The organism is Streptomyces sp. NPDC001634, from assembly GCF_040298185.1.
Taxonomy (GTDB): Bacteria; Actinomycetota; Actinomycetes; order Streptomycetales; family Streptomycetaceae; genus Streptomyces.
The window spans coordinates 57,672-115,114 of record NZ_JBEOZU010000005.1; the positions used below are offsets into that span (position 1 = coordinate 57,672).

Annotated in this window: 49 protein-coding genes, 1 tRNA gene and 1 pseudogene (1 of these 51 only partly in view); 21 read left to right on the forward strand and 30 right to left on the reverse strand. The window is 70.0% G+C overall.

The genetic code is table 11. The annotated features are described in order from the left end of the window. Positions 1-807, forward strand: the 3' portion of a protein-coding gene (locus ABT186_RS04630) for a globin domain-containing protein (protein WP_351923524.1). 795 nt of this gene lie to the left of the window's left edge; only the last 807 of its 1,602 coding nucleotides appear in the window; the start codon falls outside the window, past its left edge; its stop codon occupies positions 805-807. A 50-nt stretch (positions 808-857) separates the two neighbouring features. On the opposite strand, the gene ABT186_RS04635 is transcribed toward ABT186_RS04630, so the two are convergent. From ABT186_RS04635 to ABT186_RS04655, 5 genes are all read right to left on the reverse strand, one after another. After that, positions 858-1,340, reverse strand: a complete 483-nt coding sequence (locus tag ABT186_RS04635) for an NUDIX domain-containing protein (protein WP_351221247.1) — start codon at positions 1,338-1,340, stop codon at positions 858-860. A 180-nt stretch (positions 1,341-1,520) separates the two neighbouring features. Beyond that, positions 1,521-2,426 (reverse strand): LysR family transcriptional regulator, encoded by a 906-nt coding sequence (locus ABT186_RS04640; RefSeq protein WP_351923526.1) that lies wholly within the window; start codon positions 2,424-2,426, stop codon positions 1,521-1,523. Between the two features lie 259 nt (positions 2,427-2,685). After that, positions 2,686-3,840 carry a cystathionine gamma-lyase gene (locus ABT186_RS04645; protein WP_351221245.1) on the reverse strand — a complete coding sequence of 385 codons (1,155 nt, stop codon included), beginning with the start codon at positions 3,838-3,840 and terminating at the stop codon, positions 2,686-2,688. Continuing rightward, a complete protein-coding gene (locus ABT186_RS04650) occupies positions 3,837-4,328 on the reverse strand; it encodes a low molecular weight protein-tyrosine-phosphatase (protein WP_351221244.1) in 492 nt (163 codons plus the stop codon). The genes ABT186_RS04645 and ABT186_RS04650 overlap by 4 nt, the downstream gene beginning before the upstream one ends. A gap of 11 nt (positions 4,329-4,339) precedes the next feature. After that, a complete protein-coding gene (locus ABT186_RS04655) occupies positions 4,340-4,720 on the reverse strand; it encodes a phage holin family protein (protein WP_351221243.1) in 381 nt (126 codons plus the stop codon). A 59-nt stretch (positions 4,721-4,779) separates the two neighbouring features. On the opposite strand from ABT186_RS04655, the gene ABT186_RS04660 reads away from it, so the two are divergent. From ABT186_RS04660 to ABT186_RS04675, 4 genes are all read left to right on the forward strand, one after another. After that, a complete protein-coding gene (locus ABT186_RS04660; RefSeq protein ID WP_351221242.1) occupies positions 4,780-5,097 on the forward strand; it encodes a cupin domain-containing protein in 318 nt (105 codons plus the stop codon). Between the two features lie 169 nt (positions 5,098-5,266). Then, positions 5,267-5,479 (forward strand): DUF5326 family protein, encoded by a 213-nt coding sequence (locus tag ABT186_RS04665; protein ID WP_351221241.1) that lies wholly within the window; start codon positions 5,267-5,269, stop codon positions 5,477-5,479. 252 nt (positions 5,480-5,731) lie between these two features. Further along, a complete protein-coding gene (locus ABT186_RS04670; RefSeq protein ID WP_351221240.1) occupies positions 5,732-6,577 on the forward strand; it encodes an IclR family transcriptional regulator in 846 nt (281 codons plus the stop codon). A 99-nt stretch (positions 6,578-6,676) separates the two neighbouring features. Further along, positions 6,677-7,114 carry an SsgA family sporulation/cell division regulator gene (locus tag ABT186_RS04675; protein WP_351221239.1) on the forward strand — a complete coding sequence of 146 codons (438 nt, stop codon included), beginning with the start codon at positions 6,677-6,679 and terminating at the stop codon, positions 7,112-7,114. A 225-nt stretch (positions 7,115-7,339) separates the two neighbouring features. Here the strand turns inward: ABT186_RS04675 and ABT186_RS04680 are convergent, their stop codons facing one another. Then, complete coding sequence (locus ABT186_RS04680; protein ID WP_351923528.1) at positions 7,340-8,788, reverse strand: YibE/F family protein; 1,449 nt, start codon at positions 8,786-8,788, stop codon at positions 7,340-7,342. Between the two features lie 220 nt (positions 8,789-9,008). Here ABT186_RS04680 and thiC point away from each other — a divergent pair, with 220 nt between their 5' ends. Beyond that, positions 9,009-10,811: a phosphomethylpyrimidine synthase ThiC gene (gene thiC / locus ABT186_RS04685; protein WP_351221237.1), complete on the forward strand. Its 1,803-nt coding sequence runs from the start codon at positions 9,009-9,011 to the stop codon at positions 10,809-10,811. A 174-nt stretch (positions 10,812-10,985) separates the two neighbouring features. On the opposite strand, the gene ABT186_RS04690 is transcribed toward thiC, so the two are convergent. The 3 genes from ABT186_RS04690 to ABT186_RS04700 all read right to left on the reverse strand — a co-directional run bounded on the left by ABT186_RS04690 (position 10,986) and on the right by ABT186_RS04700 (position 14,490). Next, a complete protein-coding gene (locus ABT186_RS04690; protein ID WP_351221236.1) occupies positions 10,986-11,846 on the reverse strand; it encodes a hypothetical protein in 861 nt (286 codons plus the stop codon). Positions 11,847-12,039: 193 nt separating this feature from the next. After that, positions 12,040-13,134 (reverse strand): metallophosphoesterase, encoded by a 1,095-nt coding sequence (locus ABT186_RS04695; protein ID WP_351923530.1) that lies wholly within the window; start codon positions 13,132-13,134, stop codon positions 12,040-12,042. A 243-nt stretch (positions 13,135-13,377) separates the two neighbouring features. Further along, a complete protein-coding gene (locus ABT186_RS04700; protein WP_351221234.1) occupies positions 13,378-14,490 on the reverse strand; it encodes a LacI family DNA-binding transcriptional regulator in 1,113 nt (370 codons plus the stop codon). A 409-nt stretch (positions 14,491-14,899) separates the two neighbouring features. On the opposite strand from ABT186_RS04700, the gene hisC reads away from it, so the two are divergent. The 4 genes from hisC (at position 14,900) to cydD (ending at position 22,356) form a co-directional block, all read left to right on the forward strand. Beyond that, complete coding sequence (gene hisC, locus ABT186_RS04705; protein ID WP_351923532.1) at positions 14,900-15,979, forward strand: histidinol-phosphate transaminase; 1,080 nt, start codon at positions 14,900-14,902, stop codon at positions 15,977-15,979. Positions 15,980-16,250: 271 nt separating this feature from the next. Further along, the gene (locus ABT186_RS04710) at positions 16,251-17,759 is read left to right on the forward strand and encodes a cytochrome ubiquinol oxidase subunit I (RefSeq protein ID WP_351221232.1); all 1,509 of its coding nucleotides are present in this window, start codon (positions 16,251-16,253) and stop codon (positions 17,757-17,759) included. Between the two features lie 20 nt (positions 17,760-17,779). Next, complete coding sequence (cydB, locus tag ABT186_RS04715) at positions 17,780-18,799, forward strand: cytochrome d ubiquinol oxidase subunit II (protein ID WP_351923534.1); 1,020 nt, start codon at positions 17,780-17,782, stop codon at positions 18,797-18,799. A gap of 62 nt (positions 18,800-18,861) precedes the next feature. Next, the gene (gene cydD, locus ABT186_RS04720; protein ID WP_351923536.1) at positions 18,862-22,356 is read left to right on the forward strand and encodes a thiol reductant ABC exporter subunit CydD; all 3,495 of its coding nucleotides are present in this window, start codon (positions 18,862-18,864) and stop codon (positions 22,354-22,356) included. Positions 22,357-22,405: 49 nt separating this feature from the next. Here the strand turns inward: cydD and ABT186_RS04725 are convergent, their stop codons facing one another. The 5 genes from ABT186_RS04725 to ABT186_RS04745 form a co-directional block, all read right to left on the reverse strand. Next, the gene (locus ABT186_RS04725; protein WP_351221229.1) at positions 22,406-23,275 is read right to left on the reverse strand and encodes a Cof-type HAD-IIB family hydrolase; all 870 of its coding nucleotides are present in this window, start codon (positions 23,273-23,275) and stop codon (positions 22,406-22,408) included. Between the two features lie 95 nt (positions 23,276-23,370). Then, entirely contained in the window at positions 23,371-24,273 is a 903-nt protein-coding gene (locus ABT186_RS04730) for an LLM class flavin-dependent oxidoreductase (RefSeq protein ID WP_351221228.1), read from the reverse strand. Positions 24,274-24,350: 77 nt separating this feature from the next. Beyond that, complete coding sequence (locus ABT186_RS04735) at positions 24,351-24,911, reverse strand: RNA 2'-phosphotransferase (RefSeq protein ID WP_351221227.1); 561 nt, start codon at positions 24,909-24,911, stop codon at positions 24,351-24,353. A 289-nt stretch (positions 24,912-25,200) separates the two neighbouring features. After that, a complete protein-coding gene (locus tag ABT186_RS04740) occupies positions 25,201-26,955 on the reverse strand; it encodes an SDR family oxidoreductase (protein ID WP_351923538.1) in 1,755 nt (584 codons plus the stop codon). After that, positions 26,952-27,830 carry a M24 family metallopeptidase gene (locus ABT186_RS04745; RefSeq protein WP_351923540.1) on the reverse strand — a complete coding sequence of 293 codons (879 nt, stop codon included), beginning with the start codon at positions 27,828-27,830 and terminating at the stop codon, positions 26,952-26,954. The genes ABT186_RS04740 and ABT186_RS04745 overlap by 4 nt, the downstream gene beginning before the upstream one ends. A gap of 302 nt (positions 27,831-28,132) precedes the next feature. Between ABT186_RS04745 and ABT186_RS04750 the strand changes: the two genes are divergently transcribed. The 6 genes from ABT186_RS04750 to ABT186_RS04775 all read left to right on the forward strand — a co-directional run bounded on the left by ABT186_RS04750 (position 28,133) and on the right by ABT186_RS04775 (position 32,412). Next, a complete protein-coding gene (locus tag ABT186_RS04750) occupies positions 28,133-29,095 on the forward strand; it encodes an ABC transporter ATP-binding protein (protein WP_351221341.1) in 963 nt (320 codons plus the stop codon). After that, the gene (locus ABT186_RS04755; RefSeq protein WP_351221224.1) at positions 29,085-29,993 is read left to right on the forward strand and encodes an ABC transporter permease; all 909 of its coding nucleotides are present in this window, start codon (positions 29,085-29,087) and stop codon (positions 29,991-29,993) included. Before ABT186_RS04750 ends, ABT186_RS04755 begins: the two co-directional genes overlap by 11 nt. Then, positions 29,990-30,901, forward strand: a complete 912-nt coding sequence (locus ABT186_RS04760; protein ID WP_351221223.1) for an ABC transporter ATP-binding protein — start codon at positions 29,990-29,992, stop codon at positions 30,899-30,901. Before ABT186_RS04755 ends, ABT186_RS04760 begins: the two co-directional genes overlap by 4 nt. A 10-nt stretch (positions 30,902-30,911) precedes the next feature. Beyond that, the gene (locus ABT186_RS04765) at positions 30,912-31,631 is read left to right on the forward strand and encodes an ABC transporter permease (protein WP_351221222.1); all 720 of its coding nucleotides are present in this window, start codon (positions 30,912-30,914) and stop codon (positions 31,629-31,631) included. 178 nt (positions 31,632-31,809) lie between these two features. Then, the gene (locus tag ABT186_RS04770) at positions 31,810-32,049 is read left to right on the forward strand and encodes an SGM_3592 family protein (protein WP_351221221.1); all 240 of its coding nucleotides are present in this window, start codon (positions 31,810-31,812) and stop codon (positions 32,047-32,049) included. Positions 32,050-32,324: 275 nt separating this feature from the next. Beyond that, positions 32,325-32,412: transfer RNA gene (locus tag ABT186_RS04775), tRNA-Ser, on the forward strand. A 38-nt stretch (positions 32,413-32,450) separates the two neighbouring features. Here the strand turns inward: ABT186_RS04775 and ABT186_RS04780 are convergent. From ABT186_RS04780 to ABT186_RS04820, 9 genes are all read right to left on the reverse strand, one after another. Then, on the reverse strand, positions 32,451-33,269 hold the full coding sequence (locus ABT186_RS04780; protein ID WP_351221220.1) for an HAD family hydrolase: 819 nt from the start codon (positions 33,267-33,269) through the stop codon (positions 32,451-32,453). Then, a complete protein-coding gene (serS, locus tag ABT186_RS04785) occupies positions 33,266-34,543 on the reverse strand; it encodes a serine--tRNA ligase (RefSeq protein ID WP_351221219.1) in 1,278 nt (425 codons plus the stop codon). Before serS ends, ABT186_RS04780 begins: the two co-directional genes overlap by 4 nt. A 521-nt stretch (positions 34,544-35,064) precedes the next feature. Next, the gene (gene pheA, locus ABT186_RS04790) at positions 35,065-35,997 is read right to left on the reverse strand and encodes a prephenate dehydratase (RefSeq protein ID WP_351221218.1); all 933 of its coding nucleotides are present in this window, start codon (positions 35,995-35,997) and stop codon (positions 35,065-35,067) included. A 186-nt stretch (positions 35,998-36,183) separates the two neighbouring features. After that, the gene (gene efeB / locus ABT186_RS04795; protein WP_351221217.1) at positions 36,184-37,638 is read right to left on the reverse strand and encodes an iron uptake transporter deferrochelatase/peroxidase subunit; all 1,455 of its coding nucleotides are present in this window, start codon (positions 37,636-37,638) and stop codon (positions 36,184-36,186) included. A gap of 8 nt (positions 37,639-37,646) precedes the next feature. Further along, positions 37,647-39,830: a copper resistance CopC/CopD family protein gene (locus tag ABT186_RS04800; RefSeq protein ID WP_351923689.1), complete on the reverse strand. Its 2,184-nt coding sequence runs from the start codon at positions 39,828-39,830 to the stop codon at positions 37,647-37,649. 85 nt (positions 39,831-39,915) lie between these two features. Beyond that, positions 39,916-40,332, reverse strand: a complete 417-nt coding sequence (locus ABT186_RS04805; protein ID WP_351923691.1) for a copper chaperone PCu(A)C — start codon at positions 40,330-40,332, stop codon at positions 39,916-39,918. A 50-nt stretch (positions 40,333-40,382) separates the two neighbouring features. Then, positions 40,383-41,054 (reverse strand): SCO family protein, encoded by a 672-nt coding sequence (locus ABT186_RS04810; RefSeq protein WP_351923542.1) that lies wholly within the window; start codon positions 41,052-41,054, stop codon positions 40,383-40,385. A gap of 116 nt (positions 41,055-41,170) precedes the next feature. Beyond that, a complete protein-coding gene (locus ABT186_RS04815) occupies positions 41,171-41,917 on the reverse strand; it encodes a YcnI family copper-binding membrane protein (protein ID WP_351923544.1) in 747 nt (248 codons plus the stop codon). Positions 41,918-42,064: 147 nt separating this feature from the next. After that, complete coding sequence (locus ABT186_RS04820; RefSeq protein WP_351221214.1) at positions 42,065-42,886, reverse strand: hypothetical protein; 822 nt, start codon at positions 42,884-42,886, stop codon at positions 42,065-42,067. Between the two features lie 325 nt (positions 42,887-43,211). Here ABT186_RS04820 and ABT186_RS04825 point away from each other — a divergent pair, with 325 nt between their 5' ends. Continuing rightward, the gene (locus ABT186_RS04825) at positions 43,212-43,667 is read left to right on the forward strand and encodes an ATP-binding protein (RefSeq protein ID WP_351923546.1); all 456 of its coding nucleotides are present in this window, start codon (positions 43,212-43,214) and stop codon (positions 43,665-43,667) included. Between the two features lie 44 nt (positions 43,668-43,711). On the opposite strand, the gene ABT186_RS04830 is transcribed toward ABT186_RS04825, so the two are convergent. Beyond that, the gene (locus tag ABT186_RS04830; protein WP_351923548.1) at positions 43,712-45,289 is read right to left on the reverse strand and encodes an exo-alpha-sialidase; all 1,578 of its coding nucleotides are present in this window, start codon (positions 45,287-45,289) and stop codon (positions 43,712-43,714) included. Between the two features lie 248 nt (positions 45,290-45,537). Between ABT186_RS04830 and ABT186_RS04835 the strand changes: the two are divergent. Then, positions 45,538-45,768, forward strand: a pseudogene (locus ABT186_RS04835) (triphosphoribosyl-dephospho-CoA synthase); the annotation flags it as partial. Between the two features lie 150 nt (positions 45,769-45,918). Here ABT186_RS04835 and pdxR read toward each other — a convergent pair. From pdxR to ABT186_RS04850, 3 genes are all read right to left on the reverse strand, one after another. Continuing rightward, the gene (gene pdxR / locus ABT186_RS04840; RefSeq protein ID WP_351923550.1) at positions 45,919-47,316 is read right to left on the reverse strand and encodes a MocR-like pyridoxine biosynthesis transcription factor PdxR; all 1,398 of its coding nucleotides are present in this window, start codon (positions 47,314-47,316) and stop codon (positions 45,919-45,921) included. 69 nt (positions 47,317-47,385) lie between these two features. Continuing rightward, positions 47,386-48,846 carry an aminopeptidase P family protein gene (locus tag ABT186_RS04845; RefSeq protein ID WP_351221210.1) on the reverse strand — a complete coding sequence of 487 codons (1,461 nt, stop codon included), beginning with the start codon at positions 48,844-48,846 and terminating at the stop codon, positions 47,386-47,388. A gap of 100 nt (positions 48,847-48,946) precedes the next feature. Further along, a complete protein-coding gene (locus ABT186_RS04850; RefSeq protein ID WP_351221209.1) occupies positions 48,947-50,452 on the reverse strand; it encodes a SpoIIE family protein phosphatase in 1,506 nt (501 codons plus the stop codon). A gap of 481 nt (positions 50,453-50,933) precedes the next feature. Between ABT186_RS04850 and ABT186_RS04855 the strand changes: the two genes are divergently transcribed. Then, positions 50,934-51,599 carry a bifunctional DNA primase/polymerase gene (locus ABT186_RS04855; RefSeq protein ID WP_351221208.1) on the forward strand — a complete coding sequence of 222 codons (666 nt, stop codon included), beginning with the start codon at positions 50,934-50,936 and terminating at the stop codon, positions 51,597-51,599. Positions 51,600-51,655: 56 nt separating this feature from the next. After that, positions 51,656-52,246 (forward strand): hypothetical protein, encoded by a 591-nt coding sequence (locus ABT186_RS04860; protein ID WP_502973138.1) that lies wholly within the window; start codon positions 51,656-51,658, stop codon positions 52,244-52,246. A gap of 263 nt (positions 52,247-52,509) precedes the next feature. Here ABT186_RS04860 and ABT186_RS04865 read toward each other — a convergent pair whose 3' ends face one another. The 3 genes from ABT186_RS04865 to ABT186_RS04875 form a co-directional block, all read right to left on the reverse strand. Continuing rightward, a complete protein-coding gene (locus ABT186_RS04865) occupies positions 52,510-53,475 on the reverse strand; it encodes a DUF5926 family protein (protein WP_351221207.1) in 966 nt (321 codons plus the stop codon). Positions 53,476-53,771: 296 nt separating this feature from the next. Then, positions 53,772-54,401 (reverse strand): ATP-binding protein, encoded by a 630-nt coding sequence (locus tag ABT186_RS04870; protein ID WP_351221206.1) that lies wholly within the window; start codon positions 54,399-54,401, stop codon positions 53,772-53,774. Between the two features lie 106 nt (positions 54,402-54,507). Then, positions 54,508-55,317: a glycerophosphodiester phosphodiesterase gene (locus ABT186_RS04875; protein ID WP_351221205.1), complete on the reverse strand. Its 810-nt coding sequence runs from the start codon at positions 55,315-55,317 to the stop codon at positions 54,508-54,510. 281 nt (positions 55,318-55,598) lie between these two features. Between ABT186_RS04875 and ABT186_RS04880 the strand changes: the two genes are divergently transcribed. Next, a complete protein-coding gene (locus ABT186_RS04880; RefSeq protein WP_351923552.1) occupies positions 55,599-57,086 on the forward strand; it encodes a S1C family serine protease in 1,488 nt (495 codons plus the stop codon). The last annotated feature ends 357 nt before the right edge of the window (positions 57,087-57,443 follow it).

Consider the following 57,443-nt stretch of genomic DNA (forward strand, 5'->3'; position numbering starts at 1 on the left):
TACGCCGACCAGATCTGGGACGAGGCGACCGAGGCCGCCTGGGTGCGGGCGTACACGACGATCTCCCAAGTGATGATCGACGCGGCGGCAGCGGACGAGCTGGTGGCCCCGGCCTGGTGGTACGCGGAGGTGGTCTCGCACGACCTCCGGACCTCTGACATCGCAGTGATCACGGTCCGTCCCGACCAGCCGTACCCATTCCTGGCCGGGCAGTACACGAGCCTGGAGACCCCGTGGTGGCCGCGGATCTGGCGGCACTACTCCTTCGCCTCGGCGCCGCGCTCCGACGGACTGCTCTCGTTCCATGTGAAGGCGGTCCCGGCGGGCTGGGTCTCCAACGCGATGGTGCACCGGGCCCGCCCTGGTGATGTCATCCGGCTCGGCCCGCCTGCCGGCACGATGACCGTCGACCACACCACCGACACCGGAATGCTCTGCCTCGGAGGCGGCACCGGCATCGCGCCCATCAAGGCCCTGGTCGAGGATGTCGCCGAGCATGGCGAGCGGCGCCCCGTCGAGGTCTTCTACGGCGCCCGTACCGACCACGACCTGTACGACATCGACACCATGCTGCGGTTGCAGCAGAGCCATCCCTGGCTTTCGGTCCGTCCGGTCGTCGACGCACAGGCGCACATCCAGCTGCCGGACGTCATACGCGAGTACGGGCCGTGGCACGAGTACGACGCATACCTCTCGGGCCCGCCCGGCATGATCCGCAGCAGTGTGGACGCGCTCCGGGACATCGGCATCCCGTCGGATCGCATCCGTCACGACTCGGTGGAGGAGCTGGTCGCGGCCAGTGGCTGAGCCTCGGCGGCCGGTCGCGGATGAGTCCCGCAGAGAACCTGTTGAGGACGTCAGCCCAGGTCCGGTGCGTGCATCGCCCGTACGCCCTCGATGTTCCCGTCGAGGTAGTGCCGCAGCGACAGCGGTACGAGATGGACGGACGCGATGCCGACCCGGGTGAACGGCACCCGCACGATCTCGTACTCGCCGGTCGGCTCCTCGACCTCGGGGCCGTGCCGCAGGCGCTCGTCCATGGACTCGAGGCGGCAGACGAAGAAGTGCTGGACCTTCACACCGGTCGCGCCGCCATCCGCGCCGATGTGCTCGACCGTGTCCACGAAGCAGGGCACCACGTCGGTGATCTTGGCGCCGAGTTCCTCATGCACTTCACGGTGGAGCGCGTCGACGACGGTCGTGTCCGAAGGCTCGACCCCGCCACCCGGTGTGAGCCAGTAGGGATCGACGCCGGGCTTGGTCCGCTTGATCAGAATCAGGTCGTCACCATCGAGCAGGATGGCGCGGGCGGTGCGCTTGACCACGGGGCGAACGGTCATGGGTGAAATGTGGCCCAGCTTGTTCCACGTGAAACATCGCACACCCCACACGGCGTCGAACCCCGAGTGAACTCCGGATGGCACGCATGACGGACGCGAGAGCCCTCGTAGCCACCGAGGAGCAGCAGCAGTACAGCACCCGGCCCGGATGCCCCAACCGAAGTGACCCTCAGTGTCCGATCAACCCCAGTCCGTCGCCGTCCGCAGCAGCCACTCGTGGGCCCGTGCGATGTGCGGCATGGCCAGTGTGCCCGTACGGACCACGAGGAAGTAGGTCCGCAGCGGGGGCACCGCCGGTTCGTGGAGGGCCACCACATCGCCTTGTTCCAGGGCGGAGGCGCAGAGGTAGCGCGGCAGCACGGCGAGCCCGGCGCCGGTGGCGGCGCAGGCGAGGACCGCGCGCAGATCGGGGACGATGACGGTGCCGGAGGCGGCAGGGCGGCAGTCGAAGACGGAGGCCCAGTAGCGGGAGACGAACGGCAGTGATTCGTGCACCTCGACCACCGGGAGGTTCTCCAGCGCGTACGCGCCCTTGCGGCGCAGCTTGCCGGGGCTGATGCGCGAGGCCCATCGCGGCCCGGCGACCAGGACGTGCTCCTCGTCGCACAGTGGGGTCGCGGTGAGCAGTGCGCCGCGCGGCCGCGCCGTGGTGATGGCCAGGTCGTGGTGTCCGGCGGCGAGCCCTTCCAGCGTCTCGTCGGCGTTGCCGAAAGAGGCGCGCAGGGCGAGCCCCTGGCCGTCGTCGCCGGTCAGCTCCGAGAGCGCGGGCAGGGCACGCTCGGCGGTGAACTCGGGCGGCCCGGCGAGATGAAGGGTGCGCAGCGACGCCTGCTCGTCGAGACCTGTCTCGGCGATCTCCACGAGGGCGTCGAGATGCGGCGCCGCCTTGTGAGCGAGTTCGTCGCCGATGGTCGTCGGGGTCACTCCGCGGGCCTGGCGCAGGAAGAGCGGACGGCCCAGCTGTCGTTCCAGGGTCCGGATCTGGGAGGTGACGGCCGGCTGTGAGAGTCCGAGCAGCGCAGCGGCGCGGGTGAAGGAGCCGGCCCGGTGCACGGTCACAAAGGTGCGCAGCAGGGCCAAATCCATGGTGCTCCCTCCCCTCCCCGCGCCCCCGACCGCGCCCAACTATAAATAAGTCGATAGGTCTCTGTCGCTACTGTGATTGGACACTGACACAGAGTCAACTAGCCTTGGTCGCGCGGTTCTTCGCGCGCGGAACCGGGACGGTCCGAGCCACGAGGGGGGAGGTTCGGACCGTCCGTTGTACGTAGCAGGTGTCCCGGGGGGAATGCCTCGCCTCCCCGGAAGTGCGTAGGCGAAGCAATGGCCTGCCCTCAGGAGGTGGTCATTCCGCCGACTCGTCGAGCGCACGCAGCACATCCGCCACCAGGTCCTCGGGATCCTCGGCGCCGGCAGAGAAGCGGATGAAGCCCTCCGGCACCGCGTCTCCACCCCAGCGTCCACGCCGCTCGGCCGTGGAGCGTACTCCTCCGAAACTCGTCGCACTGTCGACGATGCGCAGTGCGTCCAGGAAACGATCGGCACGCGCACGCGTGGGCAGCGAGAACGACACCACGCACCCGAAACGGCGCATCTGCTGCGCGGCGATCTTGTGTGAGGGATCGCCGGGCAGGCCCGGATAACGCAGTCCGGTCACCTCGGTCCGCCCGCGCAGCGCCTCGGCGACCGCGCGGGCGTTGGCGGTCTGCCGGTCGGCGCGCAGTTGGAGCGTGGCCAGCGAACGGTGCGCGAGCCAGGCCTCCATGGGGCCCGGGATCGCCCCGACGATCTTGCGCCAGCGCCGCACGGAGGCCATCAGACCGGCGTTGCGGGACACCACGTACCCGAGCAGCAGGTCTCCGTGCCCGGTGAGCATCTTGGTGCCACTGGCCACGGAGAAGTCGGCACCCAGCTCCAGGGGCCGCTGGCCGAGCGGGGTCGCGAGGGTGTTGTCGACGGCGACGAGGGTGCCCTGCTCGTGGGCCGCCGCGACGAGCCTGCGCAGATCGCAGACGTCGAGACCGGGGTTCGAGGGGGTTTCGACCCACAGGAGCTTCGCGCCCTCCAGGACTTCGAGCTGGGCGTCGCCGCCGGTCGGCGCCGTGCGCACCTCGATGCCGTAGGCGGTCAGCTGCTCCCGCGCCAGCGGCAGCGCCTGGTAGCCGTCGTCGGGCATCACCACGGTGTCGCCGGCGCGCAGCTGGGAGAAGAGGACCGCCGAGATCGCGGCCATGCCGGAGGCGAAGGCGAGCGTTTCGACGCCGTCCTCGCCGGGCGCCTCCAGCTCGCCGATCGCCCGCTCCAGATGGGTCCAGGTGGGGTTCTCGTCACGCCCGTAGGTGTACGGGCCGGTCGGCTCGCCGGGCAGGTGGTAGTGCGCGGCGAAGACGGGACCGGGCAGGGTCGGCTCGTACTTGACCGGCTCGGGCAGCCCCGCCCGCACCGCGCGTGTGCCGTCACCGGTCCCCGCGCCGGACGTGCCGAAATCCCCTGACGTCATGCTGCCCGTGCCTCCACGTGTTCTCGTACCGCGGCGAGCAGGCCGGGGCTCGCCGCCTCCACCATCTCAAGACACTCCTCGAAACCGTCCATCCCCCCGTAGTACGGGTCGGGCACGTCGAGGTCGTCGCCGGCGGCCGGGTCGTACGAGCGCAGGAGCCGGACCTTCGCCGCGTCCTCCGGGGTGGGGGCGAGACGGCGCAGGGCCTTGAGGTGGCCGGCGTCGAGGGCGATCACGAGGTCGAGGCGGGAGAACCAGGAGGGCTGGAACTGGCGCGCGGTGTGATCGCCGTCGTAGCCGTTCTCCTCCAGGACGGCGACGGTGCGCGGATCGGCGCCGTCGCCCTCGTGCCAGCCGCCCGTGCCCGCGCTGTCGACCTCGACCAGATCGTCGAGACCGGCCTCCTCCACGCGCGCCCGGAACACGGCCTCGGCCATCGGCGAGCGGCAGATGTTGCCGGTGCAGACGAAGCAGACGCGATAGGACATGCGGTTTTCCCTCAGTCCTTGTCGTCGGGCAGGACGATGTGCAGTGCCCACGACACGATCGAGATGATCAGGCCGCCGACGACGGCTGTCCAGAAGCCGTCTACATGGAAGCTCAGGTCCAGCTTGCCCGCCAGCCATGAGGTGAGCAGCAGCATCAGGGCGTTGACGACCAGGGTTATCAGGCCGAGCGTCAGGATGAACAGCGGGAAGGTGAGCACCTTCACGATCGGCTTGACCAGGAAGTTCACCAGGCCGAAGAGCAGCGCGACGACGATCAGCGTGCCGATCTTCTTGCCGGTGCTGGAACCCGTCAGAGTGATCTTGTCGAGCAGCCAGACGGCGACGGCCAGAGCCCCCGCGTTGGCGATCGTCTTGACTACGAAATTCTTCATGTGTCTGATCGTGGCAGACGGGATCACCGGCGAGTAGCGAGCAAGGGCGGGCAAGTGCGATGAAGGCATTCCGGCTGGACGAACTGGAGGCGGAGCGGGCCGCCAACGAAGGCGCCTATCTGCAGTTCCTGCGGGAGCGGAACATGTCGGTCGGCCTGTACGCGCTCGACGCGGGCGACCTGGACCCGCAGAAGCCGCACCAGCAGGACGAGGTGTACTTCGTCGCCAGCGGTCGCGCCTCGATCACCGTGGGTATGGAGACCACCCAGGTCGCGCGGGGAAGCGTGATCTACGTCCCCGCCGGGGTCGCTCACAAGTTCCACCACATCACCGAGGACCTGAGGGTTCTGGTGGTGTTCTCTCCGCCCGAGAGCTGAGGACCGTCTCGGGGTTCCCTAGGGGGACTTTCAGGGGCGGACAAGGGATCCGAGGCGTCCGTTCCGCCCCCTGGCGGCCCTAGCATCGAAGGCAGGACATCGAAATACCCGGAAGCAGAGCCCCCGAACTGGACGCGGGGCAACGGGTGGAGAGACAAGGACAAGGGCGATGCGTGAGATCTTCGCGGGTTTGCCGTGGTGGGTGAAGTGGATCGCGGTGCCGGTCATCGCTCTGGTCGTCTTCGGCAGCGTGATCGCGACCGTCATCGGCTTCGTCATCGGGCTGCTCTTCAAGGTGCTGCTCTTCGTCGCGCTGGTCGGCGGACTGATCTACGTCGTACGGAAGTTCATGTCGAGCTCGACGTCACGCGGCGACTGGTGATCCGTGACCCGAGGCGGCCGGGCCACCGGGATATGCCGCGGGTCGGCGCGGGCCGGCGGGTGAGCGGTAACGGTCAAGGGGGAACAGGGATCTGAGGTTCCCTCGGGCGGGGGAAGTTTTCCCGGTGGGGCCGTCGTCGGGTGTCGGCGGGCCGTTAGAGTCCGGAGCTCGACGCGCGGCAGGCCCCGCGCGTGGCGCATCCACCTCCGTGTCCTCGCACGGGAGGCCCTCCTCGCGCTCCGGGAGTGACCATTGGCCACGGCTGACACCGCACCCGCCAACTCACCCGCCCCGCCCGCACAGCGGCGTACATCACCGGCGGAGGGGCACCTCCCGCCCGTGCAGCCGCACTCCATCACTCTCATCGGATCCGTGCAGCGGGCGATGCGGCTCCTGGAGGCCGTCGCCGGCCGCGAGCACGGGGCGCCCGCCAAGCAGCTGGCCCGCGAGGTCGGTCTGGCGCTGCCCACGGCGTACCACCTGCTGCGCACCCTGACCCACGAAGGCTATCTCCGCCGGGAGAAGGGCCTGTTCTTCCTGGGCGAGGCGGCCGAGCGGCTGGGTGGCTGCGCAGCCCAGCAGAAACGTCGCAGCATGGTGCACGACGCGCTCGCACAATGGCGTGATTCGATCGGTGCCCCCGTGTACTTCGCGGTTTACCGCGAGGGGGAGATCGACGTCCTCGGCGTCGCCGACACCCCGGGCAACCCGGCGGTCGAGGAGTGGGCGGACTTCCGCGAGACCGGGCACGCCCATGCGATCGGCCAGTGCCTGCTGTCCCAGCTGGACGAGAAGGCTCGCCGGGACCATCTCGACCGCTACCCCGTGCAGTCGATCACCCCGTACACGGTGCGCGACGACCGCACATTTCTTCGCCGACTGGAAAGTCTGGGGCGGATGGAGCCCGTCATCGAGCGCCAGGAGTACGCGCTCGGCACAGTCTGCGCCGCGGTTCCCCTCACCGCAGGGACGACGGCCGGGGCCATGGCCATTTCTCTGCCCTCTCACCAGGCCGACCGGTTGCTGCCGGCGGCACGTCGGTTGCAGACGGAGATCGACAGGCGACTAGGGACACTCGCCCTCTCTATCAGCATCTGAAAACTCACTCCTTGTGATCTGCCGTGTACTTTCAGCAAACTTCCAGCAGGTGTCAGGGGGTCATTCCTGGCCAGTCGACGGCTACTGACGGGGTAGGCGATGCGCGAGTCGGTGCAGGCAGAGGTCATGATGAGCTTTCTCGTGTCGGAGGAGCTCTCGTTCCGCATTCCGGTGGAACTGCGCTACGAGACCTGTGATCCCTATGCCGTACGGCTGACATTCCACCTGCCCGGTGATGCGCCGGTGACCTGGGCGTTCGGGCGTGAGCTGCTGGTCGACGGAGTGGGTCGGCCCTGTGGGGAGGGAGACGTCCGCATTGCGCCCGCTGAAACGGACACCTTCGGCGATGTGCTGATCCGGCTCCAGGTGGGCAGCGACCAGGCGTTGTTCCGGTCGGGGGCGGTGCCGCTCGTGGCGTTCCTCGACCGCACGGACAAGCTGGTGCCGCTCGGGCAGGAAGGCTCCCTCGCCGACTTCGACGCGCATCTGGACGAGGCGCTGGACCGGATCCTGGCGGAGGAGCAGAGCGCGGGCTGAGGCTGCCCGTGGCGCCGTAACGGTTCCTCGCGGATGTACGAGGAGTGGGTGCCGTAACGGTTCCTCGCTGCCTGTGCCGCAGTGGGTGCCGTAACGGTTCCTTGCGCGCCTGTGCCGCGGTGGGCGTCGCAGCGGGTCCTTACGCTCCTACGGCGCAATGGGTGCCGTAACGCTTCTGCGTGGGCGTCTCGGCGGCTTGTGGCGTCTCAGCGCCCGCGGCTTGCCTCAGTGCTTGCGGCGGCGGCCCCTGCCACTGCGGGCGGGTGCAGCGGCCGGGACGGCCGGTGTGGCCGGGCGGTCGGCCGAGACCACGACGGCGGCCAGGAGCGTGGTCACCGGCACCGAGGCGACCAGGCCGATCGAACCGACGAGGGTGCGCACGATCTCCTCGGCGACCAGCTCGCTGTCGGCGACCGTGACGACGCTGCTCTGCGCGATGGAGAAAAGCAGCAACAGGGGCAGGGCGGCGCCCGCGTACGCGAGAACGAGCGTGTTGACGACCGAGGCGATGTGGTCGCGGCCGATGCGGATGCCCGCGCGATACAGGCCGCGCCAGCCCGTCGACGGATTGGCCTCGTGGAGTTCCCAGACCGCCGACGTCTGCGTCACCGTCACATCGTCGAGGACACCCAGCGAACCGATGATGACGCCGGCGAGCAGCAGACCGCTCATGTCGATGGACGGATACAGGCCATGGATCAGACCGGTGTTGTCGTCCGTATTGCCGGTCAGCGCGGCCCAGCCGATGAACAGCGAGCCCAGTACACCGATCAGCGACAGCGAAATAAGTGTGCCGAGCACCGCCACGGAGGTGCGGGCCGAGAGGCCATGGCACATGTAGAGGGCGATCAGCATGATGGCGCTGGCCCCGACCACGGCCACGAGCAGCGGATTCGAGCCCTGCAGGATCGCGGGCAGGATGAAGAGGCTCAGCACCAGGAAGCTGACGGCCAGTGCGATGAGCGCCATGACCCCGCGCATCCGGCCCACGATCACCACGGCGACGGCGAAGATGCCCGCGAGCAGTGCCATGGGGAACTTGCGGTTCACATCGGTCACCGAGTACTGCAGGTCCTTGGGCGCGGAGGGTTCGTATGCGGCCACAACCTTCTCGCCCTGATGCAACTGCCGCGACTGGTCCGGCTGGACGATCTCGGTGAACGTTCGCCCCTTGTCCTTGCCCGTGTCGACGCGAATCGTTGCCTTCTTGCAGCTGCCGGTCGACTGCTGCTGAGCCGAGGAGCCCTCGGCAGTGGAGGTGTCGCCCGTCGGGGTCTCACCCGAGGCGTTCACGGACTTGCAGTCCACCTCCACGACCTGGGTGACCGTGGCCTGCTGGGTCTGCCGGTCGAAGCCGACCCCGGTGCGTTTGTGCGACGGCACGCCACCGGGCCACAACACCGCGAGACCGACCACGACAGCCACGGTGAACGGGATGAGGATGGCGGCAATGACTCTGCGCAGGTGTCGCGACACGGGGGCCGCGGGGCCGTGGCTGTGGGAGTGACCGTGGCCGCCGCCGGACCCATGGCCGTGGCCACCTCCGTGACCGCCCTCAGGCCCCTCTCCGGGGTCGTGGCCGTTTCTAGGTCCATGGCTGTACCTGTCGCCCGGGCCATGCCCGTAGGGCGGCTCTGAGGGCGGGGGTGGGGAGGGGTACCGCGTCGTCGTCACCGCCGCATCATTGCAAGAACGGGCGGAGCCCACTGTTCAGTGCGCCACATCAGACGCTAGCGTGGGAGGACCTTTGCACACGCGGGAGCTCGGAGCACCGGGCTGAGAGGGCGCTGACCTCCGCAAACGCGATGTTTCACGTGAAACATCGACATGCGGACACCGCTGCGTCGACCGCTGAACCTGTTACCGGGTAATGCCGGCGTAGGGAGTAGGTCTCATGACCATCAAGGATGCACACACGCCTGCCTCCACTCAGGGCGAACAGTCCCAGGAGGCCGGTAAGCCCATCGGCTGGCACAAGGCGTATGCCGAGGGTTCGCGCCCCGGCCTTCGGGTGCCGGTCCGTCAAGTGCACCTCACCAACGGGCAGTCCGTCACTCTGTACGACACCTCCGGCCCGTACACCGATCCACTCGTCGAGACAGATGTCCGCAGGGGCCTGGCGCCGCTGCGGGAGAACTGGATCATCGCCCGCGGTGACACCGAGGAGTACGCGGGCCGTCCCGTTCGGCCCGAGGACGACGGAATCAAGCACACCTCACCGCGCGGGGGACTGCGCAACCTCGACGCGGTGTTTCCGGGGCGGCCCCGCCAGCCCCGCAGGGGCCGTGACGGGAAGGCGGTGACGCAGCTCGCGTACGCCCGCCGCGGGGAGATCACGCCCGAGATGGAGTTCGTCGCGATCCGGGAGAACGTTTCCCCTGAGATCGTGTGCGAGGAGATCGCGGCGGGCCGCGCGGTCCTCCCGGCCAACGTCAATCACCCGGAGATCGAGCCGATGATCATCGGCAAGCGGTTCCTGGTGAAGGTCAACGCCAACATCGGCAACTCCGCGGTGACGTCCTCCATCGAGGAGGAGGTCGAGAAGATGACCTGGGCGACCCGCTGGGGCGCCGACACGGTCATGGACCTGTCCACCGGCCGCAACATCCACACCACGCGCGAGTGGGTGCTGCGCAACTCCCCCGTGCCCATCGGCACGGTGCCGCTCTACCAGGCCCTCGAGAAGGTCGACGGGAAGGCCGAGGAGCTGACCTGGGAGATCTACAAGGACACGGTCATCGAACAGGCCGAGCAGGGCGTGGACTACATGACGGTGCACGCGGGCGTGCGCCTGCCGTTCGTGCCGCTGACCGCGAACCGCAAGACCGGCATCGTGTCCCGGGGCGGCTCGATCATGGCGGCGTGGTGCCTCGCGCACCACAAGGAGTCGTTCCTGTACGAGAACTTCGAGGAACTGTGCGAGATCCTCGCCGCGTACGACGTCACATACTCGCTGGGCGACGGCCTGCGGCCGGGCTCGATCGCGGACGCCAACGACGAGGCGCAGTTCGCGGAGCTGCGAACTCTCGGGGAACTCAACCGCATCGCCAGGCGTTTCCACGTACAGACCATGATCGAGGGCCCGGGACACGTCCCGATGCACAAGATCAAGGAGAACATCGACCTTCAGCAGGAGATCTGCGATGAGGCTCCGTTCTATACGCTCGGCCCGCTGACCACGGACGTCGCGCCGGCGTACGACCACATCACCTCCGGCATCGGTGCCGCGATGATCGCCTGGTGGGGCACGGCCATGCTCTGCTATGTCACGCCCAAGGAGCACCTGGGTCTGCCCAACCGTGACGACGTCAAGACCGGCGTCATCACCTACAAGATCGCCGCCCACGCGGCCGACCTCGCCAAGGGGCACCCGGGTGCGCAGGAGTGGGACGACGCGCTGTCCGACGCGCGCTTCGAGTTCCGCTGGGAGGACCAGTTCAACCTGGCCCTCGACCCGGACACGGCCCGCGCCTTCCACGACGAGACGCTGCCGGCGGAGCCGGCCAAGACCGCGCACTTCTGCTCGATGTGCGGGCCGAAGTTCTGCTCCATGAAGATCAGCCGGAGCATCACGGAGAAGTACGGCAACGGTGCGGTCGAACCCGAGTACGACGAGGCTGCCCTGGAAGGCATGAAGGCCAAGTCCGAGGAGTTCGCGGCTCACGGCAACCGGGTGTACCTCCCGCTCGCCGACTGACGCCCTACCCGGTCGGATGCTGTCCCGGCAAGCCCGAGTGGCTGACCCGGGGCAGTGCCTTGCCGTAGTGCCGAAGCGTCGAATCGGTTGTGCCGTGATCCCGGCCCGCGGCTCTTGGGAGCGCGGGCCGGACGTCGGTTGGGGCGGCCGGTGGCCGGCGGAGGACGGTGGCCCTCACTCCGGCTGGTGCTCCGGTCCCCCGAAGTCGGGGCTGGTGAAGTCCGGGCTGGTGAAGCTGGGCCGGGGGCCCGCGGCCGGGCCGCTTTCGGGGCTGCTGAACCCCGGGCGGTCGTAGCCGAGGTGCGGTATGCGGCTCGGGGTCGGTTCCGGTGCCTTCCGGCTCATTGCGGTGCCCGGGTCGGCGAGCGCCTCACGGAGGAACGGCAGGATGCCGCGCTCCAGCAGCGCGTCGTGCCAGGCTTCCCTGGCCCGGGCCACCTCCGCCGTCAACTCCCCCCGCTCGCTTTCCTCCTGGGTGGAGGATCCGTTGCGCAGGGCGGTGAGCAGGAGGCCGATCGCGGCGACCAGGATCGCCGCCGCGGTCACCGCGCCGAAGACCCACCCGGTGGTCAGGAGGGTCCGGGCGAAGGCCTGGTCGGGGTTGACCATCTTGAGGATGTAGCCCACGAGCAGGAAGATCGCCGCGGCGGCACCGGCGAGGAAGGGGGCGAGTACCGCGACGACGGCACCGGCTCCGGCGCCGGCGGCGGCCTCTCCCACGGTGGCGGCGAGCCCCATGTCCATGTCCGGCTCCGAGAAGTCGGCGTCGCTCTCCTGGACGGTCGGGGTGGACGGCGCCGGCCGGCGCAGTTCCTCGCGGGCCTTCACATAGTGCTGATACTCGGTGGCTGCCGCTGCGGTGATGAGGGCGGTGGCGTTCAGCGCCATGGTGCGTAGCTGTTCGGGGTTGAGCCGCTGTCCCACAGCGGCCAGATCCGGGCGGTGTGGTGCGGAGCGCAGCGCCTCATCGAGGATCCGCTCGTAGTCCTGGCGGTCCTCGCTCAGCAGGTGCTGCGGAACGCTGTTCATGTGCATCCCCCGATGCTCCGTAGGGCTTGGGGCTCGGCATGCTGACGAGCCGTCGGGCAGAAACGGAGGGGAGCCTGCTACGGATAAGCCGATGGTAGAGCGGTGACGGCACACGGTGACAGGGGGTTTCCGGAAATTGCCCCCTGGCCGACGCGGTCGTCGAGGTCCCTCGTCGGGGAAACGCCTGCCCGTTGAACGCTCAGCCATCCAGGGGAAGTTGCTGGACCAGCAGCTTTCCGGCCATGGTCACTCCGCCGTCCATCGCGATCGCCAGCCCGTCCGCGTACAGGTGCGGACCCTCGACCACCGGACCCGTGCTGTTCTCACCCTCCTCCGAGCCGACCTCACCCAGGAGGTACGGAATGGGACTGTGGCCATGGACGATGCGCGTGCCGCCGTAGGTGTCCAGAAGGGAGCGCACCGCGTCGGCGCCGCCCTCGTCGCGGAAGGAGAAGCGCTTGGTGAACTTCCGGAAGAGGTCCCACACCTCGTCCGCGTCGTTGCGGGTGAGCGTCTCGCGGATCGTGTCGTTGACCGCTTCGATGGAGTCGCCGTAGTCGAGGTAGGCGGTCGTGTCCGAGTGGACCAGCAGATGCCCGTCGACCTCCTCGATCGCGTCGAGGCGGGCCATCCACTGGAGGTGGTGGTCCTGGAGGCGGTCCATGTCGGTCTTCTGGCCGCCGTTGAGCAGCCAGGCCGCCTGGAAGGTGGCGGTGCCCGCGCCGGAGTGGACCGGGGTGTCACCGAACCGCTTGGCGCCGAGCAGCAGCAGCTCGTGGTTGCCCATGAGTGCCTTGCAGTAGCCGCCGGCCGCGGCCGCCTCCGCGGACAACCGCATCACCAGATCGATGACGCCGATGCCGTCGGGCCCGCGGTCGGTGAAGTCGCCCAGGAACCACAGCCGTGCCGTGCCGCCCGACCAGAGGCCCGCGGCGTCGATGAGGCCCTTCTCCTGGAGTGCCGCGACGAGCTGGTCGAGATAGCCGTGGACGTCTCCGACGACGAACAGAGGACCGGGCCCGTCGGAGGGCTGCGGTGCGGGAACGGACGCGGTGTCGATGGTCACCTGAAGAGTGTCGCCGCGGTTGATGACCGGAAGGTCCCGCTCGGTGGGCGTGTACCCGTCGGAGTACCCGTGGGGATATGCCTCCGGTGCCGCGACGGGGCCGGTGACCTCGCCGGGGGGCGTGCTCTGCGCGTACGGACCGGTCTCATGGACGTATGCGGGCACCCGGAAGTCGCGCAACGTCGCCGTCCGCTCCGCCGCGGGTCCTTGACCGGCCCCCTGAGTCATCGACCCCTCCACCATCGCGCCGCATCTGCACCGCATCGGACTGCCTGGTCGCAGCGGCCCGCGGTGTCGTGGGCCCATCATAGGAATGCGGATCGCGCCATGTGATGACCCAGGGGTGGTGAATCGGAGAAGACCCCAGTTCACCGCGGCTTTCGCCCGGATTGGGCCGGGCTTTCCCCGCGGGGATCCCGGCATTGGGCGGTCCGCGGGCCACCTGGGCGTCACCCGCGGGCCACCGACGAGTTACCCCTCTTCGGGGGACCGGGGCGGGCTGACCGTGGTCCGGGGCGGACGCCGCTCGGACGAGGTACGCACGATCAGCTCCGTCGGTATCACCTGCTCGACCGGCTGCTCCGACTGGACCCCTTCGATGGCGTCGATGAGGAGCTGGACGACCGCGGTGCCGATCCGGCGCGGCTTCAGGGAGAGCGTCGTGACGGGCGGTTCCGTGTTGGCGTACACGGTGGACTCGCTGCAGCAGACGAGCAGCAGGTCGTCGGGGACGCGCAGTCCGTAGCGACGGGCGGCGGCCAGCAGGTCGGTGCCGTTCGGGTCGAAGAGCCCGTAGACCGCGTCCGGGCGGTCGGGCCGGGCCAGCAGCCGGTCGGCGGCCACGGCGCCCGCACATGGGTCGTGGGCCGGGTAGGCCTCGTAGACCGGGTCCTGTCCGACGCGCTCGCACCAGTTCAGGTACGCGGTCGTGGACAGGTGTGTGTACGTGTCGGTTGTGGTGCCGGTCAGGAGTCCGATCCGGCGGGCGCCCGCCTCCGCCAGGTGGTCGAGGATGCCCAGGACCGCGGCCTCGTGGTCGTTGTCGACCCAGGCGGTGACCGGGAGCGAGCCGGCCGGGCGGCCGTCGGAGACGACCGGTAAGCCCTGCCGGACCAGCTCGCTGACCACCGGGTCCTGGTCCGACGGGTCGATGACGACCGTGCCGTCCAGGGCGACGTTCGACCACACGTCGTGACGCGAGGTGGCGGGCAGGATGACCAGGGCGTAGCCGCGGGCGAGCGCGGCAGAGGTGGCGGCCCTGGCCATCTCCGCGAAGTACGCGAACTCGGTGAAGGTGAAAGGTTCATCCCCGTAGGTCGTCACGGTCAGGCCGATCAGGCCCGACTTGCCGGTACGGAGGGTGCGGGCCGCGGCCGACGGGCGATAGCCCAGCCGGTCGGCGACCTCGCGGACATGGCGTCGGGTGGCGTCCGGCAGCCTGCCCTTGCCGTTGAGGGCGTCGGAGACGGTCGTGATGGAGACCCCGGCGGCGGCGGCCACGTCTCTGATGCCCGCCCGGCCCGGCCGACTGCCTCGGCGGGAGGTCTCCGCCCGGCTCACCTGGTGCTTCCCTGCTGCTGTCATGGCGAGCCGATAGTAGGGCTCATGAGGTGGGGTAGTGCGGACGCATATGCACTCGTTGACAGACACGTTTCTGCATGGTCAATATCCGTCAAATGCCTTGGAAATTAAGGTAGTTGAGCGAATCGGCATCGATACGTGACTTGTCGGCACGCATGAGCCTGCCAAGTCGGCCATATTTCGAAGAGGTCTCAACTCACCTTCACGAGGGATGCGCGCCACGGCGTGAGCCACCGGCGCGTGCCCCAGGGAGCGACGCGCCCCCCGATTCGTGCGCCTTCATGCGGCGATGCACCGGGCACGGATGCGGTTGTCCACAGCCCATTCGCAGCGACGCCGAATCCTCATAAGGTGAGAAGCATTGGAAGCCGGCGGCGGTCATGAGCCGGTGGTGTGCGCGAGGAGGACTGCGGTGAGCGAGACGAGCCCGAGGCTGCGTGCCGAGCTGGAAGGTATCCCCACCTACAAGCCCGGCAAACCTGCTGCGGCCGGCGGCCCGGTGGCCTACAAGCTGTCCTCGAACGAGAATCCGTACCCGCCGCTGCCGGGTGTGATGGAGAGCGTGACTGCGGCGGCCGCGTCCTTCAACCGCTACCCGGACATGGCGTGCACGGGGCTGATGTCCGAGTTGGCGGACCGCTTCGGTGTGCCCCAGTCCCATCTTGCGACCGGCACGGGCTCGGTCGGGGTCGCACAGCAGCTGCTGCAGGCCACGAGCGGCCCGGGCGACGAGGTGATCTATGCCTGGCGGTCCTTCGAGGCCTACCCGATCATCACCCGGATCAGTGGTGCGACGGCGGTGCAGGTGCCGCTGACCCCGGGCGATGTGCACGACCTGGATGCGATGGCGGACGCGATCACCGACCGGACCCGGCTGATCTTCGTCTGCAACCCCAACAACCCGACCGGCACTGTCGTGCGCCGGACCGAGCTGGAGCGCTTCCTCGACCGGGTGCCGGGCGATGTGCTGGTGGTGCTCGACGAGGCGTACCGGGAGTTCATCCGAGACGTACAGGTGCCGGACGGCGTCGAGCTGTACCGCGAACGGCCGAACGTCTGCGTGCTGCGCACCTTCTCCAAGGCGTACGGCCTCGCCGGGCTACGCGTCGGCTTCGCGATCGCCCATGAGCCGGTGGCGGCGGCGCTGCGCAAGACCGCGGTGCCGTTCGGCGTGAGCCAGCTGGCGCAGGAGGCCGCGGTGGCGTCCCTGCGCGCGGAGGACGAGCTGCTCGGCCGGGTCGGCTCTCTGGTGTGCGAGCGTGCGCGTGTGGTCGACACACTGCGCGCCCAGGGCTGGACGGTGCCCGAGACGCAGGCCAACTTCGTATGGCTGAGGCTGGGGGAGCGCACGGTCGACTTCGCGGCTGCCTGCGATCAGCATGGCGTCGTCGTACGGCCCTTCCCGGGCGAAGGAGTGCGCGTGACGATCGGCGAGACCGAGGCGAACGACATCTTCCTGAAGGTGGCGGAGGGCTTCCGCAAGGATTTGTAGTCCCCCGAGGGCGGCATGAGCCGCCCCGTGGAGACCCCCATGACGATGCAGGCCTCCTCGCGCCATCTGGGGCGAGGAGGCCGAATTGTGCCAGGAGCCGGACGGTCCCCACTTAGGGACCCCCCACCCCTACGGCCTCGAACCGCCATGCGCCATAATTGCTTGTGAATGTGAACGCGTTCACAAACGTGTCCGGATGCTCCTGTTATGTGCGCGACAAACAGGGCAAACTGCCGCTTGTGACCACGGCGACGTAAGGAGAAGTGACGACGTGGACCTGGCTTTGGCGCCGGAGACTCTGGCGCGATGGCAGTTCGGCATCACCACCGTCTACCACTTTCTGTTCGTCCCGCTGACGATCTCGCTGGCCGCGCTGACGGCCGGCCTGCAGACCGCCTGGGTGCGGACGGAAAAGGAGAAGTACCTCAGGGCGACGAAGTTCTGGGGCAAACTCTTCCTGATCAACATCGCGATGGGCGTGGTCACCGGCATCGTCCAGGAGTTCCAGTTCGGCATGAACTGGTCCGACTACTCGCGCTTCGTCGGCGACATCTTCGGCGCCCCGCTCGCGTTCGAGGCCCTTATCGCCTTCTTCTTCGAGTCCACCTTCATCGGACTGTGGATCTTCGGCTGGGACAAACTGCCGAAGAGGCTTCACCTCGCCTGCATCTGGATGGTCTCCATCGGCACGATCCTGTCGGCGTACTTCATCCTGGCGGCCAACTCCTGGATGCAGCACCCCGTCGGCTACCGGATCAACAAGGCGAAGGGGCGCGCCGAACTCACCGATTTCTGGCACGTCCTGACCCAGAACACCGCCCTCACGCAGGTCTTCCACACCCTGTCGGCGGCCTTCCTCACGGGTGGCGCGTTCATGGTCGGCATTGCCGCCTACCACCTGTTCCGCAAGAAGCACATCGCCGTGATGAAGACCTCGCTGCGGCTCGGCCTGGTCACCGTCGTCATCGCAGGCCTGCTCACGGCGGTCAGTGGTGACTTCCTCGGCAAGGTCATGTTCAAGCAGCAGCCGATGAAGATGGCCGCCGCCGAGGCGCTCTGGGACGGTCAGGCTCCTGCGCCGTTCTCGGTCTTCGCCTACGGCGACGTCAGCAAGGGCCACAACACCGTCGAGCTGTCCATCCCCGGGATACTCTCGTTCCTCGCCAACGACGACTTCCACTCCTATGTCCCCGGCATCAACGACACCAACAGGGCCGAGCAGCAGAAGTACGGTCCCGGCGACTACCGGCCCATCATCCCGGTCACCTTCTGGGGCTTCCGCTGGATGATCGGCTTCGGCATGGCCTCCTTCGCCATCGGCCTGGCCGGCCTGTGGCTGACCCGCAAGAAGTTCATGCTGCCCCAGCATCTGCGGGTCGGTGAGGACGAGGTACCGCATCTGGTCCTCTTCCGGAACAAGGCTCTCGGCCCGACGCTCACCAAGTGGTCTTGGCGCATCGCGATCTGGACCCTGGGCTTCCCGCTCATCGCCAACTCCTGGGGCTGGATCTTCACCGAGATGGGCCGGCAGCCGTGGGTCGTCTACGGCGTGCTGCGCACCCGTGACGCGGTCTCCCCCGGTGTTTCCCAGGGCGAGGTCATCACGTCGATGACCGTGTTCACACTGCTCTACGCGATCCTCGCGGTCATCGAGGTCAAGCTGCTCGCGAAGTACGTGAAGGCCGGACCGCCGGAGCTCACGGAGTCCGATCTCAACCCGCCCACCAAGATCGGCGGCGACTCCCAGGACGCCGACAAGCCGATGGCCTTCTCGTACTAGGCCGAGGGAGCGCTCACATCATGCAACTTCACGACGTCTGGTTCGTCATCATCGCGTTCCTCTGGATCGGCTACTTCTTCCTGGAGGGCTTCGACTTCGGGGTCGGCATCCTCACCAAGCTGCTGGCCCGTGACCGGCCCGAACGACGTGTGCTGATCAACACGATCGGCCCCGTCTGGGACGGCAACGAGGTGTGGCTGCTCAGCGCGGGCGGCGCTACCTTCGCCGCGTTTCCCGAGTGGTATGCCACGCTCTTCTCCGGCTTCTATCTGCCGCTGCTGATCATCCTGGTCTGCCTGATCGTGCGCGGTGTCGCCTTCGAGTACCGGGCGAAGCGGCCGGAGGAGAACTGGCAGCGCAACTGGGAGACCGCACTCTTCTGGACCTCGTTGATCCCGGCGTTCCTTTGGGGCGTGGCCTTCGGCAACATCGTGCGGGGCGTGAAGATCGACCAGCACCTGGAGTACGTGGGCAACGTCTGGGATCTGCTCAACCCGTTCGCGCTCCTCGGCGGACTGGTGACATTGACCCTGTTCACCTTCCATGGAGCGGTGTTCACGGCCCTCAAGACCGTCGGGGAGATCCGGGAGCGGGCGCGGAAGCTGGCCCTGTGGCTCGGACTGGTGACCGCCGTGCTGGCGCTGCTCTTCCTGACCTGGGCACAGATCGACCTGGGCGACGGCAAGAGCCTGGTCGCGATGGTCGTGGCGGTTGTCGCGCTCGTCATGGCGCTCGTGGCGAACCAGCTCGGGCGTGAGGGATGGTCGTTCGCGTTCTCCGGCGTCACCATCGTGGCGGCGGTCGCGATGCTCTTCCTGACGCTCTTCCCGAACGTCATGCCGTCCACGCTCAATGCAGACTGGAGCCTGACGGTGACCAACGCCTCGTCGAGCCCGTACACCCTGAAGATCATGACGTGGTGTGCCGGGATCGCCGCGCCGCTCGTCATGCTGTACCAGGGCTGGACGTACTGGGTGTTCCGCAAGCGCATCGGTACGCAGCACATCGCCGCCGACGCTGCCGCCGGGGCCGTGCACTGAGTCTGGTGGGGAGGGGTGTTTCACGTGAAACACCCCTCCCCGGACCGAAGGGCCTGTTTCACGTGAAACCGATCGATCCACGTCTCCTCCGGTACGCCCGCGCCACCCGCCTCTTCCTCGTGGCGGTCATCGGTCTGGGCGCCGTCGGAGCGGCACTGGTCATCGCCCAGGCGATGCTGATCGCCGAGGTGGTGGTGGGCGCCTTCCAGCACCACTACTCGGTCGCCGAGCTGCGCACGCCTCTGTTGCTTCTCGTGGCCGTGGCGGTCGGCCGGGCGCTGGTCTCATGGCTCACCGAACTCGCCGCTCACCGGGCGAGCGCCGCAGTGAAGTCGGAGCTGCGGGGGCGCTTGCTGGAACGGGCGGGAGCCCTGGGTCCCGGGTGGCTGAGCGGGCAGCGGACCGGGTCACTGGTTGCCCTGGCCACACGGGGCGTGGATGCCCTCGACGACTACTTCTCGCGCTATCTGCCGCAGCTGGGCCTGGCGGTCGTCGTGCCGGTGGCGGTGCTCGCACGGATCGTCACCGAGGACTGGGTCTCGGCGGCGATCATCGTCGGCACACTGCCGCTGATCCCGCTGTTCATGATCCTGATCGGCTGGGCCACACGGTCCCAGATGGACCGCCAGTGGCGGCTGCTGTCCCGGCTGTCCGGTCACTTCCTGGACGTCGTTGCCGGGTTGCCGACGCTCAAGGTGTTCGGCCGGGCCAAGGCGCAGGCCGAGTCCATCAAGAGGATCACCGGTGAGTACCGGCAGGCGACCATGCGGACGCTGCGGATCGCGTTCCTTTCGTCCTTCGCGCTGGAGCTGCTGGCCACGATCTCGGTCGCGCTCGTCGCGGTGACGATCGGCATGCGGCTCGTCCACGGCGACATGGACCTGTACATCGGGCTGGTCATCCTCGTACTCGCACCGGAGGCGTATCTGCCGCTGCGGCAGGTGGGCGCGCAGTACCACGCGGCGGCGGAAGGGCTCTCTGCGGCCGAGGAGATCTTCGCGGTGCTCCAGACGCCGGTGCCGGCCCCCGGTACGCGGCGCGTCCCGGACGGGGTGATCGCCTTCGAGGGCGTGACCGTGCGGTACCCCGGGCGGTCGTCCGACGCGGTGTCGGAAGCGTCGCTCACCGTCGAACCCGGTGAGACGGTCGCTCTCGTCGGTCCCAGCGGCGCAGGGAAGTCGACGCTGCTGAACGTGCTGCTCGGGTTCGTCGCGCCCAGCGAGGGGTCTGTACGCGTCGGGGGAGTCGATCTCGGCTCGGCCGATCTGGAGGAGTGGCGCTCGCGGATCGCCTGGGTACCGCAGCGACCCCATCTGTACGCAGGCACCATCGCCGAGAACGTACGGCTGGCGCGGCCGGACGCGGACGACAAGGCCGTACACCGGGCGCTGGCCGACGCCGGGGCGCTGGAGTTCGTGGACGCGCTGCCCGCCGGGGCCGCCACCGTGCTCGGCGAGGACGGGGCAGGGCTCTCCGCCGGTCAGCGACAACGGCTCGCCCTGGCGCGGGCCTTCCTCGCCGACCGGCCAGTGCTGCTGCTCGACGAGCCGACCGCCTCCCTCGACGGGGCGACCGAGGCGGAGGTAGTGGAGGCGGTGCGCCGGCTGGCCGTCGGACGGACGGTGCTGCTGGTCGTGCACCGGCCTGCGTTGCTCGGGGTGGCGGACCGGGTGGTGCGGCTGGACGGTGAGCAGCACGCCACGGTGAGCAGTGCGGTGCCCGGCGGAGCCGTTCCGCAGCCCCGCAGCGAGACGCGGGAGGTGACACCGGCACACGTCGACGGGCCGTCCTCCCTCGCCCCGGAGAGGCGCGGTGGCGTGCTCACCCGTGTCCGTGCCATGGCCGGCCCCCGCCGTGGGCGGCTCTCCCTCGCGATGCTGCTCGGCAGTTTCGCGCTCGGCAGCGCCGTCGGGCTGATGGCCACCTCCGGGTGGCTGATCTCCCGGGCCTCCCAGCAGCCGCCGGTGCTGTATCTCATGGTCGCCGTGACGGCCACGCGGGCGTTCGGAATCGGGCGGGCCGTGTTCCGGTACGCGGAGCGGCTGGTGTCGCACGACGCCGTGCTGCGGATGCTGGCCGACACCCGGGTCGCCGTCTACCGGCGCCTGGAGCGGCTTGCACCGGCCGGGCTGCGTACGACCCGGCGCGGCGACCTGCTGTCGCGGCTGGTCGCCGATGTGGACACGCTGCAGGACTACTGGTTGCGCTGGCTGCTGCCCGTGGGCGCCGCGCTGGTCGTGTCAGCCGGTTCCGTGGGCTTCACCGCCTGGCTGCTGCCCGAGGCAGGCGCCGCCCTCGCCGTCGGGCTGCTGGCGGCCGGTGTCGGCGTACCGCTGGTGACCGGTGCCGTGGCGCGCCGCGCGGAGCGTAGGCTGGCACCTGCCCGGGGTCTGCTGGCGACCCGGGTGACCGATCTGCTCACCGGGACGGCCGAGCTGACCGTCGCCGGTGCGCTGCCCGCCCGGAGCGCCGAGGCGCGCCGGGCCGACGGCACGCTCACCCGCATCGCGTCCCGCGCCGCCACTGCCACCGCGCTCGGTGACGGGCTCACCGCGCTCGTCACCGGGCTGACCGTCGCGGCCACCGCACTCGTGGGCGCGCAGGCCGTCGTCGACGGGCGGCTCGGCGGCGTGGCCATGGCCGTGGTCGTTCTCACCCCGCTGGCCGCGTTCGAGGCGGTCCTGGGGCTGCCGCTCGCCGTACAGCACCGCCAGCGGGTGCGCAGGAGCGCCGAGCGCGTGTACGAGGTCCTGGACGCCCCCGAGCCCGTACGGGAACCGGAGCGGCCGCAGCCCGTGCCCGCGTCGCCGTTCCCGCTCGTCCTTGAAGGGCTGACCGCCCGTCACGAGGGGCAGCACCGGGACGCGCTCGCCGGGCTCGGCCTCACCCTCGAACAGGGCCGCAGGCTCGCCGTGGTGGGCGCCTCCGGAGCGGGCAAGACGACCCTTGCGCAGGTGCTGCTGCGATTCCTGGACGCGAGCTCCGGCTCGTACACGCTGGGCGGCACGGACGCCTACGCGCTCGACGGCGACGACGTACGGCGCCTGGTCGGGCTGTGTGCGCAGGATGCGCACCTCTTCGACAGCTCGGTCCGGGAGAACCTGCTGCTCGCGCGGAAGAACGCGAGCGAGGGGGAACTGCGCGACGCGCTCGCGCGGGCGCGGCTCCTCGACTGGGTCGACGGGCTGCCCGACGGTCTGGACACACTGATCGGCGAGCACGGCGCGCGGTTGTCCGGTGGCCAGCGGCAGCGGCTCGCGCTGGCCCGCGCCCTGCTCGCCGACTTCCCGGTCCTCGTCCTCGACGAGCCCGCGGAACACCTCGACCTGCCGACGGCGGACGCGCTCACGGCGGATCTGCTGGCCGCCACCGAGGGCCGTACGACGTTGCTGATCACCCACCGGCTGGCCGGTCTCGATGCGGTCGACGAGGTGATCGTGCTCGCAGAGGGGCGGGTGGTCCAGCGCGGTGCGTACGCGGCGCTGGCAGCGGTGGAGGGGCCGTTGCGGGCGATGGCGGAGCGGGAGGCCGAGGGCGAACTGCTGACGGCTCGGTAAGGGGTCCCTCTCCCTGCCTCTCCCCTTGCCGAGCGGCCCTGGCGGAGACCTACAACCGTTCGGCGAGGATCCGCTCGATCACCACGGCCACCCCGTCCTCGTTGTTGGCGACCGTCCGCCCGGATGCCGCGGCCATCACATCGGGGTGCGCGTTGCCCATCGCGTACGACTGGCCCGCCCAGGAGAGCATCTCCACGTCGTTCGGCATGTCGCCGAAGGCGATGACCTCCTCGGGGGAGATGCCGCGCTCGGCGCAGCACAGCGCCAGGGTGCTCGCCTTGGAGACCCCGGGCCCGCTGATCTCCAGCAGTGCGCTGGGGCTGGACCTGGTGATGTCGGCCCGGTCGCCGACGGCGAGGCGGGCCAGGGTGAGGAAGGCGTCCGGGTCCTGCTCCGGGTGGTACGCGAGGATCTTGAGCACCGGCTCGCGGGCACCGGGGGCGTCCGGTGCCAGCAGCTTCTCGGCGGGCGCGAGGAGGTCCGGGATCTCCATGTGCAGCTTCGGGTACGCCGGCTCCTGGTAGAAGCCGTACGTCTGCTCGATGGCGTACAACGTCCCGGGCACGGCTTCCCTCAGCAGCCGTACCGCGTCGAGGGCGTTCTCCCGGGCCAGTTCCCGGACCTTGACGAAGCGGTGGGTGCCGGGGCCGCCGTGCAGGTCGACCACGGCCGCGCCGTTGCCGCAGATCGCCAGCCCGTGACCGTGGACGTGGTCGCTGACGATATCCATCCAGCGGGCCGGGCGGCCCGTGACGAAGAACACCTCGATGCCGGCGTCCTCGGCGGCGGCCAGTGCCGCGATCGTGCGCTCGGAGACCGACTTGTCGTCGCGCAGGAGGGTGCCGTCGAGATCGGTCGCGATCAGCCGGGGAGGGACGGTGGAAGCGGGGGTCTCGGGCTGTCTGGTCGCTGAGGTCACGGGCGTATTCTCGCGCATATGCCCGCACGGCCGTGCGGGCATCCACACAGGTGAGTGGTGACGCTCCTCACCAGCACCGTCACGTCCCGTCATGTTCAGGCCAGCTGTGCCGGGGCCTCCATGGCGATCTGCTCGAAGACCTTCACGTCCGCCGCGAAGTCGGAGTCGGGGATGGGCCAGTGGATCACGATGTCGGTGAAGCCCAGCTCGGCGTGCCGGCCCGCGAAGTCGACGAACGCGTCGAGGGACTCCAGCGGGCGGCCTCGGTCCGGGGTGAAACCGGTGAGCAGGATCTTGTCGAGTTCCGTCACGTCGCGGCCGTCGGCGGCGCACGCGTCGGCAAGCTTCTCGGTCTGCGTGCGCAGTGCCTGCACCGACTGCTCCGGGGTGCCGGTCTCGTACAGCTTCGGGTCCCCGGTCGTCACCCACGCCTGGCCGTACCGGGCGGCGAGCTTCAGGCCGCGCGGCCCGGTCGCGGCCACCGCGAAGGGCAGCCGGGGGCGCTGGACGCAGCCCGGGATGTTGCGCGCCTCGTGCGCGGAGTAGTAGTTGCCCTCGTAGGAGACGGCGTCCTCGGTGAGCAGCCGGTCGAGCAGCGGGACGAACTCGCCGAACCGGTCGGCACGCTCCCGGGGCGTCCAGGGCTCCTGGCCGAGCGCGGTGGCGTCGAAGCCGGTGCCGCCCGCGCCGATGCCCAGCGTGATGCGCCCGCCGGAGATGTCGTCGAGGGAGATCAGCTCCTTGGCGAGGGTGACCGGGTGCCGGAAGTTCGGCGAGGTCACCAGGGTGCCGAGGCGAAGCCGGTCGGTGACGGCGGCCGCGGCCGTCAGCGTCGGCACGGCGCCGAACCACGGGCCGTCGCGGAAGGACCGCCACGACAGGTGGTCGTAGGTGAACGCGGTGTGGAAGCCGAGCTGCTCCGCACGCTGCCATGCGGAACGCCCGCCCTCGTGCCAGCGGACGTACGGCAGGATCACGGTGCTCAGACGCAGACTCATGCGTCGAGCGTAAGCGGAGGTACGGGGTGGTCGGGCCGCGGGGCTGGCCCGTCGGCCGGGAAATCACAGGCGAGACGTTACTTTGGCGCCGGAAAACGCAGGTACTGCGGCGGTACGGCCTTGGTGAGCCATACCCCGTTCTCGCTGACGTGGAAGACGTGGCCGTCGCGGTGCATGGCGCCGGCGTCCACGGCCAGGACGACCGGACGGCCGCGGCGGGCGCCGACGCGGGTGGCGGTCTCACGGTCCGGCGAAAGGTGCACGTCGTGCCGGTTCATGGGCCTGAGGCCCTCCGCGCGGATCGTGTCCAGGTAGCGCGCCACGGTCCCGTGGTAGAGGTGGGCGGGCGGGGTCGCGGGGGCCAGGCCGAGGTCGACCTCGATGCTGTGGCCCTGGCTGGCGCGGATCCGGGTGCCCTCGATCGCGAAGCGCTTCTTGTCGTTGGTGGCGACCACGTGGTCCAGCTCGTCGCGCGTGATGCGGAAGCCGTGCGCGGCCGTCGCCGCGAGCAGCGTGTCGATCTCGACCCAGCCGCCCTCGTCGAGCGTGAGCCCGATCCGCTCCGGCTGGTGCCGCAGGTGTTTCGAGAGGTACTTCGACACCTTCACGGTGCGTCTCTCGTCGTTCCCTTCTGTCATGTCTCCAGCGTGCGGGAGAGACGCGGATCACGCACATGATTTTGGTCCCGATGTTTGATCCACAACCAAGTCCAGTTATCCACAAGCTAATTGAAGACTCTGTGGACAACTCCTCTGTCATCGCAAGGGGTTCGGGAACTATGAGTGTTTTCAAGTCATATGCGGTAAGTGCCCTCAATGGGCGGGTCAAGGAGTTCAGTTCGGTGGCCGAGGCGATGGGCGAGGAGAGCGTGCCCACTGCCAACCAGTCTTCTGCCAGACCGGATTGACCAATTCCCTTTGTGAACAGTCACAGTGGCGGATCCAACCGTGCGATCGCCCGCAACACCCCAGGTGCGAAGCGGGACATCAGGTGTGAGCCGCGGGCCTCGGGGGTCACCGGGACGACGGCCTGGTTGTGCACGACGGCCCGCAGAATCGCGTCCGCGACCTTTTCCGGCGGGTATCCCCGCAGCCCGTACAACCGCGCGGTCTTCTTCTGCCTTCGCCTCTCCTCCTCGGCGTCAACTCCGGTGAAGCGCGCGGTCGAGGTGATGTTCGTGTTGACGAAGCCGGGGCAGATCGCCGACACCCCGATTCCCTGCCCGGCCAGTTCGGCCCGCAGGCACTCGCTGAGCATCAGGACCGCCGCCTTGGAGGTGCTGTAGGCGGGCAGCGCCTTCGAGGGCTGATATGCCGCCGCGGACGCGGTGTTGACGATGTGGCCGCCCTGTCCGCGCTCGGCCATCTGCTTCCCGAACAGCCGGCAGCCGTGAATGACGCCCCACAGGTTGACGTCCAGGACCCTGCGCCAGTCCTCGGTGGTCGTGTCGAAGAAGGAGCCGGACAGGCCGATCCCCGCGTTGTTCACCAGCACGTCCACCACGCCGTATTCGGTGGCGACCTTCTCGGCGAGCTTCTCCATGCCCTGCTCGTCGGAGACGTCGGCCGTCTCGCCCCAGGCCTCCGGGGCACCGATCAGCCGGGCCAGCTCGGCCGTGCGCTCCGCGCCCTGCGCGTCCCGGTCGACGGCGACCACGCGCGCCCCGGCCTCGGCGAACGCGAACGCCGTGGCCCGCCCGATGCCGCTGCCCGCGCCGGTGACCAGGACGAGCTGCCCGCCGAAACGGTCCGCGTACCGCCCGCTCGCCGCCTGCGCCGTCCGCCCGTCTTCGACAGCGGTCACGAACTCCGTGATCCAGGCGGCCAGTTGATCGGGCCGGGTGCGCGGGATCCAGTGCTTGGCGGGCAATGTGCGGCGGGTCAGCCGCGGGACCCACTGCTCCAGCTCGTCGTAGAGCCGCTCCGACAGGAACGCGTCCCCCAGGGGCGTGATGAGCTGCACGGGGGCGTGCGCGTACGCGTCGGTGCGCGGGCGGCTCAGCCGTGACCGTACGTTGTCGCGGTACAGCCAGGCGCCGTGGGCCGCGTCCGTGGGCAGCGAACGGGTCGGGTAGTCACCACCGGGCACCTTCTCGACGCGCTCGAGGATCCGGGGCCAGCGCCGGCCGAGCGGGCCGCGCCAGGCCAGTTCCGGCAGCGCCGGGGTGTGCAGCAGGTACACGTACCAGGACTTGGCGCCCTGACCCAGCAGCTGGCCCACCCGGCGCGGGGTCGGCCTGCGTATCCGCTGCTTGATCCACTGCCCGAAGTGGTCCAGGGACGGTCCGGACATCGACGTGAAGGACGCGATCCGGCCCTCGGTGCGCCGGACGGTGACGAACTCCCAGGACTGCACCGAGCCCCAGTCGTGCCCCACCAGGTGCACGGGCCGGTCCGGGCTGACCGCGTCCGCGACCGCAAGGAAGTCGTCCGTCAGCTTCTCCAGCGTGAAGCCGCCGCGCAGCGGCTTCGGCGCGGTCGACCGGCCGTGGCCGCGGACGTCGTACAGCACGACGTGGAAGCGGTCGGCGAGGCGGACGGCCACCTCCGACCAGACCTCCTTGCTGTCCGGATAGCCGTGCACGAGCACCACCGTGGGCTGCCCCGGATCTCCCGACTCGGCCACGCACAGCTCGATTCCGCCTGCCCGCACCCAGCGCTCACGCACTCCTCCGAGAGTCACCTGTCCTCCGCCCAGCGCCGCACTCCCCTACGCTCGCATGCGCTCGCGCGGGGGGACCTCCATGGCAGATCGTCGTCCAGCCAGAAGGCGCTCTGCTCGGGGTCCTTGGAGTCGGTGACGACCAGGATCTCCTCGAACTTCGCGCCCGTGCCCCGGAATCCGAGGTGCGGTTCGACCGCCCACAGGCCGGGACGGGGAGGGTGGTCGGAGAAGCGGTACGGCGACCACAGCGGCGACCAGCCCTCGCGGTGCCCATGCGGTGCGTCGCCCGCCAGTCCCTTCAGGGACTGGGCGCCGAACCCGAACAGACAGGGTGACCAGCGGCGCTCCTTCACCCGGTCGACCTTGTGCGCGATCACGCCGAAGGGATGGGCACGGTGCCGGTTGGCGTACCCCTGGCGGACCATGAGCCGGTCCACGTCCTCGTAGATCTCGAGCAGCGGGCGCCGCTCGCGCACCTCGCGCAGGATCAGCTCACGGTGGGCCTCCAGGTCGGCGATGAGTCTGTCCTGCAGGGGGTTGGTCCCGAGCGATCCCGAGTACCCGATGTCCGCCGTGAAGCCACCGTGGACCGGAGCGAGGTCCAGGATGAACGGCATCCCCGGCTCCAGCCTGCGGTCGGTGGGGAAGAACTGCAGCGGGATCCGGAACTTCACGAACGCCGTGCGGTCCCCGAACCATGCGAAGGGAAGGTGGAACCAGTCCCGCACGCCGCGCTCGCGCAGCCACACACGCTGCATCCGCGCCGCCTCGCGCTCGGTCACACCCGGTTTCAGCTGCGCTGCGACCGCCTCCGCGCACTCGTACGCGAGTCGCTGCACCGCTCTGAATCCCCGTAGTTCAGTGGAGAGTTCACGCGTCACCGCCGTTGTCATGCCACCGCCCCACCGTCCACCGAGACTGCAGTACGTGTCCGTAACTTGACACCGGTGAATGTGGCAGCTGTTAGACGCCTCGTCAATAGACGGCTGTGCAGCCTGTGGACAACTGCAGTGATGTGGACAACTGCAGCTATGTGAATAACCGCAGCAATGTGGACAAACCGGCTCGCGTCACAGCGCGGTTGTTCGACTTCAGGGTGACCCCTACGGGCCCGTACGACTGGAGTCTGACCCATAGACAGCTCTGCGGTCTGACGACGGCAGTGGTCTGCGTCACTACCGTCGATGACGTGACTGTGATCGCGACCGAAAGCCTGAGCAAGCGGTTCCCGAGGGTGACCGCGCTTGACCGGCTCTCCGTGGACGTCGGACCCGGTGTGACGGGGCTCGTCGGTGCCAACGGAGCCGGCAAGTCCACACTGATCAAGATCCTGCTGGGTCTGTCCCCCGCCACCGAGGGCCGCGCCGAGGTGCTCGGCCTCGATGTCGCCACCAAGGGCGGCGCCATCCGCGAGCGCGTCGGTTACATGCCGGAGCACGACTGCCTGCCGCCCGATGTGTCGGCCACCGAGTTCGTGGTCCACATGGCGCGCATGTCCGGTCTGCCTCCGGCGGCCGCCCGTGAGCGCACCGCGGACACCCTGCGCCACGTCGGTCTGTACGAGGAGCGCTACCGCCCCATCGGCGGCTACTCGACCGGCATGAAGCAGCGCGTGAAGCTCGCCCAGGCCCTGGTCCACGACCCGCAACTGGTCTTCCTGGACGAGCCGACCAACGGCCTCGACCCGGTCGGCCGCGACGAGATGCTCGGCCTGATCCGCCGCGTCTACACGGACTTCGGCATCTCCGTCCTGGTGACCTCCCATCTGCTGGGCGAACTGGAGCGCACCTGCGACCACGTCGTGGTCATCGACGGCGGCAAGCTCCTGCGCTCCAGCTCCACCCGGGACTTCACCCAGACCACCACGACCCTTGCGATCGAGGTCACCGACACCGACGAGCACCCGGACGGCACCCGCGCGGTGCGCGACGCGCTCCACGCGCGCGGGGTGAACACACACGACGGCAGCGGGCTGCCCGGCGCCGGGCACATCCTGCTGCTGACCGCGGAAGGTGAGCAGACGTACGACCTCGTCCGGGACGTCGTCGCCGACCTGGGCCTCGGTCTGGTCCGCATGGAGCAGCGCAGGCACCACATCGCGGAGGTCTTCAAGGAGAGCGACGAGCAGCGGAAGGAGGCGGTCGGCCATGGCGGTTGAGCAGCCCACGGCCCGTGAGGCCGAGCAGACCCGGATCCACAACATCGGCTACCGCGCGTACGACGGCCCGCGGCTGGGCCGCGCCTACGCCCGCCGCTCGCTGTACTCGCAGTCCCTGCGCGGCGCCTACGGCCTCGGCCGCTCGGTGAAGTCCAAGGTGCTGCCGATGCTGCTGTTCGTGGTGATGTGCGCGCCCGCGCTGATCATGGTGGCGGTCGCGGTCGCCACCAAGGCGAAGGACCTTCCCATCGAGTACACGCGGTACGCGATCATCATGCAGGCCCTCATCGGTCTGTACGTCGCCTCCCAGGCGCCCCAGTCGGTCTCGCGCGACCTGCGCTTCAAGACCGTGCCGCTGTACTTCTCGCGCCCCATCGAGACCGCCGACTACGTCCGCGCCAAGTACGCGGCCCTGGCCTCGGCGATGTTCATCCTGACGGCCGCGCCCCTGCTCGTCCTCTACGTCGGCGCCCTGCTCGCCAAGCTGGACTTCGGGCACCAGACGAAGGGATTCGCCGAGGCACTGGTCGCCGTGGCCCTGCTCTCGCTGCTGTTCTCCGGAATCAGCCTGGTCATCGCGGCGGCCACGCCCCGGCGCGGTTTCGGCATCGCGGCCGTCATCGCCGTCCTGACCATCTCGTACGGCGCGGTCTCCACGATCCAGGCCATCGCCGACGTGCACTCGGGCGACTCGAGCGTCGTCGCCTGGATGGGACTGTTCTCGCCCGTCACTCTCATCGACGGCGTACAGACCGCCTTCCTCGGTGCGTCCTCCTCCTACCCCGGAGGACACGGGCCCTCGTCCGCCCAGGGAGTCGTCTTCCTCCTCGTCGTCCTGGGACTCATCGCGGGCAGCTACGGTCTGCTGTTGCGCCGCTACCGAAAGGCCGGACTGTGACGACCCTCTCCATCGACCACGCCTCACGCTGGTTCGGCAACGTGGTCGCCGTCAACGACATCACGATGACCATCGGCCCAGGCGTCACCGGTCTGCTGGGCCCGAACGGCGCCGGTAAGTCCACTCTGATCAACATGATGGGCGGCTTCCTCGCCCCCTCCACCGGCACCGTCACCCTCGACGGACAGCCCGTGTGGCGCAACGAGGAGATCTACAAGCACATCGGCATCGTCCCCGAGCGGGAGGCGATGTACGACTTCCTCACGGGCCGCGAATTCGTCGTCGCCAACGCCGAGTTGCACGGACTGGGGGCGAAGGCGGCCCAACGAGCCCTCGCCACGGTCGAGATGGAGTACGCACAGGACCGGAAGATCTCCACGTACTCCAAGGGCATGCGCCAGCGCGTCAAGATGGCGTCCGCCCTGGTGCACGACCCGTCCCTGCTGCTGCTCGACGAACCGTTCAACGGCATGGACCCGCGCCAGCGCATGCAGTTGATGGACCTGCTGCGGCGCATGGGCGCCGAGGGCCGCACGGTGCTGTTCTCGTCCCACATCCTCGAAGAGGTCGAACAACTGGCCGCGCACATCGAGGTGATCGTCGCAGGACGGCACGCGGCGAGCGGTGACTTCCGCAAGATCCGCCGTCTGATGACCGACCGCCCGCACCGCTACCTGGTGCGCTCCAGCGACGACCGGACGCTCGCGGCCGCACTGATCGCGGACCCGTCGACCTCGGGCATCGAGGTGGACCTCACGGAGGGCGCCCTGCGCATCCAGGCGGTCGACTTCGGCCGTTTCACGGCCCTGCTGCCGAAGGTCGCGCGCGAGCACGGCATCCGGCTGCTCACGGTCTCGCCGTCCGACGAGTCCCTCGAGTCCGTCTTCTCGTATCTGGTCGCGGCGTAGGAGGCCGAAGATGTACGACCCCACAGTCGCCCGGCTCACCTACCGGGGCCTGCTCGGCCGCCGCCGGGCCCTCATCCTCGGCGCGCTGCCCGTTCTGCTGATCGTGATCTCCGCGGTCGTCCGGGCGCTGACCGGCCCCGACGACCAGGTCGCCCACGACGTCCTCGGCGGGTTCGCGCTCGCCACGATGGTGCCGATCATCGGCGTCATCGCCGGCACCGGAGCGATCGGACCCGAGATCGACGACGGCTCGGTGGTGTATCTGCTGGCCAAGCCGGTGAAGCGGCCCACGATCATCTTCACCAAGCTCATCGTGGCGATCGCCGTCACCATGGCGTTCTCCGCGCTGCCGACGTTCATCGCGGGCATGATCCTCAACGGCAACGGTCAGCAGATCGCGGTCGCGTACACCGTGGCGGCGCTGGTCGCCTCCATCGCGTACGCCGCACTCTTCCTGCTGCTCGGCACGGTGAGTCGGCACGCGGTGGTCTTCGGACTGGTGTACGCGCTGGTCTGGGAGGCACTGTTCGGCTCGCTGGTCTCCGGGGCGCGCACGCTCAGCGTCCAGCAGTGGGCGCTCGCCGTGGCCCACAAGGTCTCCGACAGCTCTCTGGTCACCTCGGACGTGAAGCTGCCCACCGCGACGGTGCTGCTGATCGTGGTGACCGTGGCCGCCACCTGGTACGCGGGACAGAAGCTGCGGTCGCTGACCCTGGCGGGCGAGGAGTGACCGTCCCTGCGGGGCGCTGACCGGCCCCACGCGCGCGCGTGCACCACGGGGAAGCGCACGCGCGCGTGGGGTCCGTTCCCGCTCCTCTTCTTGCTTTTTTCGAAGGCATTTTTGACAGCGACTTCACATCTGCCTGGGCACACTGGGCAAAGGGGACGCACAGCGGAAAGGACCGGGGATGGCAGCGCAGGCACCACAGGGTGACGGGCCCGGCGAGGCCGGGGACACCTGGGACGGTGTCGTGTTCGACGAGGACTTCATACGGTCCGCCTCGACCACGGAGCCGTCCGCGCGCGCCCGGATGCTGGCGGCGCGCTGGCGCAACGAAGCGCCCGGCCCCCAGCCGTGGCGCTCCGACGAGCCGCCCGCCGGCTGGTTCTTCAGCAAGGCGCGCCGACGCAGGTGGCGGCGCCGGTAGCGGTCGTCCGCGCCGCGCGGCCAGGGGGATTTATTCGGTGGCGCCCGACTCGGCGGACCGGCAGAGTGGATGTGCCCGCGACGCCGGACAAACCGGCGCCACGTTCTGGGAGAGGAGCTGGGCGATGTCCATGCACGGCAGTACGCCGAGCTCCCGACAGGGCAGCCCGCGGCGGGCTCCGGAGTAGTTACCCCTCCGTTGAGCCCGCCCGTACGGGGAGCTGCCCGGGGCGGCCGCTTCGAGCGCGCGACTGGTTTCGCGCGGGCCGCCCACCCGGAGGATTGGCCGAGTGGTAAGGCACAGGCTTGCTAAGCCTTGGTCGGGTCTGGAAAGCCCGCGCGCGTTCGATCCGCGCATCCTCCGCGAGACATGGCCCCATCCGGTGCACGGCGCCGCACCGGCTAGCCCAGCAACCGCTCCAGCACCACCGCGATGCCGTCCTCCTCGTTGGACAGCGTCACCTCGTCCGCGACCGCCTTGAGGTCCTCGTGGGCATTGGCCATGGCCACGCCGTGGGCCGCCCACGCGAACATCGGGACGTCGTTCGGCATGTCGCCGAAGGCGAGGGTGTCCGTGGCCTTCATGCCGAGGCGGCGGGCCGCCAACGACAGACCCGTCGCCTTGGTCAGGCCCAGGGGGAGGATCTCCACGATCCCTTCGCCCGCCATCGTCACCCCGACCAGACCGCCGACGGCCTGCTGCGCCGCCTCGGCCAGTTCGTCGTCGCTCAGCGTCGGGTGCTGGAGATACACCTTGTTCAGCGGCGCCGACCACAGGTCCGCCGCGTCCCTGATCGGCTGGTACGGGAGGGGCCCGTCATGGACGCGATAGCCGGGGCCGACCAGGACCTCCCCGTCCAGCCCGTCCCGGCTGGCCGCCAGCAGCAGCGGGCCCACCTCGGCCTCGATCTTCGCCAGTGCAAGGCTCGCCATCTGCCGGTCCAGTGTCAGCGACGTCAGCAGCCGGTGCTTCCCCGCGTCGTACACCTGTGCCCCCTGGCCGCACACCGCGAGGCCCCGGTAGCCGAGTCCGTCGAGGATGGGGCGCGTCCACGGGACCGAGCGCCCGGTCACGACGATATGCGCGGCACCCGCCGCGGTGGCCGCGGCGAGCGCCTCACGCGTGCGCTCCGAGACGGTCTCGTCGGAACGCAGGAGTGTTCCGTCGAGGTCGGTCGCGATCAGTTTGTACGCGAATCCGCCAGATCCGGCCGTGCTCACTTGGTCACGGGTTCCAGCAGCTCCCGGCCGCCCAGGTACGGGCGCAGGATCTCGGGCACCCGCACGGAGCCGTCGGCCAGCTGGTGGTTCTCCAGGATCGCCACGATCGTGCGCGGCACGGCGCACAGCGTGCCGTTCAGCGTCGCGAGCGGCTGCACCTTCTTGCCGTCCCGCATGCGGACCGACAGCCGGCGGGCCTGGAAACCGTCGCAGTTGGAGGTCGACGTCAGCTCGCGGTACTTGCCCTGGGTCGGGATCCACGCCTCGCAGTCGTACTTACGGGACGCCGACGCGCCCAGGTCGCCCGTTGCCACGTCGATGACCTGGAACGGCAGCTCAAGCGCGTTCAGCCACTCCTTCTCCCACTCCAGGAGCCGCTTGTGCTCGTTCTCGGCGTCCTCGGGGTCGACGTACGAGAACATCTCGACCTTGTCGAACTGGTGCACGCGGAAGATGCCCCGTGTGTCCTTGCCGTAGGTGCCGGCCTCGCGGCGGAAGCACGGCGAGAAGCCCGCGTAGCGCAGCGGGAGCTTCTCCGCCTCGATGATCTCGTCCATGTGGTACGCGGCGAGCGGGACCTCGGAGGTGCCTACCAGGTAGAAGTCGTCCTTCTCCAGGTGGTACACGTTCTCGGCGGCCTGGCCGAGGAAGCCCGTGCCCTCCATGGCGCGCGGACGGACCAGCGCCGGCGTCAGCATCGGGATGAAGCCGGCCTCCACGGCCTGCGCCATCGCGGCGTTGACGAGCGCCAGCTCCAGCAGTGCGCCGATGCCCGTCAGGTAGTAGAAGCGCGAGCCGGAGACCTTGGCGCCGCGCTCGACGTCGATCGCGCCGAGCGCCTCGCCGAGCTCCAGGTGGTCCTTGGGCTCGAAGCCCTCGGCGCCGAAGTCACGGATGGTGCCGTGCGTCTCCAGGACGACGAAGTCCTCCTCGCCGCCGACCGGGACGTCGGGGTGCACCAGGTTGCCGAGCTGAAGCAGGAGCCGCTTGGTCTCCTCGTCGGCCTCGTGCTGCGCGGCGTCGGCGGCCTTGACGTCGGCCTTCAGCTGCTCGGCCTTCTGCAGCAGCTCGGCCTTCTCGTCACCGGAGGCCTTGGGGATCAGCTTGCCGAGCGCCTTCTGCTCGGAACGGAGCTCGTCGAAGCGGACGCCGGACGACCTGCGCCGCTCGTCGGCGGAGAGGAGGGCGTCGACGAGCGCGACGTCCTCACCACGGGCGCGCTGGGAGGCGCGAACACGGTCGGGGTCCTCACGGAGCAGGCGAAGGTCAATCACCCCTCAAGGCTACCGGTGCGGAGTTCGCGCCCACGACTCTGTATTTGGATCCGTGGCTTATGGGTGGTCACAGGTCAATTACGTCGTGTGTCAATAAATAGGGCACTGATCCCCGGGGAGGGTCGGTGCGTGGGCGCCAGGTTGACTTGAATTCCTTGTGAAGACCGGGTTTTGGGTCGCGCTTGTCCACAGGCATCCACAGCCGCCGGGAAGTTATCCACAGGCTGTGCGGAAGATCTGTGGACTTCGGAAGTGATCATTCCGAAAGCCGTGTGCCGGGCAGAGAATTCCCGGATCAAACCCCTGTTACCCGCACTTTCGAGTGGAAAAGGGTCGCCCTCAAGAGTTGATCGAGAGAAACGGGTGGACAACTGTGCCGAACGAGATGGTGGACGGACGGGGGGTCGGTAGGGCGACTTGTCGACTCTGCGACGTGATGTTGTCGACTTGTCCCCAGGTCGAGAAGCCCACCTGTGGATAACTTCTGTGGACAACGAAAATCTGCAGGTAGGACCGGACGCCTAGAACCGGCCGTCCTGGCAGCGCGCCACCCAGTCCGCGGCCGTCATGAACTCGTCGTCCGACGTCCCGGGCAGCGGGACCAGGACGTCGTCCGGCTTGATGTCCGCGCGCGGGTACGAGCCGAGGAACCGCACCTGCAGGCAGATCCGCTTGAGCCCCATCAGCGCCTCGGCGACCCGGCGGTCGGAGATATGGCCCTCGGCGTCGATGCAGAAGCAGTAGTTCCCGATGCCGGCTCCCGTCGGGCGTGACTGCAGCAGCATCAGGTTGACGCCCCGTACGGCGAACTCGCCCAGCAGATCGCGCAGCCCACCGGGGTGGTCGTCGCGCTGCCACAGGACGATGGAGGTCTTGTCCGCGCCGGTCGGCGCCGCCGGCCGGGCGGGCTTCCCGACCAGCACGAACCGCGTCTGGGCGTTCTCCGCGTCGTGGATGCCGGTCTCCAGCGGCACCAGGCCATAGCGCGCGGCGGCGAACTCGCCCGCGAACGCCGCGTCGTAACGGCCCTCCTGGACCAGGCGGGCGCCGTCCGCGTTCGACGCGGCGGACTCCCAGACGGCGTCCGGGAGGTTCGCCTTCAGCCAGTTGCGCACCTGCGGCTGCGCGGCCGGGTGCGCGGTGACCGTCTTGATGTCGGAGAGTTTCGTGCCGGGCCGGACCAGCAGGGCGAAGGTGATCGAGAGGAGCACCTCTCGGTAGATCATCAGCGGCTCGCCCGCGACCAGCTCGTCGAGCGTGGTCGTGATGCCGCCCTCCACCGAGTTCTCGATCGGTACGAAGGCGGCCTCGGCTTCGCCGCTGCGGACGGCGTCGAGTGCCGCCGGGACCGACACCATGGGGACGAGCTCACGGGTCGCGGCCTCGGGCAGCGTACGGAGGGCGACCTCGGTGAAGGTGCCCTCGGGACCGAGATACGCATAGCTGGCTGGCATGACCTCACCCTAATAGGCCGGGCGGAACAAGGCCCGCACCTGTGGAAACCGCGGCCGGGCCTTGGGGCCGTACGGCTGTGGAAACCGCGGCCGGGCCTTGGGCCGTACGGCTGTGGAAACCGCGACCGGTCAAGGGGTCCGTGCGACGGTCGAAACCGCGGCCCGACCAGGGAGCCCGTACGTCTCTCACCCCTCCAGCAGCCGCTGCCCCACATATTCCCCCTCCGCCGCACCGCCCGGCACCGCGAACAGTCCGCTCGCCTCGTGGCGGATGTACTGCGACAGTGCGTCCCCTCGGTCGAGCTTGCGCTGCACCGGGACGAAGCCGCGCAGCGGATCCGCCTGCCAGCAGATGAACAGCAGACCCGCGTCCGGGGTCCCGTCAGCGTCGAAGCCGTCGTGGAAGGAGAACGGGCGGCGGAGCATTGCCGCGCCTCCGTTCTGGTCGGGCCGGGTGATGCGCGCGTGTGCGTTCATGGGGACGACCGGATTGCCGTCGGCGCCGGTCTTCTCCAGGTCCATCGCGGTCGTCTCGGCGCCGCCGCTGAGCGGTGCCCCGTTGGACTTGCGGCGTCCGATGACCTGCTCCTGGGCCGTGACCGGGAGCTTCTCCCAGTCGTCGAGGAGCATGCGGATACGGCGTACGACGGCGTACGAGCCGCCCGCCATCCACGCCGGGTCGCCGGAGGCCGGTACGAAGATGCGCCGGTCGAAGTCGGCGTCGGCCGGCTTCGGATTGCGCGTGCCGTCGATCTGGCCCATCAGGTTGCGGGCGGTCATGGGGTGCGCGGTGGCCCCCGGCGAGCGGTTGAAGCCGTTCATCTGCCAGCGCAGACGTGCCGCGCCGCCCGTGTCCTTCTGGATCGCGCGCAGGGCGTGGAAGGCGACGAGTGCGTCGTCGGCGCCGATCTGCACCCACAGGTCGCCGTTGCTGCGGGACTTGTCGAGGTGGTCGGAGGAGAAGTCGGGCAGCGGGTCCAGGGCGGACGGACGCTGCTTCTCCAGCCCCGTACGGGAGAAGAAGCTGTTTCCGAAGCCAAAGGTGATCGTCAGCGACGACGGTCCGGCGTCACGGGCGACGTCGGTGTCCTCGTGCGCGGCGGCCTGGCCCGCCATCAGCCGCTCGGCGGTGACCGACCAGCGGCGCAGCAGGGCAGCGGCCTCCTTGCGGCCGGCGCCCGCCGCCAGGTCGAAGGCGGCGAGATGGCCCCGGGCCTGGAGGGCCTCGGTGATACCGGGCTGATGTTTCCCGTGAAACATCGCCCGGTCCGCGCCGAGCGAGGTCAGGGGCGTGGTCTTCTCGGAGGGCGCGGCGGCGTATCCGGCGGCACCGCCCGCCGCACCCAGCGCGAGCCCGGTGGCGCCGGCCGTTCCGAGGAGGCGCCGCCGCGAGATCGCCCCTCCGGGGGAGGCATCGCCGGAATCCGTGTCCTTGGGGGCCCGGTTGCCGGGGACGGTGATCTTGGAGGCTCCGTTGCCGGGACCGGCGCTCCTGGGGGCACGGTTGCCTGAATCGGCGCCCTTGGGGGTGCCGCCGCCGGAAACGGCCTTCCTGGGGGAGCCCTTCGCGGCCGGGCGGCCCTGGCTCTTCCGGGGAGGGACGCCCTCTGCGGGCGCCTCCGGCGTGGACTGGTCAGCCATGGTGTGGTTCAGCCGATCTTCGCGTTCTTGTTCACGGTCACTTGGTCGATGTCGGACGTCCGCACGGTCACCGCGATCTGCCAGTCGCCCGCCATGGGGATCTGCACACCGTTCGACGACCAGTGTCCGGTGGCGATGCGGTCGGGCACGACGGGCAGCGGGCCGATGCTCTTCGCGACGAGCGTGAAGGCGACCTTCACTTCGGGGACGTCGAAGGCCCTGCCGTTGGGGCGCGTCACATAGACCTGCATCTCGTTGCCGCCCACGCGGGCCGGGTCGAGGGCGACCTGCACGGTGCCCTTGCCGTCCTGGCCGCCCGTGTCGAAGGGGATCTTCAGCGACAGGGGTCCGGACCGCGGTGAGGCGGAGGCGGACGCGGTGGCCGCCCTGGCCGTCTCCTCCGTGCGTCCGGGCTCGGTGGTCGTCAGCGCAGTGGTGACGGCGAGCACCACGATCGCGACGGCCGCCTCGGCGAGAACGGAACGGCGCAGCCCCGCACGGACGGGGTCGGCGTCCCGGATCCGCCTGGCCCGTGCCGCCGCCATGGCGGCCCGCTGCCGGGCCAGCTGCGCGGCACGCTCCGAGCGCCCGGACGTGCCCGAAGCCGCGCTGCCGGAGCCGCCGTCGTCCGCGCCGGAGACCTCCGGCTCTCCGTCCTTGTCCGAAGACCCGGAGTTCCCGTTCGCACCGGAAGCCGCCTCGGGGCTCCCGTTCTCCGTCCGTGCACCACTCTGGGCCGACACCTTCGCGGCCACCGTGGCCCGCCTCTTCTCCGGCGTACGCCGGGCCACCACCGCGGGTGCGTCCACCAGCTGCGCCGACCAGCGCCGGGAGATCCAGGCGATGCCGACGACGACGGCGACCAGACCGACCTTCACGAGCAGCAGCTGTCCGTACGTCGTTCCGGTCAGCGCCGACCAGGAACCGAGCTGGCGCCACGACTGGTAGACGCCGGTCGCGGCCAGCGTCACGACGCTTCCGAACGCAATGCGCGAGAAGCGCCGTACGGCCGCCGTCTCGATCGAAGGTGCCCGGTACAGCGCGACGAGCAGCGTCGCGAGCCCGCCCAGCCAGAGGGCGACCGCCAGCAGGTGCAGGACGTCGACCGGCATCGCGAGGCCGGTCTGGATGCCGGTCGAGGCGTGCTCGGCCATCGCCCAGGTCGCCGCGAGCCCCGACGCGACGACGGTCCCGCCGATGGCGAGCCCGAAGGTGAGGTCCCTCTTCTCGGCGGCCAGGTCGGCGGCATCGTCGCCGGACGCCGGCTCGTCATTGGAGCCATTGGAGCCATTGGAGTCGGCTGCGCGAGCCGAGCCTCCGGACCCCTTCACCGACGCGTCGGAGCGAGCCGAGCCACCGGTACCGCTCGCCTCACCGTCGCCGTCGGACGCCTGCACGCCGTCTGCCTCGTCACCTCCGGCGTCCTGCTTCACGTATGCCCCGAAGAGCACCGCGATGAACAGCGCACCCGCCGCGAGCAGCAGCAGCCGGGAGACCAGTGCCGCCCCCGCCTTGGTCTGCAGCACCTGTCCGATCAGGGACAGGTCGAAGATGTCCGAGACCTTCCCCGAGCCGGTGTACGAGCCGCGCAGGAGCAGCAGCGCGAGCGTCGCCGAGGTGAGCGCCACCCATCCGGAGGCCACGAGCCGCTGTACCGCCCGTACCCCGGCACCCCGTTGCCAGCAGGCCAGCACGAAGGCCGCGCCGCCGATCAGCACGATGAACCCGGCGTACGACACGTACCGTGCGAATCCGTAGAGCCAGCCCACGACCCCGCCGCCCGCGCTCCGACCGGAGACCGAGACGGTGGTCGTGGACGGCGCTCCTACGGAGAAGGTGAAGGCGCCGGAGACCGGATGGCTGTCCGCGGACACCACCTGGTAGGTGACGGTGTAGGTGCCGCGGGGCAGCCCGCTGCGCACCGGCACGCCGTACATGGTCCCGCTCAGATTGGACGCCTTGCCGGTGTCGACGCGCTGTCCTTTGGGATCGAGTACGCGCAGCGAGTTGTCGGAGAGCGCCACCTTCTCGGAGAAGGTGAGGGTGATCTGGGTGGGCGCCTTGTCGACCACCGTTCCCTGCCCGGGGTCGCTGCCGATCAGCGCGGCGTGTGCGGAGGCGGGGGCGGTCCCGCCGAACAGCGCGCCCGCGACGGCGAGCAGCAGCGCCAGCAGTCCGCGGACTGCCCGGATCCGGAGCGTGCTCGGGAACGCCGTACGGGTGTTCCCCTGGACGTGTCCGTCGGGAGCGATGGCCTGCGTCACGGTGATACCTCTCTCAGTGCCCGGTCTTCGGGTTGTACGTCGCCGGCTTCACCGGCATCTCGACCGTGACCGTTCCGGACTTGGCAAAGTGCAGCTGCACGGACACCTTCTCGCCCTGCTTCGGCTGGTGGGTGAGCTTCTCGAACATAAGGTGATTGCCGCCGCTCGCGAAGTCGAGCCTGCCGTCCGCAGGCACGGCGAACGACTTCACCTCCTCCATCGCGCCGCCCTTGGTGGAGTGCAGTGTGACGTCACCGGCGAGGCCGCTGGTGACGGAGGTGAGGGTGTCGGCGCCGCCGGAGTTGGTGACGGTGAAGAAGCCGGCCGCCATGTCGCCGGTGACGGGCGCGGGCATATAGGCGCCGGTGACCTTGAGCGCGGGCTTGGCCGAGGACGAGCCGCCGGAGCCGCCCGATCCGCCGCAGCCCATGAGCACCAGTCCCGCGGCTATGACCACGGCGGGACAGCCGAGACGGTGGTTCACGGGTTCTCCCCCTTGATGATCTTGGGGATGTCCTTGGTGTAGTCGTCGACGGTGGCGTCCTTGCCGTACACCACATAACCCCCGTCGGTCTTCGGCGAGAACGCGATGACCTGGGTGCCGTGGGTGGAGACGATCTTGCCGTTCTCCTTCCTCGGCGGCTCGATGCTGATGCCGAGGGCGCGGGCACCGGCCTGGATGGTGGCGAAGTCCCCGGTCAGGCCCACGACCTCGGGGTCGATGCCCTTGAGCCACTTGTCGAGTGCGGAGGGGGTGTCGCGCTCCGGGTCGGTGGTGACGAACACGATGCGCAGCGAGTCCTTCTGCGCCTGGGTCAGCTGCTTGTTCTTCTCCACCTCCTTCTTGGCGACGGCGAGGTTGTTCATCGTCAGCGGGCAGACGTCGGGGCAGTGGGTGTAGCCGAAGTAGATCAGCGTCGGCTTGCCCTTGGTCTCGGAGCGGAGGTCGTACTTCTTGCCGTGCGTGTCGGTGAGAACCAGGTCCGGCTTCTCGAACGGCTGGTCGAGCACGGTCCCGGCCTTGTCCGAGCCGTTCTCGGCGGAGACCTGGACGACCGGCCGGTCGCCGCTGTCGCCGGACCCGCAGGCGGAGAGGGTGAGCACGGCCGTGGCGAGGAGTGCGGCCGCGGCGAGCGTCTTCTTCTTGCGCATAGAAAAATGTCCCAGATGTGTGAACTCCGGTGGCGCCGGGGTCGTATGCGATGCGTCACGCGACGTGCCACGTGGTGCCGTACGACCCCGGCGCGCGTCCGGAGGCGAGTCGGACCTCAGATGTCGGTGGTGCGGCGGCGGCCCGCCAGGACGCCGTACGCGACGCCCGCCGCGCCGACGACGATGCCCACGACGCCGAGGACGCGGGCGGTGGTGTCACCGCCGCCGGTGGAGGACTCGGCCGCCGTGTCCTTGGCGGCCGTCGTGGCGGAGGCGTCCTCGGCCGTGGAGCCGTGGTGGCCGGAGGCGGCGGCGGTCAGCTGGAGCACCGGCGCGGGGTTCTCGGGCTCCTCCTGGCCCTCCTTCTGCGGCTCGATCCAGCGCACGACCTCGTTGTTGGAGTACGTCTGCAGAGCCTTGAAGACGAGCTGGTCGGTGTCCTCGGGGAGCCGGCCGATCGAGAGCGGGAACTTCTGGAAGTAGCCCGGTTCGATGCCCTTGGCGGTGGCGGTCCAGGTGACCTTGGAGACGGTCTCGTCGATCTGCTTGCCGTGCAGCGTGAGCGGCTTGTCGAGCTTGGACTTGGTGACCTGCACGGTCCAGCCGTCGAGCGGCTGCGGCATCACCGAGGCGAGCGGGTGGTCGGCAGGGAAGGTGACCTCGAGCTTGGTGGTCGAGGCGTTGTCACGCTCGTTGGGGACCTTGAAATCGACGACCGCGTAGTCGCCCTTGGAGGCGTTGCCCTCCGGCTGCACGCTCACATGCGCGAACGCGGGCGCGGACAGGGCGAGGACGGCCGTTGTGGCGGCGGCGCCGGCGGCGGCGATGCGGGAAGCCGTCGGGGAAGACTTGAAGGCCTTCATGGCAGAGAGCACTCCACTTCGAGTGAGTCCATGGGAAAGAGAGGTACGTGTGCGCAGCGGTGACCACGGCCGTGGCCCCACACGGGCACGCGCGCGTGCCGCACGACGGCAGCCCCTCGGCATGGACGAGTGGAGTGGCGCGTCGCGTCAGGCAGCGAGGACGAGAGAAGTGGAGGACGGCGGTCCGCGCCGGATCACCGTGTGCTGCAGCGCGGTCGTCCGCGGCTTCGGCGGCACGAGGAAAGCGGTGCGCGGGGCGCGCGCCCCGGCGTCGGGCGCATCTGTGAGCCCCGCCAGCATCGCGCGCACGAGAGCGAACGCGGCGCGCAGGGACCGTACGAGCGCCCCTTCCGCAACCTCTTGCGCCGACAGTCGCAGAAGCCGCAGCAGTGCCATGTCCCCGTGGCGCAGCACCCATCCGGCGGCGACGGCCGCGAGGAGGTGACCAAGGAGCATGGACACGGACGGCAGCACCGACCACCATGAACCGGCCGTGGTCGACAGGGCGTCCGCCGGGTGGTGCATGGCGGCCATCCCCGTGCCCGTGCCGAGGCGTGCATCGGCGAGGATCTTCTGGGCGTGCGCGGGGGAGATCGCCCCCGCGCTGGTGCCGCACATGATGCGTGCGGCCCGGGCCACGAGCGTGGCGTCGGCGGCGGACATCGCCTTCGACGTCATCGCCGCGGCCCCGGAGTGCTGCCCGAGCCCGAACAGCGTGTGCAGCACGGTCTGGCCCACCGCGAGGAATGCGACGATGCCCGGCAACGAGCGCTCGCGCCCGGCCAACAGGACTGTGACGGCGAACACGCCGAGGAAACCGGCACCCACCGCCCACAGCGGAACCGTGGCGCAGGAGGCGAGCCCGTGCCCGGCCGCGGCCAGCACGACACAGACCGCGGCGAACACCGCGGCCCGCAGAATCCGGAGATCGCATCCGGTGCGCGCCGTGCGCTGGTGGGGGGCACTCATGGCGGCCTCATCATCCCACTGGCCCGGCCGGCCCCGTGCGGCAGGTCCGCAAGGCGGCGTCCGTACCGTAAGCGGCATCCGTACCGTAAGCGGTATCCGTACCGTAAGCGGTATCCGTACGGTGAGCAGCAAATGAGCAGCATTCGTACGGTAATCGGAGGGCGTATCTGGAAGATCACGTTCTGGTGAGTGCCACATGCACATACACCGATCCCGGCCTCGGCGCATCCGCCGGATGGGCGGGATCTCGTCGGTCGGGCGATTGCAGGCGGGCACTCGCGGCAATACGTAACGGTATGTCGAGCCGCGGCCAGGAGGCTGGAGTATGAGCATCTGGTGGTCACTCCATCTGCGGCGCGAAGCTGCGAGCGTGCCACTCGCCCGACGGCTCCTTCTGGGCACCATGGAGACCGCGGGCGTCGACCCGGACATCTGCTACGACCTGTCCGTCGCCCTCAGCGAGGCCTGCGCCAACGCGGTCGAGCACGGCGGCGCCGGCCCACACGGTGGTACGTCGGAGGCGTACCGGGTCACGGCCTACCTCGACGGCGAGAAGTGCCGCATCGAAGTCGCCGACTGGGGCCCCGGGTTCCCCGTCGGCAGATCCCGCCCCGCGGTCCGCCCCGCGTGCCCCGACGCCGAGAACGGCCGCGGTCTCTGCCTCATCCATGAACTCGCCGACCATGTTCACATCGGCAACACGCCGGGCAGGGGCGGGGCGGTGGTCAGCTTCGACAAGATCCTGAAGTGGAAGAAGGGCGCCCCTCTGGCGGTTGTTTAGCTCCGGGTCGGCATGGCTGGGGCCGGTGTGTCACTGGCAGCCGGTCATCGGCGTGCGGGATTGACGTGCCGTTCCGCGAGAACCCTGGCGAGCGGGTGCGGGCGTTGGTGCGAAAGCCCCTTGTGCGCCAAGGGCGCCGGCAGCTGAGCCCTCCACGGATGTGCCCCGCCGAGGTCGGGGAGGCGCAGGAGGCCGGTGTACTCGTCGGTGGGGTTTCGCGGAGCACCGGAGTTGGTCTCGGTGAGGACCGGCTGTACTCCGCGGTGGCCCGTCGACGCCAGGCCCTGGTAGTCGCCCAGGAAGTAGCCGTCGCTGAAGGGGGCCTGCAGCCAGTCGAAGACACGCGAGCCCCGCCGCTCGGTGCGCCGCCGTGCGTCACCCCCCGGCAGGCTCGTCAGCCAGTAGGCGGTCGGCAGGGCGGCGGTGTCCCCGGGCTTGAGGAACCGCAGGTCGTAGTAGGTGAGTGCGACGGCACCCCGTGGTTCGACGGCGATGGAGGGGGAGAAGGCCGGCGTCCCCTTCCGGCTGATCAGCTGGGGGGACGACCAGGTGCGGCCGCCGTCGATGGAACGTACGAGCTGGACGGAGTTGTACGCGCCACCGGAGAAGTCCGAGCCCTCGTAGGCGAGGTAGAGCGTGCCGGTCCTCGGATCGATCGCCGGGCTGGGCACGCCCGCACCGGCGCGCAGCGCCTTGGCGGGGTCGTTCGGGTCGACCTCCGGTACGGAGGTGTCCTGGGCCACCACCGTCGGTGCACTCCAGGTGCTGCCGCCGTCGGTCGACTTCACCACGGAATAGTGCGCCGTCACGCTGTCGGTGCCCAACACGCTTGCATTGAAGAAGCTGTACAGGGTGCCGCTGCGCGGGTCGACGACGAGCTGCAGGAAAGCGGCGACCGTGTTCGCCGCGGTCTCGGTGATGGGCCTGGCCGGGCCCCAGGTACGGCCGCCGTCGTGGGTGACGGCGATGTATCCGGCGCTCTCCGTCCGGGAGCCGGGGTCGGTGGGGGCGAAGTCGAAGCGGTTCCAGACCTGGTAGGCGGTGCCGTGGCGTTTCGGGTCGGCGGTGATCGTCGGCTTGTCGTTGAAGAACGCGGGGTCGTCGTCGGTCTGCGTGGCGGTCAGGTTCCTCCAGGTGCGGCCGCCGTCGTACGAGGCGGCCGCGAGCACCGCGTTGCGCACCCGGTCGGCGTCGAAGCCGACCCCGCCGGAGTACACCACACCGTCCGGGCCGGTGCTGACCCAGGGGTCGGACGCTCTGCCGTACGGTGCTCCCCCGGGTGCGCAGGCGCTGAACGGCAGTGGCGTCTCGTGGTACGTGCGGCCGTTCCTGGTCCAACTGGCCACCAGCCCACGGGCGCCGCCGTCGGACCAGCGGTCCTGCTGGAAGACGGTGACCACACGGCGAGGATCGCGCGGGTCGACGGCGATGTACGGTTCCACCTCGGACCCGGCGTAGTTGACGCCTTTTGGGGTGGCACCCAGGGTGCAGCCCGCGTACGGGTCGCCGGAGGACACCTTGCGCAGGGGGCCGTTGCCGCCACCGGCCGTGGCCGGAACCGCCCCGATGACGGCGGCGAGCAGGACGACGGCAGCCGGGAACAAGGGCACGCGTGGGCGCATCGGGGTCTCCTTCGGGCCCGGCCGACGGACTGGGGGCGGGCAACCCCACGGACGCTAACCGGGCACACGGGAGAAAACTGTCATCGCATAAGCGGACTGACGCATAATCACCCGAATCGCCGTCACCAAACACAGGGACACCTCGATCACCCGGCGCCGCGCCCTCGCCGTGACCGGCGGGACCGTCGCGGCCCGGCGCGCGAGGGGAAGCGCGCGCCGGTTTCCCTCATGTACGCCGGGCGCTCGACGCGCTCGGTACGGCGCGGTCCGCCGGGGCAGCGGAGCCGGAGGTCCGGCTCGACGCGCTCCTGACGGTGATGTCCACGCTCCAGGACACGGAGCTGCTGTACACGGCCGGTCCGCTCGGTCTGCGCCAGGTGCAGGCCGGGGCGCGGGACGTGCTGAAGGCGGGCGGCACGGCGACAGAGGCCGGGCGCCGGGCTCTGGCCGGGCTGGACACCGACCTCCGGGGCCACGGCTGGAGCCCGCGGGGGAGCGGGGCGCTGCTCGCGGGGGCGTTGTTCGTGGACTCCCTTCCGATGCCGGTGCGTTACGGCGACCAGGGTCCGCTCCCGCTCAGGCGGTCGGCGTCCCTCGTGCTCAGACGGCCAAGGTCAAGGTCCCCCACCTCATGCGCCCGGGGTTTCGTCCAGCACCCGCCCCAGCACCTCCAGCGCCTCCGGATACGCCCGCTCCCGGGGCGTCCCGTACCCGACCACCAGCCCCTGCGGCCGGCCCACGCCCGCCGTGTGCCAGTGGTCCCCGAGCCGCCCCACCGCGAGCCCCTCGGCCTCGGCCCGCGCCAGCACCGTCTCCTCGTCGGGGACCTCGACCAGCGCGTGCAGCCCGGCCGCGATCCCCCGGACGGGCCGACGCGCCCCCAGCCGGTGGAGGAGCTGGTCACGGCGGCGCCGGTAGCGCAGCCGGCAGGCGCGCACGTGCCGGTCGTACGCATGGCTGTCGACCAGTTCCGCGAGGGCCAACTGCCCGATGGACTCGGTGTGGTGGTCGCTGTGCAGCTTGGCGTCGGCCACCGCGTCCACCAGGTGCGGCGGCAGCACCATCCAGCCCAGCCGCAGTGCGGGCCCGAGCGTCTTGGAGGCGGTGCCGAGGTACACCACGTGGCCCGGCGCCATGCCCTGGAGCGCCCCGACGGGTTGCCGGTCGTAGCGGAACTCCCCGTCGTAGTCGTCCTCGACGACCAGTCCGGCACGCGCGCGTGCCCAGTCCGTCAGCGCCCGCCGCCGTTCCGGGTGCAGCGTGACCCCGGTCGGGTACTGATGGGCCGGGGTGACCACCACGGCCGCCTCGTCCCCGAGGTCCCCGGCGCGGGCACCCCGTTCGTCGACGCGCAGCGGCACCACGCTGCCGCCGCCCCGCCGTACCACGTCCCGGTGGAACGGCAGCCCCGGGTCCTCCATGGCGACCGTCCCGCCGTCCAGCACGCGCGTGAGGAGGGCGAGCCCCTGCACGTACCCGGAGGTGATCACGATCCGTTCCGGCGGCGCGATCACGCCCCGCGCCCGCCCCAGGTACCCGGAGAGCGCGGTGCGCAGTTCGATGCGGCCGCGTGGATCCCCGTAGTCGTACGCGAGCGAGGGTGCCGTCGCGATCGCGCGGCGCAGCGCCCGCAGCCAGGCCGCCGCCGGGAACGCGCCGACGTCCGGGCTGCCGGGCCGCAGGTCGAAACGCGGGGCACGCGCGCGTGGAGCACCGTCGGCACGTGCCGGGGCCGGTGAGGGCAGCGACGCGACCTGGGTGCCCGAGCCCTGCCGCGCCGTCAGATATCCCTCGGCGACGAGCTGGTCGTACGCGGCTTTTGCCGTGCCCCGCGAGACGCCCAGCTCGGCCGCGAGCCGCCGGGTCGCCGGCAACCGGGTACCGGGTGCGAGCCGCCCGTCCCGCACGGCGTCCCGCAACGCCCGCTCCAGACCGGCACGGCGTCCGTCCGCCGTGTCCGGCTCCAGGTGCAGGTCGACTCCGACGCCGGACCAGAAATCCTCCGTGGAACCGGGCCCTCTGACCAACGAAATCCCCCCGTACGTCATACGAACGGCCGGGCACCTCCCATCGGTACCCGGCCATTCACCCCGGTATCAGCCCTTGAGGGAGGCCATCCACGCCTCGACCTCGTCGGAGCGGCGCGGCAGCCCCGCCGAGAGGTTCCGGTTGCCGTCCTCCGTGACCAGGATGTCGTCCTCGATGCGGACGCCGATGCCGCGGTACTCCTCCGGGACGGTCAGGTCGTCCGCCTGGAAGTACAGGCCCGGCTCGACCGTGAGCACCATGCCCGGCTCCAGCGTGCCGTCGACGTACGTCTCGACGCGCGCGGCGGCGCAGTCGTGGACGTCCATGCCGAGCATGTGGCCCGTGCCGTGCAGGGTCCAGCGGCGCTGCAGTCCCAGTTCGAGGACGCGCTCCACCGGGCCCTCGACCAGGCCCCACTCGACCAGCTTTTCTGCCAGCACGCGCTGGGCGGCGTCATGGAAGTCGCGGTACTTGGCGCCCGGCTTCACCGCCGCGATCCCGGCTTCCTGGGCCTCGTACACGGCGTCGTAGATCTTCTTCTGGATCTCGCTGTACGTGCCGTTGACCGGCAGCGTGCGCGTGACATCGGCGGTGTAGTACGTGTGCGTCTCGACACCCGCGTCCAGCAGGAGCAGGTCACCGGAGCGGACCGGGCCGTCGTTGCGCACCCAGTGCAGCGTGCAGGCGTGCGGGCCGGACGCGCAGATGGAGCCGTAGCCGACGTCGTTGCCCTCCACACGCGCGCGGAGGAAGAACGTTCCCTCGATGTAGCGCTCGGAGGTGGCCTCCGCCCTGTCGAGGACCTTCACCACGTCCTCGAAGCCGCGCACGGTCGAGTCGACGGCCTTCTGCAGCTCGCCGATCTCGAACTCGTCCTTGATCAGGCGGGCCTCGGAGAGGTGGACGCGCAGTTCCTCGTCGCGCTCGGCGGTCACCTTGTCGTGCAGCGCGGCCTCGATGCCGGCGTCGTGGCCGCGCACGACGCGGACCGGGCCGGTGGCCTCCTTCAGCTTCTGAGGCAGCTCGCGCACGTCCGACGCCGGGATGCCGTACAGCTGCTCCGCCTCGGCGAGCGAGTGGCGGCGGCCGACCCACAGCTCGCCGTGGCCGGAGAGCCAGAACTCGCCGTTCTCACGGTTGGAGCGGGGCAGCAGGTAGATCGTCGCGGTGTGGCCGTCCCCGGCCGGCTCCAGGACCAGGACGCCGTCCTCGGTCTGGTTGCCCGTGAGGTACGCGTACTCGACGGACGCGCGGAAGGCGTACTCCGTGTCGTTCGAGCGGGTCTTCAGGTTGCCCGCGGGGATCACCAGACGCTCGCCCGGGAAGCGCGCGGAGAGCGTGGCGCGGCGGGCGGCGGTCTCGGCGGCCTGGGCGACCGGCCGCAGGTCGTGCAGCTCGGTGTCGGCCCAGCCGGACTTCATGTTCTCGGCCAGCTCGTCGGACACGCCCGGGTACAGGCCGTTCTTGCGCTGCTCGATCGGCTCTTCTTCTTCGGTGGTCTCCGGGGTCTCCGGGAGCTCCTCCGCCACGGCTCTTCCTCCTCGATACGGCACTGGGCCTCCTCCATCGTACGGTCGTACTGAAGGGGGCCCAGGGCCGGAAGACCTGTTACCCAAGACAGTCGTGCCCTCACTCGAACCGCGCCGCCAGCAGCACCACGTCCTCCGTGCTCTCCTGCTGGTCCAGCCCGTCCGGCAGCACGGTCCGCAGAACGTGGTCGGCGACGGCTCCCGGGTCGGCGCGCATCGGCCGCGGCACGCTCGATGCCGCCGCGTGCAGCCGGGCGAAGGCGCGGTCCATGGGGTCGCCGGTGCGGTGCAGCAGCCCGTCGGTGTAGAGCAGCACGGTCTCGCCGCGCTCCGCGGTCAGTTCGAGGCTCGGTGCCTCCCAGCAGGCGAGCATGCCCAGGGGCGCCGAAAGCGAGGTCTCGACGAACTCCGTGCGCCGCGGGCCGGTCACCAGCGGCGGGCTGTGCCCGGCCCCGGCGAGGGTGAGCTTGCGCAGCGTGGGTTCGCAGTACGCGAACAGGGCGGTGGCCGAGCGGGCCGGCTCGGTCAGCCGCAGGAGCAGCTCCAGGTCCGAGAGGACCGCCACCGGGTCCTCGCCCTCCATCACGGCGTACGCGCGCAGCGAGGCCCGCAGCCGGCCCATCGCGGCGACCGCGCTGGGCCCCGACCCGGTCACGGACCCGACGGCGAGACCGAGCGCGGCATCGGGCAGCGGCAGCGCGTCGTACCAGTCGCCGCCCCCGCGCGGACCGGTGCGGCGGCGGGCGGCGAGCTGGACGCCGGCGACCCGGGGCAGCCGGGAGGGGAGCAATTCCTCGGAGATCGTCGCCATGCACGCGCGCGTGCGCTCGATTTCGACCATCCGCGCCAGGTGCTCGGTGGCGTAGCGGGCGTACAGACCGACGAGGTGGCGCTGGCGCTCGACCGGCTCGGCCGGTTCGTCATAGAGCCATACGGCGGCGCCCAGGCGGCCGGCCGCCTCGGTGGACAGGGGAAGTGCGTAGCTCGCGGCGTAGCCGAGCCGGGCCGCGACCTCGCGGTGGCGGGGGTCGAGCCCGGCCTCGGAGAGCAGATCGGGCTCGGCGATCTCGCGTTCGCCGCCCGGAAGTCCTTCGAGGATCCTGCCGTACGACATGGAGCTGCGCGGCACGGTCTCGATGTGCCCGAGGTCGGCGCGGGCCAGACCCAGGCCGATCGTGGTGTCGGGGCCGAGGCCGTCGCGCGGTTCCAGTACGACGAGACCGCGCCGGGCGCCCACCAGGGCGGCTCCGGCGCGCAGCAGTTCCTGGAGCGCTTCGGAGAGTGAGTCCGTGCGCGCCAGGCGTTCGGTGAGTTCGTGGAGGGTCGTGAGATCGGAGACCCATCCGGCGAGCCGGTCCTGGAGGAGGGCTCCCGGGCCGGTGGTGGCCGGGGGATCATCCGTGGCCGCAGGCGTGGGCGCGACAGTGTGTGCGGGCGACGGAACCGTTGAATCGATTCCGGCCACTTTCGGAGGGTGAGGGGCGTTCATGGCGTCCGGCTCTCGGACTGGTGCGTATTGCTCGATAGCATCGCAAACCCCCATGTCAATCTGCGCCGCTAGCGGTGTCTCCACATGTACACGTACTCGTAAGGGGATGTCCAGCATTGTCCTGCTGGGTTTCCTGGTGTCCGTGGGGCTTTCCTACTCTCTTGCGGAATAGCAAAATTGGCTTAAAACCGCCTCAGGTATGGCCCTATTGCGGTCGACTGGCCTTGTTCGACAGAGCGTCACAGCGGTGGTGATGGGTACGTACTCGGTGAAGGCCAGGGGTGGTTGGGGGCCACCCGGAACCTGGTACCGGACCCGGGCGTCTTAACCACCGACGACCGAACCCCATCCTCCCGTGGTGGAGGCGGCGAGTAAGAGCGGGAAGGCAAATCGCCAGGCGCCGCCACCCCACGCCATGCCCATGCTTGTGATGGGCGCAGTATGGACGCGGACGCAGCCAACGCTCGGCCCATAGGGGTTCCCCTTGTCCAAGACAAGGGTGTGATGCGCCAGTAGGTACGCACGGTGAAGTGATCGACACATGGTGTGATGTGGTCCTCGGTGTTGCCAGGCGTGCAACGGAAAGGAACGAGCGCTCATGCGCGAGATCCTCGGAAGGCGACGCAGGCTCCTGTCCAGGCGGAACGACCGGAGGCCTGAGTTGATCAGCGCGGCCCTGACCTTCGCGACGGAATGGCAGTGGCCCGTTCTCCCGGGTGTGGCACCGGACCCGCAGGGGCGTGCCCGCTGCGGATGCCCCGACCCGGAGTGCACGGTGCCCGGCGCGCACCCCTTCGACCCGGGGCTGCTCGCGGCCACCACCGACGAGCGCATGGTGCGCTGGTGGTGGACCAACCGGCCGTCCGCACCGATCGTGCTGGCAACCGGCGGCAGGGCGCCGTGTGCGGTGAGCCTGCCCGCCCTCGCGGCCTCGCGCGCCCTCGCCGCGCTCGACCGCAAGGGCATGCGCCTCGGCCCGGTCGTGGCGGCGCCGCACCGCTGGGCGATCCTCGTGGCGCCGTATTCCATGGAGCAGTTGGGCGACCTCCTCTACGCCAAGGACTTCGTCCCCGGGTCGCTGCGTTTCCACGGCGAGGGCGGTTATCTGGCTCTGCCCCCGTCCGAGACCGGCCAGGGCGAGATCCGCTGGGAGCGGGCACCGCTGCCCGGCTCCGCCTCCCCCTGGGTGCCCGACGTGGAGGCCGTGGTGGACGCCGTCGTGGAGGCCCTCACTCGTACGGGTGTGAGCGCGCCCGAGTTGTAGGGGTGTCGGGCGTGCGGCGAGCCGGGCGCCCGTGATCGGCCGATATCTTCGGCCCCATGCTGATTCGTCCTGGGGGCCAGGGGAAACGGGGGCGCGGGAGGAACTCGCCGGTCCGCGGCCGGCCCGACCCCCGCAGGGTGCGGCTGTACGCGCTCATGGGCGTGGTGACGTTGGTCGCCGCGCTGCCGATCGCCGTGGCGTCCGCCGGGCCGGTCGGCGACGCGGACCGCGCCGCGCTCCGCATGTCCGCGGACGATGACGCGAACCGGTCGGTCTCCTCCGGCTTCACCCTGGGCGTCGGTCTGGCCACCGCCGCCCGCTGCGGCCCCCAACTCTCCTCCCTCGACGGCATCGAGGCGCAGACCTGCGTCCTGACGCAGGGGCGGGAGACCTGGGCGCGCACGTACTACCGCAACGCCACCGGCGAGAAGCTGAGCTCCGTCCTGAGCTTCATGGGGCCCGACGGGCGCAGCGTCGAGATGGACTGCGCGGTGAGCGCCGCGGACGACCCGGAGACCTGTGAGACGCCCCGGCAGCGTGTGGCGGGCGACCCGGGGGCGTACTCGGCGGTCGCGGAGTTCGCCGGCGGCGACGGGAGCGGGCCGCTGCTGCTGCGCTCCGGAAGCGACGCCTCCGAGTCGGGTTGACGGTAACTCGGCATCCAGTTACGGCAGTTGACGGCGCTGACCGTTTCGTACATGCGCGTACACATGGAAAGACCCGGTTGCTGGCGACGGGGGATGCACCAGCAACCGGGCTACTGGAACGGTAACAAGAGATCGGCGGTTAGCAAATTCGATCTCGGCTATTCGGACACGGATTTACCTGTCACGACGGCCACTTGTGACAGGAGTCACCCGCGGCGACGGCCCTGATCCTGCTGACCGGTCGGTCAGGTTGGGTCTGTGTGTCAGCTGAGCGTCACCTGGCGGTTGGTCAGCCCGCCGCGCGCCCGGCGCTCGTCCGGGGTGAGCGGTGCGTCCGAGGCCAGGGCGGTCGCGAGGCGCTCGGCGAACTCGGCCGCCGGCTTCTCGATGTCCTCCGCGCCCATTCCGCTCGGCAGGTCCCAGACCGGCACCGTGAGCCCGTGCGCGCGGAAGGAGCCGACCAGGCGCGTGCCCTCGCCGAGGCTCGACTGCCCGGCCGCGTGCAGCCGCGCGAGAGCGTCCAGAAGCTTTTCCTCGGCGTGCGGCATGACCCACCGCAGGTGGTTCTTGTCCGGGGTCTCGCACCAGTACGCGGCGTCCACGCCCTGGAGCTTCACGGTGGGGATGGCGGCGGCGTTGGCCCGCTCCAGGGAGGCGGTCACCTCCGGCGTCGTGTTCTCCGAGTCGGGGACCCAGAACTCGAAGCCGCTGTGCACGACCGGCTCGAAGGCGCCCTCCGGGTCCAGCAGGTCCTGCAGCCGCGGGCTGTCGGCGGGCGCGCGGCGGCCCTGGACCGGAGTGCCCGGTTCGGCGGCGAGGGCACGCTGGAGCGTGTCCGCCAGGTCGCGGCTGATGTCCCCCGACGCCGTGTCGTTCTGCAGGCCGAGCAGGACCGAGCCGTCCTCGCGGCGCAGCGCCGGCCACGCCATCGGCAGGACCGTGGCGAGCGTGACCGACGGGACGCCCGCCGGCAGGTCGCCCTTGAGCTTGAGCTCGACGGTGGCCGCCGGCACGAGCTCGCGCAGTGCCACCCAGTCGCACTCGCGGGGAAGTCCCTCGAACGGACGCTGCACCAGCTCGGTCACCGCGTGTGCGGCGGCCCGGCCGTGGCAGGCCTTGTAGCGACGGCCGCTGCCGCAGGGGCAGGGCTCGCGGGCGCCGACGACCGGGATCTCGCCCTCGGCGAGCTGCGGGCGCTTGACCTGGGTCTGGGGTCGCTTCTTGGCCATCGTGGGTGTCTCCCGGTTACGGCTCGTTTCGTACGGGCGCGAGCCTAGCCGCTCGTACGACGGCCGACGGGATCCTGTGGACAACGCACCGAGTCGTCCCCGAAGGGGTGCCCCGGTCCACCCGAAGGGCTCCCGCCCCGGCACGCGTACCGGGGCCGTCCCGGCCCTGGCCGGGCGTTCCGTACGCGCGTTCCGCATGGGCGTTCCATATGGGCGTTCCATATGGGCGTTCCATATGGGCATTCCGTACGGGCGTGTCCGCCCGGACCCGTCTCGGCCCAGGTCCCCGGCCCGTCTCAGTCGAGATCGTCGAACGCGTCCGTGAAGTCCAGGTCGGGCAACTGGGACACGGAGGGTGCCGTGATGCGTGTGGCGAAGTCGTCGCCGCGGCGCGCGGCGGCGACGTCGTCCTGGACGACGACCCAGACCGTGACCTCTCCGCGGGTTTCGTCGCGTACGCCCCAGTCCTTGGCCAGTGCCGTGATGATGTTCAGCCCGCGGCCGCCGTGCGCCGTGACCGAGGGGGTCGCGGGCACCGGACGGGTCGGGCCGCCGCCGTCCGTCACCTCGACCGTGAGCCGTCCGGAGGCGTCGACGCGCCATGCGGCGCGCACGTCCCCATCCCCCGCCAGACTGTCGCCGAGCGGTCTGCCGTGACGACAGGCATTGCTGAGTAGTTCCGAAAGGATCAGTACGGCATCGTCGATGACCGATTCCGATACGCCACCAGTACGCAACTGATCGCGCATGCGGTGTCTTGCCTCCCCCACGCCCGCAGGACCATGGGGTACGGCCATGCTCGACGACGTGGGCACCTCCTGTGCCACCACCAACGCCACCCCCGAGACCTCCTTCGCCCCACGCCACGGTGTGAATGCCCCATTGGACTGGACTGGAAACCGGCCGCCGCGCGTCCGCTGACGCACTCATTACGGTCGAACACGTTCCGAACGCGCCGGGGCACTCCCCGTAATCATGCGGCTTGATTTCAACCCTTATGGCGAGGAATGGGTGAACGAAGAGGTGCGCCGTTCAACGGCCGAGCTGGCGCAGTACCGCGCGCGGACGGTTGGTGATGATGGCGTCGACGCCCAGTTCGACGCAGAGATCGACATCCTCGGGCTCATTCACAGTCCAGACGTGCACCTGGTGGCCGACCCCCTTCAGCCGCTGGATGTACGCCGGGTGACTGCGCACGATCCGCATGGAAGGGCCTGCGATCCGGACACCCGCGGGCAGCCGTCCGTCGCGCAGCCGGGGGGAGAGGAACTGCAGCAGGTAGACCGTCGGCAGGTTAGGAGAGGCGGCCCGCACGCGGTGCAGTGAGCGCGCCGAGAAGCTCATGATCCGTACCGGAGACGTGGCCGGGGACTCGGGGGCGTCCAAACCGAATCGCTTCAGCAGGAGCAGCAGGCGCTCCTCGACCTGCCCCGCCCAGCGTGTCGGATGCTTGGTCTCGATGGCCAGGTCGATGGGGCGTCCGGCGTCGGCGACCAGTTCCAGCAGGCGCTCCAGGGTGAGGACGGAGGTGTCCTCGGGGTCCTGCGGGCGGTGTTCCCAGTCGGGCTCCTCGTCGCGGCTCTTCCAGGAGCCGAAGTCCAGGGCGGCGAGGTCGGCGAGCTCCAGGGTGGAGACCGCGCCGCGGCCGTTGGACGTACGGTTGACACGCCGGTCGTGGACGCAGACGAGATGTCCGTCCGCGGTCAGCCGGATGTCGCACTCGAGGGCGTCGGCACCGTCCTCGATGGCCTTCTTGTACGCGGCCAGGGTGTGCTCGGGTGCCTCCTCGGAGGCGCCGCGGTGGGCGACCACCTGGACCAGGTGCTGTCGTGCGTGGGTCACCGCGTCATCGTGCCACCGTCGAGGGGAACGTGCGGGATCGGAAGGCGACGTGACGGCGTCGGCGAGGTGTCGGGAATGAAGATTTTTGTTCGGACAGGTCCGATATAAAGGGAGGTCGGGCACCCCACAGCCACCACTTATGGTGCCCTGACGCCCGGTGGGAAAAGCTTGACGGCGTACAACAGGACACGCATAGCCGATACGCGCCCGGCGCCGCGCAGGGTGAGTGAGTGCGGCCGAGTGCGAACCAGAAGAACAGCCGTGGAACGAGGAGAAGAGCTGTGAGCACCGAGAACGAGGGCACTGCGGTACCCCCGGCCCCGTCTGCACCTCCCGTGCCGGTGGATGCTCCCGCTTCCGCGCCGGGCACGGCCCAGGAAGGGCACGCGAGCGCCGGGATCCCCGGACCGGGCGCGGGGAGCACTCCGCCCGCAGGGGGCGCGCCGTCCGCGCCGGGCGCTCCGCACCCGGAAGGCGCGCCGACCACTCAGCTCCCGCCCGTGCCCCCGGGGCAGCCCGGGGCGTACCCGGCCGCCGAGGCGGGCTGGCCGCCGCCTCCGCCGGTCACCCCCCTGTACGCCGGCGGCGGCGGCGGCGGTGCGGGCGGTGGCTGGGGTGCCTCGTACCAGGAGCCCGCCCCGAAGCCGAAGAACGGCCGCGGCGGTCTGGTCGCCGCGATTCTCGTCGCCGCGCTGGTCGCGGGCGGCGTCGGCGGCGGCATCGGCTACCAGCTGGCCAAGAACAACGACTCGAGCGGCTCGACGACCGTGGCCGCATCCACCAGCGGTGGCGACGTCAAGCGCGCCATCGGGTCGATCGCGAGCGTGGCCGCCAGGGCGCTGCCGAGCACGGTCACCATCGAGGCCGAGAGCACCAACGGCCAGGGCGGCACCGGCACGGGCTTCGTCTTCGACACCCAGGGCCACATCGTCACCAACAACCACGTCGTCGCGGACGCGGTCGACGGCGGAAAGCTCACCGCGACGTTCCCCAACGGCAAGAAGTACGACGCCGAGATCATCGGGCACGCACAGGGCTACGACGTCGCCGTCATCAAGCTCAAGAACGCCCCCAGCGACCTCAAGCCCCTCGCCCTCGGCGACTCGGACAAGGTGGCGGTCGGCGACGAGACGATCGCGATCGGCGCGCCCTTCGGCCTGTCGAACACCGTGACCCAGGGCATCATCAGCGCCAAGCACCGCCCGGTGGCCTCCAGCGACGGCGGCTCCGAGAGCAAGGCGTCGTACATGAGCGCCCTGCAGACGGACGCCTCGATCAACCCGGGCAACTCCGGCGGCCCCCTCCTGGACGCACAGGGCGCGGTCATCGGCATCAACTCGGCCATCCAGTCCACGGGCAGCAGTGGTCTGGGCGGCAGCGGCCAGTCCGGCTCGATCGGCCTGGGCTTCGCGATCCCGATCAACCAGGCCAAGTACGTCGCCCAGCAGCTGATCAAGACGGGCAAGCCGGTCTACGCCAAGATCGGCGCCTCGGTCTCGCTGGATGAAACCACCGGCGGGGCGAAGATCACCGACCAGGGCGCCGGCGGCTCCGCCGCGATCGAGTCGGGCGGCCCCGCGGACAAGGCGGGCCTCAAGCCGGGCGATGTGATCACCAAGCTCGACGACACGGTGGTCGACAGCGGTCCGACCCTGATCGGCGAGATCTGGACCCACAAGCCCGGCGACCAGGTCATGATCACCTACCAACGCGGCGGCAAGTCCCACACGGTGGATCTCACGCTGGGCTCCCGCGTCGGCGACAACTGAGCCCCGTGGGCCGCACCGGGCGCCGCGATCCACGCTGACCCACGCGCGCGTGCAACCCGTTGCGCTTGTCCCGCGCCGCCGATCGCGGCGAGCGCGGGGCGGGTTGGCCGAGCGGCCCGAGGGAACGGTCTTGAAAAACGTGAGGACGTGAAAGCGTCCCCGTGGGGTCGGATCCGACTGCCTCGGCAGGTCCGAGACGTACTGGTCAGAAGGGGTGCCTCTCACTGAGGGGCACCCTTTTGCATGGGGCCTGTCTCACCGTGATCCGGCTCTGTCGCGTTGTTGATCAGTGCGTGTGGACCAGGCGTGGACCACCAGGCGTGTGACGTCTGTCAGTTGACCAGGGGAAATGCGGTG

What these genes read in the sequence shown, in the direction of transcription:
- ABT186_RS04635 (WP_351221247.1), bottom strand. Translation starts at nt 1,340, where the DNA reads ATGACCGTTCGCCCCGTGGTCAAGCGCACCGCCCGCGCCATCCTGCTC.
- ABT186_RS04640 (WP_351923526.1), bottom strand. Translation starts at nt 2,426, where the DNA reads ATGGATTTGGCCCTGCTGCGCACCTTTGTGACCGTGCACCGGGCCGGC.
- ABT186_RS04645 (WP_351221245.1), bottom strand. Translation starts at nt 3,840, where the DNA reads ATGACGTCAGGGGATTTCGGCACGTCCGGCGCGGGGACCGGTGACGGC.
- ABT186_RS04650 (WP_351221244.1), bottom strand. Translation starts at nt 4,328, where the DNA reads ATGTCCTATCGCGTCTGCTTCGTCTGCACCGGCAACATCTGCCGCTCG.
- ABT186_RS04655 (WP_351221243.1), bottom strand. Translation starts at nt 4,720, where the DNA reads ATGAAGAATTTCGTAGTCAAGACGATCGCCAACGCGGGGGCTCTGGCC.
- ABT186_RS04660 (WP_351221242.1), top strand. Translation starts at nt 4,780, where the DNA reads ATGAAGGCATTCCGGCTGGACGAACTGGAGGCGGAGCGGGCCGCCAAC.
- ABT186_RS04665 (WP_351221241.1), top strand. Translation starts at nt 5,267, where the DNA reads ATGCGTGAGATCTTCGCGGGTTTGCCGTGGTGGGTGAAGTGGATCGCG.
- ABT186_RS04675 (WP_351221239.1), top strand. Translation starts at nt 6,677, where the DNA reads ATGCGCGAGTCGGTGCAGGCAGAGGTCATGATGAGCTTTCTCGTGTCG.
- thiC (WP_351221237.1), top strand. Translation starts at nt 9,009, where the DNA reads ATGACCATCAAGGATGCACACACGCCTGCCTCCACTCAGGGCGAACAG.
- ABT186_RS04690 (WP_351221236.1), bottom strand. Translation starts at nt 11,846, where the DNA reads ATGCACATGAACAGCGTTCCGCAGCACCTGCTGAGCGAGGACCGCCAG.
- ABT186_RS04695 (WP_351923530.1), bottom strand. Translation starts at nt 13,134, where the DNA reads ATGACTCAGGGGGCCGGTCAAGGACCCGCGGCGGAGCGGACGGCGACG.
- ABT186_RS04700 (WP_351221234.1), bottom strand. Translation starts at nt 14,490, where the DNA reads ATGACAGCAGCAGGGAAGCACCAGGTGAGCCGGGCGGAGACCTCCCGC.
- cydB (WP_351923534.1), top strand. Translation starts at nt 17,780, where the DNA reads ATGCAACTTCACGACGTCTGGTTCGTCATCATCGCGTTCCTCTGGATC.
- ABT186_RS04730 (WP_351221228.1), bottom strand. Translation starts at nt 24,273, where the DNA reads ATGAGTCTGCGTCTGAGCACCGTGATCCTGCCGTACGTCCGCTGGCAC.
- ABT186_RS04735 (WP_351221227.1), bottom strand. Translation starts at nt 24,911, where the DNA reads ATGACAGAAGGGAACGACGAGAGACGCACCGTGAAGGTGTCGAAGTAC.
- ABT186_RS04745 (WP_351923540.1), bottom strand. Translation starts at nt 27,830, where the DNA reads ATGACAACGGCGGTGACGCGTGAACTCTCCACTGAACTACGGGGATTC.
- ABT186_RS04755 (WP_351221224.1), top strand. Translation starts at nt 29,085, where the DNA reads ATGGCGGTTGAGCAGCCCACGGCCCGTGAGGCCGAGCAGACCCGGATC.
- ABT186_RS04765 (WP_351221222.1), top strand. Translation starts at nt 30,912, where the DNA reads ATGTACGACCCCACAGTCGCCCGGCTCACCTACCGGGGCCTGCTCGGC.
- ABT186_RS04770 (WP_351221221.1), top strand. Translation starts at nt 31,810, where the DNA reads ATGGCAGCGCAGGCACCACAGGGTGACGGGCCCGGCGAGGCCGGGGAC.
- pheA (WP_351221218.1), bottom strand. Translation starts at nt 35,997, where the DNA reads ATGCCAGCCAGCTATGCGTATCTCGGTCCCGAGGGCACCTTCACCGAG.
- efeB (WP_351221217.1), bottom strand. Translation starts at nt 37,638, where the DNA reads ATGGCTGACCAGTCCACGCCGGAGGCGCCCGCAGAGGGCGTCCCTCCC.
- ABT186_RS04805 (WP_351923691.1), bottom strand. Translation starts at nt 40,332, where the DNA reads ATGGGCTGCGGCGGATCGGGCGGCTCCGGCGGCTCGTCCTCGGCCAAG.
- ABT186_RS04810 (WP_351923542.1), bottom strand. Translation starts at nt 41,054, where the DNA reads ATGCGCAAGAAGAAGACGCTCGCCGCGGCCGCACTCCTCGCCACGGCC.
- ABT186_RS04815 (WP_351923544.1), bottom strand. Translation starts at nt 41,917, where the DNA reads ATGAAGGCCTTCAAGTCTTCCCCGACGGCTTCCCGCATCGCCGCCGCC.
- ABT186_RS04820 (WP_351221214.1), bottom strand. Translation starts at nt 42,886, where the DNA reads ATGAGTGCCCCCCACCAGCGCACGGCGCGCACCGGATGCGATCTCCGG.
- ABT186_RS04825 (WP_351923546.1), top strand. Translation starts at nt 43,212, where the DNA reads ATGAGCATCTGGTGGTCACTCCATCTGCGGCGCGAAGCTGCGAGCGTG.
- ABT186_RS04830 (WP_351923548.1), bottom strand. Translation starts at nt 45,289, where the DNA reads ATGCGCCCACGCGTGCCCTTGTTCCCGGCTGCCGTCGTCCTGCTCGCC.
- ABT186_RS04850 (WP_351221209.1), bottom strand. Translation starts at nt 50,452, where the DNA reads ATGCTGGACATCCCCTTACGAGTACGTGTACATGTGGAGACACCGCTA.
- ABT186_RS04855 (WP_351221208.1), top strand. Translation starts at nt 50,934, where the DNA reads ATGCGCGAGATCCTCGGAAGGCGACGCAGGCTCCTGTCCAGGCGGAAC.
- ABT186_RS04860 (WP_502973138.1), top strand. Translation starts at nt 51,656, where the DNA reads ATGCTGATTCGTCCTGGGGGCCAGGGGAAACGGGGGCGCGGGAGGAAC.
- ABT186_RS04865 (WP_351221207.1), bottom strand. Translation starts at nt 53,475, where the DNA reads ATGGCCAAGAAGCGACCCCAGACCCAGGTCAAGCGCCCGCAGCTCGCC.